The 57,671-nt window shown below is 65.0% G+C and carries 43 protein-coding genes (2 of these 43 only partly in view); 29 read left to right on the forward strand and 14 right to left on the reverse strand.

Features of this window, described 5'->3' with window-relative positions:
- The 7 genes from FDK12_RS07580 to FDK12_RS07610 form a co-directional block, all read left to right on the forward strand.
- A protein-coding gene (locus FDK12_RS07580; RefSeq protein WP_137369006.1) for a LolA family protein crosses the window boundary here: on the forward strand, positions 1-929 show its 3' portion. 262 nt of this gene lie to the left of the window's left edge; 929 of the gene's 1,191 nt are visible here — the last part of the coding sequence; its start codon lies beyond the left edge, outside the window; the stop codon is at positions 927-929.
- A 106-nt stretch (positions 930-1,035) separates the two neighbouring features.
- The gene (locus FDK12_RS07585) at positions 1,036-1,983 is read left to right on the forward strand and encodes an ABC transporter ATP-binding protein (RefSeq protein WP_223263157.1); all 948 of its coding nucleotides are present in this window, start codon (positions 1,036-1,038) and stop codon (positions 1,981-1,983) included.
- A gap of 52 nt (positions 1,984-2,035) precedes the next feature.
- Positions 2,036-2,836, forward strand: coding sequence for an ABC transporter permease (locus tag FDK12_RS07590; RefSeq protein WP_137369008.1), 801 nt, complete (start codon positions 2,036-2,038; stop codon positions 2,834-2,836).
- Positions 2,837-2,977: 141 nt separating this feature from the next.
- A complete protein-coding gene (locus tag FDK12_RS07595) occupies positions 2,978-4,000 on the forward strand; it encodes an extracellular solute-binding protein (RefSeq protein ID WP_137369009.1) in 1,023 nt (340 codons plus the stop codon).
- Positions 3,997-5,697 (forward strand): ABC transporter permease, encoded by a 1,701-nt coding sequence (locus tag FDK12_RS07600; RefSeq protein ID WP_137369010.1) that lies wholly within the window; start codon positions 3,997-3,999, stop codon positions 5,695-5,697. The genes FDK12_RS07595 and FDK12_RS07600 overlap by 4 nt, the downstream gene beginning before the upstream one ends.
- Positions 5,694-6,881 (forward strand): ABC transporter ATP-binding protein, encoded by a 1,188-nt coding sequence (locus tag FDK12_RS07605; protein WP_137369011.1) that lies wholly within the window; start codon positions 5,694-5,696, stop codon positions 6,879-6,881. The genes FDK12_RS07600 and FDK12_RS07605 overlap by 4 nt, the downstream gene beginning before the upstream one ends.
- Positions 6,878-9,400 carry an AMP-binding protein gene (locus tag FDK12_RS07610; RefSeq protein ID WP_137369012.1) on the forward strand — a complete coding sequence of 841 codons (2,523 nt, stop codon included), beginning with the start codon at positions 6,878-6,880 and terminating at the stop codon, positions 9,398-9,400. The genes FDK12_RS07605 and FDK12_RS07610 overlap by 4 nt, the downstream gene beginning before the upstream one ends.
- 61 nt (positions 9,401-9,461) lie before the next feature.
- Here FDK12_RS07610 and FDK12_RS07615 read toward each other — a convergent pair whose 3' ends face one another.
- From FDK12_RS07615 to FDK12_RS07625, 3 genes are all read right to left on the reverse strand, one after another.
- Positions 9,462-10,193, reverse strand: coding sequence for a DinB family protein (locus tag FDK12_RS07615; RefSeq protein WP_137369013.1), 732 nt, complete (start codon positions 10,191-10,193; stop codon positions 9,462-9,464).
- Positions 10,194-10,330: 137 nt separating this feature from the next.
- Positions 10,331-12,808, reverse strand: coding sequence for a beta-glucosidase family protein (locus FDK12_RS07620; RefSeq protein ID WP_137369014.1), 2,478 nt, complete (start codon positions 12,806-12,808; stop codon positions 10,331-10,333).
- On the reverse strand, positions 12,809-14,062 hold the full coding sequence (locus tag FDK12_RS07625; RefSeq protein ID WP_223263159.1) for an MFS transporter: 1,254 nt from the start codon (positions 14,060-14,062) through the stop codon (positions 12,809-12,811). It abuts the gene before it with no gap.
- 115 nt (positions 14,063-14,177) lie between these two features.
- Here FDK12_RS07625 and FDK12_RS07630 point away from each other — a divergent pair, with 115 nt between their 5' ends.
- The 3 genes from FDK12_RS07630 (at position 14,178) to FDK12_RS07640 (ending at position 17,117) form a co-directional block, all read left to right on the forward strand.
- Positions 14,178-14,768 carry a TetR/AcrR family transcriptional regulator gene (locus FDK12_RS07630; RefSeq protein WP_137369015.1) on the forward strand — a complete coding sequence of 197 codons (591 nt, stop codon included), beginning with the start codon at positions 14,178-14,180 and terminating at the stop codon, positions 14,766-14,768.
- Between the two features lie 272 nt (positions 14,769-15,040).
- Positions 15,041-15,874 (forward strand): nuclease-related domain-containing protein, encoded by an 834-nt coding sequence (locus tag FDK12_RS07635; protein ID WP_137369016.1) that lies wholly within the window; start codon positions 15,041-15,043, stop codon positions 15,872-15,874.
- A 169-nt stretch (positions 15,875-16,043) separates the two neighbouring features.
- Positions 16,044-17,117: a hypothetical protein gene (locus tag FDK12_RS07640; protein ID WP_137369017.1), complete on the forward strand. Its 1,074-nt coding sequence runs from the start codon at positions 16,044-16,046 to the stop codon at positions 17,115-17,117.
- A 10-nt stretch (positions 17,118-17,127) separates the two neighbouring features.
- Here FDK12_RS07640 and FDK12_RS07645 read toward each other — a convergent pair whose 3' ends face one another.
- Positions 17,128-18,537 (reverse strand): amidase, encoded by a 1,410-nt coding sequence (locus tag FDK12_RS07645; protein ID WP_137369018.1) that lies wholly within the window; start codon positions 18,535-18,537, stop codon positions 17,128-17,130.
- Positions 18,534-19,769, reverse strand: a complete 1,236-nt coding sequence (locus FDK12_RS07650) for an amidohydrolase (RefSeq protein ID WP_137369019.1) — start codon at positions 19,767-19,769, stop codon at positions 18,534-18,536. The genes FDK12_RS07645 and FDK12_RS07650 overlap by 4 nt, the downstream gene beginning before the upstream one ends.
- Before the next feature lie 200 nt (positions 19,770-19,969).
- On the opposite strand from FDK12_RS07650, the gene FDK12_RS07655 reads away from it, so the two are divergent.
- The 3 genes from FDK12_RS07655 (at position 19,970) to FDK12_RS07665 (ending at position 23,500) form a co-directional block, all read left to right on the forward strand.
- Positions 19,970-20,593, forward strand: a complete 624-nt coding sequence (locus FDK12_RS07655) for an FMN reductase (protein WP_137369020.1) — start codon at positions 19,970-19,972, stop codon at positions 20,591-20,593.
- Between the two features lie 110 nt (positions 20,594-20,703).
- Entirely contained in the window at positions 20,704-21,789 is a 1,086-nt protein-coding gene (locus FDK12_RS07660) for a CE1758 family FMN-dependent luciferase-like monooxygenase (RefSeq protein WP_137369021.1), read from the forward strand.
- 115 nt (positions 21,790-21,904) lie between these two features.
- Positions 21,905-23,500: an alpha-amylase family glycosyl hydrolase gene (locus FDK12_RS07665; protein ID WP_137369022.1), complete on the forward strand. Its 1,596-nt coding sequence runs from the start codon at positions 21,905-21,907 to the stop codon at positions 23,498-23,500.
- Between the two features lie 30 nt (positions 23,501-23,530).
- Here FDK12_RS07665 and FDK12_RS07670 read toward each other — a convergent pair whose 3' ends face one another.
- Entirely contained in the window at positions 23,531-24,271 is a 741-nt protein-coding gene (locus tag FDK12_RS07670; RefSeq protein WP_137369023.1) for an alpha/beta fold hydrolase, read from the reverse strand.
- 73 nt (positions 24,272-24,344) lie between these two features.
- On the opposite strand from FDK12_RS07670, the gene FDK12_RS07675 reads away from it, so the two are divergent.
- The 4 genes from FDK12_RS07675 (at position 24,345) to FDK12_RS07690 (ending at position 28,778) form a co-directional block, all read left to right on the forward strand.
- Positions 24,345-25,043, forward strand: coding sequence for a helix-turn-helix transcriptional regulator (locus FDK12_RS07675; RefSeq protein ID WP_137369024.1), 699 nt, complete (start codon positions 24,345-24,347; stop codon positions 25,041-25,043).
- Between the two features lie 32 nt (positions 25,044-25,075).
- Entirely contained in the window at positions 25,076-26,101 is a 1,026-nt protein-coding gene (locus FDK12_RS07680; protein WP_223263160.1) for a nitronate monooxygenase, read from the forward strand.
- A gap of 233 nt (positions 26,102-26,334) precedes the next feature.
- Complete coding sequence (locus tag FDK12_RS07685) at positions 26,335-27,480, forward strand: hypothetical protein (RefSeq protein WP_137369025.1); 1,146 nt, start codon at positions 26,335-26,337, stop codon at positions 27,478-27,480.
- Positions 27,481-27,680: 200 nt separating this feature from the next.
- Positions 27,681-28,778 (forward strand): PQQ-dependent sugar dehydrogenase, encoded by a 1,098-nt coding sequence (locus FDK12_RS07690; RefSeq protein ID WP_137369026.1) that lies wholly within the window; start codon positions 27,681-27,683, stop codon positions 28,776-28,778.
- 96 nt (positions 28,779-28,874) lie between these two features.
- Here the strand turns inward: FDK12_RS07690 and FDK12_RS07695 are convergent, their stop codons facing one another.
- Positions 28,875-30,338, reverse strand: coding sequence for a DUF1524 domain-containing protein (locus FDK12_RS07695; protein ID WP_137369027.1), 1,464 nt, complete (start codon positions 30,336-30,338; stop codon positions 28,875-28,877).
- 356 nt (positions 30,339-30,694) lie between these two features.
- Between FDK12_RS07695 and FDK12_RS07700 the strand changes: the two genes are divergently transcribed.
- The 3 genes from FDK12_RS07700 (at position 30,695) to FDK12_RS07710 (ending at position 34,182) form a co-directional block, all read left to right on the forward strand.
- Positions 30,695-31,669: a hypothetical protein gene (locus FDK12_RS07700; RefSeq protein WP_223263161.1), complete on the forward strand. Its 975-nt coding sequence runs from the start codon at positions 30,695-30,697 to the stop codon at positions 31,667-31,669.
- Complete coding sequence (locus FDK12_RS07705) at positions 31,662-33,119, forward strand: hypothetical protein (RefSeq protein WP_137369029.1); 1,458 nt, start codon at positions 31,662-31,664, stop codon at positions 33,117-33,119. Before FDK12_RS07700 ends, FDK12_RS07705 begins: the two co-directional genes overlap by 8 nt.
- Positions 33,120-33,414: 295 nt before the next feature.
- Complete coding sequence (locus tag FDK12_RS07710) at positions 33,415-34,182, forward strand: hypothetical protein (RefSeq protein WP_137369030.1); 768 nt, start codon at positions 33,415-33,417, stop codon at positions 34,180-34,182.
- Between the two features lie 68 nt (positions 34,183-34,250).
- On the opposite strand, the gene FDK12_RS07715 is transcribed toward FDK12_RS07710, so the two are convergent.
- Both FDK12_RS07715 and FDK12_RS07720 read right to left on the reverse strand, forming a co-directional pair.
- Positions 34,251-34,799, reverse strand: a complete 549-nt coding sequence (locus tag FDK12_RS07715) for a hypothetical protein (RefSeq protein ID WP_137369031.1) — start codon at positions 34,797-34,799, stop codon at positions 34,251-34,253.
- 182 nt (positions 34,800-34,981) lie between these two features.
- Positions 34,982-35,482 carry an SRPBCC family protein gene (locus tag FDK12_RS07720; protein ID WP_137369032.1) on the reverse strand — a complete coding sequence of 167 codons (501 nt, stop codon included), beginning with the start codon at positions 35,480-35,482 and terminating at the stop codon, positions 34,982-34,984.
- Positions 35,483-35,722: 240 nt separating this feature from the next.
- Here FDK12_RS07720 and FDK12_RS07725 point away from each other — a divergent pair, with 240 nt between their 5' ends.
- Complete coding sequence (locus FDK12_RS07725) at positions 35,723-36,418, forward strand: alpha/beta fold hydrolase (RefSeq protein WP_262983302.1); 696 nt, start codon at positions 35,723-35,725, stop codon at positions 36,416-36,418.
- On the opposite strand, the gene FDK12_RS15450 is transcribed toward FDK12_RS07725, so the two are convergent.
- Both FDK12_RS15450 and FDK12_RS15050 read right to left on the reverse strand, forming a co-directional pair.
- Positions 36,307-36,744 carry a response regulator transcription factor gene (locus FDK12_RS15450; RefSeq protein ID WP_137369033.1) on the reverse strand — a complete coding sequence of 146 codons (438 nt, stop codon included), beginning with the start codon at positions 36,742-36,744 and terminating at the stop codon, positions 36,307-36,309. The two genes, FDK12_RS07725 and FDK12_RS15450, sit on opposite strands and share 112 nt — an antisense overlap.
- Positions 36,687-36,995, reverse strand: coding sequence for a hypothetical protein (locus FDK12_RS15050; protein WP_189636295.1), 309 nt, complete (start codon positions 36,993-36,995; stop codon positions 36,687-36,689). Before FDK12_RS15050 ends, FDK12_RS15450 begins: the two co-directional genes overlap by 58 nt.
- A gap of 1,449 nt (positions 36,996-38,444) precedes the next feature.
- Here FDK12_RS15050 and FDK12_RS07735 point away from each other — a divergent pair.
- Positions 38,445-39,710 carry a serine/threonine-protein kinase gene (locus FDK12_RS07735; protein WP_189636296.1) on the forward strand — a complete coding sequence of 422 codons (1,266 nt, stop codon included), beginning with the start codon at positions 38,445-38,447 and terminating at the stop codon, positions 39,708-39,710.
- A 53-nt stretch (positions 39,711-39,763) separates the two neighbouring features.
- Here the strand turns inward: FDK12_RS07735 and FDK12_RS07740 are convergent, their stop codons facing one another.
- Positions 39,764-40,501: a DUF4238 domain-containing protein gene (locus FDK12_RS07740; RefSeq protein WP_137369035.1), complete on the reverse strand. Its 738-nt coding sequence runs from the start codon at positions 40,499-40,501 to the stop codon at positions 39,764-39,766.
- Positions 40,502-40,598: 97 nt separating this feature from the next.
- A complete protein-coding gene (locus FDK12_RS07745) occupies positions 40,599-40,850 on the reverse strand; it encodes a hypothetical protein (protein ID WP_137369036.1) in 252 nt (83 codons plus the stop codon).
- Positions 40,851-41,502: 652 nt separating this feature from the next.
- Here FDK12_RS07745 and FDK12_RS07750 point away from each other — a divergent pair.
- On the forward strand, positions 41,503-41,895 hold the full coding sequence (locus FDK12_RS07750) for a hypothetical protein (RefSeq protein WP_137369037.1): 393 nt from the start codon (positions 41,503-41,505) through the stop codon (positions 41,893-41,895).
- 594 nt (positions 41,896-42,489) lie between these two features.
- Here the strand turns inward: FDK12_RS07750 and FDK12_RS07755 are convergent.
- Complete coding sequence (locus FDK12_RS07755) at positions 42,490-45,147, reverse strand: DEAD/DEAH box helicase (RefSeq protein ID WP_223263163.1); 2,658 nt, start codon at positions 45,145-45,147, stop codon at positions 42,490-42,492.
- A gap of 121 nt (positions 45,148-45,268) precedes the next feature.
- Here FDK12_RS07755 and FDK12_RS07760 point away from each other — a divergent pair, with 121 nt between their 5' ends.
- The 6 genes from FDK12_RS07760 to FDK12_RS07780 form a co-directional block, all read left to right on the forward strand.
- Positions 45,269-48,679 (forward strand): helicase-related protein, encoded by a 3,411-nt coding sequence (locus FDK12_RS07760; RefSeq protein WP_137369038.1) that lies wholly within the window; start codon positions 45,269-45,271, stop codon positions 48,677-48,679.
- Between the two features lie 167 nt (positions 48,680-48,846).
- Positions 48,847-51,603 (forward strand): DUF1156 domain-containing protein, encoded by a 2,757-nt coding sequence (locus tag FDK12_RS07765; RefSeq protein ID WP_137369039.1) that lies wholly within the window; start codon positions 48,847-48,849, stop codon positions 51,601-51,603.
- Between the two features lies 1 nt (position 51,604).
- Positions 51,605-54,994, forward strand: coding sequence for a Swt1 family HEPN domain-containing protein (locus FDK12_RS07770; protein WP_137369040.1), 3,390 nt, complete (start codon positions 51,605-51,607; stop codon positions 54,992-54,994).
- A 198-nt stretch (positions 54,995-55,192) separates the two neighbouring features.
- Positions 55,193-56,197: an ABC-three component system protein gene (locus FDK12_RS07775; RefSeq protein ID WP_137369041.1), complete on the forward strand. Its 1,005-nt coding sequence runs from the start codon at positions 55,193-55,195 to the stop codon at positions 56,195-56,197.
- Positions 56,194-56,670: an ABC-three component system middle component 2 gene (locus tag FDK12_RS15455; protein ID WP_411266152.1), complete on the forward strand. Its 477-nt coding sequence runs from the start codon at positions 56,194-56,196 to the stop codon at positions 56,668-56,670. Before FDK12_RS07775 ends, FDK12_RS15455 begins: the two co-directional genes overlap by 4 nt.
- Position 56,671: 1 nt before the next feature.
- On the forward strand, positions 56,672-57,671 hold the 5' portion of the coding sequence (locus FDK12_RS07780) for a hypothetical protein (protein WP_137369042.1). It continues 827 nt past the right edge of the window; only the first 1,000 of its 1,827 coding nucleotides appear in the window; its start codon is at positions 56,672-56,674; the stop codon falls past the right edge of the window.

Below are 57,671 nucleotides of genomic sequence, written 5' to 3' on the forward strand. Positions count from 1 at the left end.
TGGAGCTCCTCACCGGCGAGCACACCGCGCAGGTCTACATCGACGGGCCGCGCAAGGCCCGCGTCCAGCTGCTCGACCAGTTGGCCCAGCGGGACGTCGTCGTGAACGGGGACGACGTCTGGTTCTACGATTCGGAGGCGAACGAGGCTGTGCATGCCGTCCGCCCCGCTGACGCCGGGGAGGACGACCTCGAGGCGATGCTCCGGGGGAAGGCAACCGAGCATCCCGAGCTGCAGAACGTCCCGCGGACCCCTGCCGAACTGGCCGAAGTGTTCCTCGCACGCATCGATCCCAGCACCGAGGTGACCGTCGGCGACACCAGCCGCGTCGCAGGCCGGAGCGCCTACCAGCTCCTGCTGACGCCCGACGACGCCGCCACCCTTGTCGGTTCCGTCGCCGTGACCGTCGATTCCGAGACCGGCGTTCCCCTCGGCGTCAGGGTGCAGGCCAGGGGCCAGGAGGAACCCGCGTTCTCCGCCAGCTTCATCTCCGTCGACTTCAGCACCCCCGACGCCGGCATCTTCGACTTCACCCCGCCGCCCGGCGTAACCGTCACCGAGGCGTCTCTAAAGGACGGCGCACAGCACGAAGCCGACGCGGCGGACGAGGTCCGGGTGTCCGGGCAACCCACCGTCATCGGGCAGGGATGGAGCACCATCGTGGAACTGCCGGCGGGCAGCGCCTCGAAGCTCGGCCTCAGCACAGGCACGGGCGCATCGACCGGGATGGGCGACATCATGGAGATCGAGCCCGGAATGGATCCCGAGGAGGTCGCCGGAGCCCAGGCGCTGCTGGAGCAGGCCCTCGTCGAGACCGATGGCGGCAGGGCCCTGCAGACGTCCCTCGTCTCGGTGTTCATCACCGATGACGGACGGGTGCTTGCAGGCGCCGTCGGCGTCGACCAGCTCGTCGCCGCGTCCCGGCAGTGATCGAACCGGCAGTGATCGAACCGGCAGTGATCGAACCGGCAGTGATCGAACCGGCAGTGATCGACGGAGTACCCGCGCGGTCGGCATCCGCGGCACGGGCCGGAGAGTGAACGCCGGCGAGCTCGCGATCGAGACGCGCGGATTGACCAAGGTCTTCGGCAGGCAGCGGGCGGTCGACAGCATCGACCTCACGGTGCCGCGCGGATCGGTGTTCGGTTTCCTCGGTCCCAACGGGTCGGGGAAGACGACGACCATCCGCGTGCTCCTCGGCCTGGCCTCGGCGACCAGCGGCGAGGTCCGCCTGCTCGACGGCGAGATGCCCCACGATGCGCGCGCCGTCCTGCCCCGCGTCGGCGCACTCGTCGAGGGACCGGCCATCTATCCCTTCCTCTCGGGCCGCGCGAACCTCCAGCGGTTCGACGCCGCCGACCGCCGGACCGACCCTGCGACCCGCAGCAGACGGGTGGACGAAGCGCTCGAGCGCGTGGGGCTCAGCCATGCGGCGAAGAAGCGGGCACACGCCTACTCGCTCGGCATGAAGCAACGCCTCGGGATCGCGAATGCGCTGCTGGCTCCGCGGGACCTGCTGATCCTCGACGAACCCACCAACGGTCTCGACCCGCAGGGGACGCGTGAGGTCAGGAGCCTCATCAGGTCATTGTCGGACGACGGCACCACCGTCTTCGTCTCCAGCCACCTCCTCGCCGAGGTGGAGCAGATGTGCACGCGCATCGCCGTCATGAGCGCGGGCCGACTCGTCGCGCAGGGCACACTCGACGAACTCCGCTCCGGCGGCACAGCCCGCGTCCGCGTGACGACGCCCGATGCAGCCGAAGCCCGCCGCGTGCTCACCGGCCTCGGCCTCACGCCCGAACTGCACGGGCACGACGACGTCGTCACGGCCGAACTGTCCGTCGCCGGCCTGCAGCCCGAGACCGTGAACGCGGCACTGGTCCGCGCGGAGGTGCGTGTGCGCGGCTTCGAGGTTCGCGGAGCCTCGCTCGAGGACCGCTTCGTCGCACTCACCGGAGAGGGGTTCGACGTTGCCGGCTGAATCCGCAGTTGCCCCCGTACCACGCACGGGAAGATCCCTCGGGCTCACCCTGGTGGTCTCCGAGGTCGCCGTCCTGTTCCGGCGGCTCCGCACCTGGGCGATGATCGGCGCGCTGGCGCTGATCCCGATCCTCATCGCCGTCGTGGTCCGTGTCTCTTCGGACGAGTCCTCCAGCGGTCGTGGTCCGGCGTTCCTGAACAGCATCACGCAGAACGGCTTGTTCGTGTCGCTGACGGCACTCACCGTCGCCATTCCGCTGTTCCTGCCGCTGACCATCGGCGTCGTGGCGGGTGACACGATTGCCGGCGAGGCCAACCTCGGCACCCTTCGCTACCTGCTCGTCGCTCCCGCCGGGCGCATCCGCCTGCTGCTCGTGAAGTACGCGGGGGCCGCACTGTTCTGCTTCGTCGCGACCCTGACCGTCGTCGTCACGGGCGCCGTCGTCGGGGCGCTGCTGTTTCCCGTCGGGCCGGTGACGCTGCTGTCCGGCGCCACCGTGGGGATACCCGGCTACCTCGTGCGGCTGCTCCTGCTCGCGCTGTACGTCACGGTGTCGCTCCTGGGGCTCAGCGCCATCGGTATCTTCATCTCGACGCTGACGAGTGTTCCGGTCGGCGCCATGGCGGCGACCGCCGCGCTGGCCGTCATCGCCCAGATCCTCGGCGCCCTGCCTCAGCTCGAGTGGCTGCATCCGTGGCTGTTCACGCATCACTGGCTGGGCTTCGCGGACCTGCTGCGCGAGCCGATCGTCTGGACCTCGTTCGCCGACAACGCGCTCCTGCAGCTCGGGTACATCGCCGTGTTCGGGGCGCTGGCCTACGGCCGCTTCAGCACGAAGGACATCCTGAGCTAGCACAGGAGTGCGGAATGCTACGCACGACGACGTCGAATCCTCCCTTCGGCCCTGCTTAAGTTAGGCTACCCTTGCTCCTCGTGGCACGACCATCGCCGCCTCCCGGACGTATAGCCCCTCCCCTGCTGAGAAGAGACCCTGATGCGCCCCCGCCCACTGCTGACCGCGATCGTCGGCCTGACCGCCCTGGCATCGACCCTCTCGGGATGCGGCGTGCTCGGATCCCAGTCAGCGGATCTCCAGATCTACTCCGCGCGCCACTACGACCTCGAGGGCGCGTTCGGGCAGTTCACGGAGGATACGGGGATCACCGTGGAGTTCATCAGCGGTGACGATGCCGAGCTCCTCGAACGGCTCAAGGCCGAGGGTGAGGACACTCCCGCCGACGTCTTCATGACCGTCGATGCCGGCAACCTCTGGAACGGGGCGCGCCGGGGTGAACTCGCCGCGATCGATTCCGCCGTGCTCGACGAGGCCGTGCCCGACGACCTCCGCGACGCCGAGGGGCGCTGGTACGGTCTCGCCATGCGTGCGCGCACCGTCACCTACAACCCCGAGGCCGTTGACCCCGCGGAGTTCGACCCGGTGGACACCTACGCGGGCCTGGCGGATCCACGGTGGAAGGACCGCCTGTGCATGCGGGACGCGACCTCCGCCTACACGCAGTCCCTCGTCGCCAGCCTGATCGACCTGCACGGTCGGGACCGCGCCCTCGAGATCGTCCAGGGCTGGGTCGCGAACAACGTGGAGATCATGAGCAACGACGTCCTGCTGCTCGAGGCGATCGACGCCGGGACGTGCGACGTCGGCATCAACAACCACTACTACCTCGCCCGCACCCTGGCGGAGAAGCCGGAGCTCAAGGTCGACCTGTTCTGGGCCAGCCAGCAAGGAGCGGGTACGCACGTGAACATCTCGGGGGCAGGGGTCGTCGAGGGCGCCGACAACCCGGAGGACGCGCAGCGACTCATCGAGTGGCTTGCCACCGACGGGCAGAACGCCTTCGTGGACGCCAACCATGAGTACCCGGTCAACCCAACGGTCGAACCGGAACCGGTCATCGCCGGCTTCGGGGACTTCTCGCGCATGCCCCTCAACGCGGAGGCCTACGGGACGCTCAACGCCGACGCCGTCGACCTGCTCGCCGAGGCCGGATACCGGTGACGGGACCGGCGGCACTCGCCGAGGCACGCCCTCCCGAGCGCCGCGTCCGCACGTACGGCGTGGGCCGGCCCGGCTGGTCGGCCCTGGTCATCGCCGTCGCCGTCGTCATCGCCACCCCGGTGCTGGCGGTGGTGCTCGACGGCGTCGGAAGCATCGGGGACTCGGCGCCACCGCGCGGACTCGCCGGGATGGTGCTCACCACTCTCGCCCTGATGCTCGGGGTCGGCGCGGGGTCGCTCGTCGTGGGCGGCGGCCTGGCCTGGCTCGTGACCGCTTACCGCTTCCCGCTGCGGAACCTCCTGGTGTGGCTGCTCGTCCTTCCCCTGGCGATGCCGGCGTACGTCCTCGGTTTCATCTTCCTGTCCGTCTTCGACGTCGCAGGCCCGGTCCAGTCCTTCCTGCGGTCCGTCTTCGGGGCAGGAGTGTGGGTTCCGGAGGTCCGCTCCCTGCCGGCGGCGGTGCTGGTGATGTCGCTGTCCCTGTACCCGTACGTCTACCTGCTGGCTCGCTCGGCGCTGATCGAGCAGTCCGCCGGGACCTACGACGCAGCGCGCACCCTGGGTGCGTCGCGTGGTCGCGCCCTGCGCCGGGTGCTGCTGCCCCTGGCCCGGCCCTCGCTGGCCGCGGGGCTCGCCCTGGTCATGATGGAGACCCTCACCGATTTCGCCACGGTGCAGTACTTCAATGTCCAGACCGTCTCCGTGGGCGTGTACCTGGTCTGGAAGGGCACCTTCGATTTCCATGCTGCGACACAGCTCGCCGTGCTGGTCCTGCTGTTCGCCGTGGCGGTGCTGACCGGTGAGCGGGCGCTGCGGGGCCGCGCCCGCTACCACCAGCACGGAGGCCGGGGGCAGGGCGTCCAGCCCGAACTGCTGCGGGGAGCGCGGGGGTGGGCAGCCACTGCCGCCTGCGTGGCCGCCCTCGCAGCCGGGTTCCTCATCCCGGTGGCGCAGTTGCTGGTCTGGGCCGCGGGTCAGCTCTTCTCGGATGCCTCCGCACTGACCGATGCCCGCTTCGCCGATTACCTGGTCAACAGCCTGGTGGTCGCCGGAATCACGGCCGCCGGCTGCGTGATGCTCTCGATGATGATCGGCCATGCGATCCGCCTGGGCGGCGGCCGGCTCGTCTCCTTCGCGGCGCAGTTGACCACCTTCGGCTATGCCGTTCCGGGCGCCGTGGTGGGGATCGGGGTCCTGCTGTCCTTCGCCGCGGCCGATGATGCCTTGGAACGTGCGGGTGTTCCGGGCGGCACCGGACTGGTCGTGACGGGCTCGGTGCTCGGCATCCTCTATGCCTACGTGATCCGGTTCCTCGCTCCGGCGTACCAGTCGGTCAGCGCGAGCCTCGAGAAGATCCCACCCACCGTCACGTTCTCCGCACTGAGCCTCGGTGCCGCTCCGAGGCGCATCCTCGGCCGGGTGCACTTCCCCCTGGCCCGGCCGGGTGTCGCCGTCGCCCTCATGCTGGTGGTGATCGACGCCGTAAAGGAGCTGCCGATCGTACTGTTGCTGCGACCCTTCGGATTCACGACGACGTCGGTGTGGGTCTATGAGCTTGCGCGCGAGAACTTCTGGGAGAAGGCGTCGCTCCCGGCGCTCGTCATCGTTGCGGTCGCCGTCGTCCCGGTCTTCGTGCTCGTGCGCCAGACCCGGCGGAACGAGTCGCTGGGCAGACTCGCGAAAGGGGTACGGCCATGACCGCACGAGCGGAAGGCGCGGCGTCCGGGCCGGAAGCGCCCGTTCCGGCGCTCGTCCTCGAGGGCGTCACCAAGCGCTACGGTTCCGCCAGGGGCGTGGAGGCAGCGGACCTCTCGATCCGCGCGGGCGAACTGGTGACCCTGATCGGCCCCTCCGGGTGCGGGAAATCGACGACCCTGCGGCTCGTCGCCGGCCTGGAGCGGCCGGACGCCGGAACCCTGAGCGTGGCGGGGAGCGTCGTCGCCGATGCCCGCAGCTTCGTGAATCCGGAGCGGCGCCGGGTCGGGCTCGTCTTCCAGGACCACGCCCTCTTCCCCCACCTGACGGTCGCCCGGAACGTCGAGTTCGGCCTCGACCGGCTGTCCCGCGGCGAGCGCCGGTCACGCGTCGGCGAACTCCTGGACCTCGTCCAGCTGGCACACCTGGCGGAACGCTACCCGCACGAGCTCTCCGGAGGGGAGCAGCAGCGCGTCGCCCTGGCCCGCGCACTGGCGCCCCGGCCCGCCGTCGTGCTGCTGGATGAGCCGTTCTCGAGCCTGGACGAGTCGCTGCGCGCCCAGGTGCGCCGGGACACCGTGGCGACGCTGCGGGACACCGGTACCACCGGGGTCCTCGTGACTCATGACCAGACGGAGGCGCTCTCGGTGGGCACGCGCGTCGTGGTCATGAACAACGGCGTGATCGAGCAGGCGGATGCTCCCGAGGTGGTCTTCGAGCGGCCGGCGAGCCGGTTCGTCGCGTCCTTCATGGGTGACGCCGACTTCCTTCCGGCGCATGTGCATCGGGCGTTGCTGACGTGCGAGATCGGGATCGTCTCGACCGTCCCGGGGTGGGCGGACAGCGACGTCGACGTCGACGTCGTCCTGCGGCCCCACGAGGTGGCCCTGCGGCCAGCTCCGGATGCCCCCGCCCGCGTCTCGTCCGTGGAGTACCACGGCGCCTTCGTCCTCCACCACGTCCGGCTCGCCTCGGGGCGCACCCTGCGCTCATGGCAGCCGCACGACGTCCGCTATCCCGTCGGCACCGCGGTCGCGGTGACGGTGGCAGCGGGCACCTCCCCCACCCTGCTCGTCGGCGACCGGGCCGTAACGTCCCCGCCGGCCGACAGCCTGAAACTCGGCAGCAGCGCACCGCGCGAGGCCGGGTTTCCCGATGACACCGTTCCGACCGAGGTACCACGATGAGCCTTGACCCCGACCTCTTCCAGGTCACGATCACCGACCTCGCCCGGCACGGCGAGCGGCCCGCCGTCCTCACCGCCGGCGGGGTGCTCTCGTACCGGGAGCTCGCCGAGCGGGTGGACGACGTCGTCCGTCGCCTCGGTCCCGAGCGGCGCCTCGTCATGCTCGCCGCGCGGAACGACCTCGAATCGCTCGTCGGCTACCTCGCGGCCCTGACGGCCGGTCACCCCCTCCTGGTGACGTCCGCCGACAAGCCCGCCGCGCAGGAATCGCTGGCCGCGGCCTATGATCCCGATGTCGTGCTCCGCCCCAGCGACGGCGGCCTCGCCCTCGAGGAGCGGCGACCGGGCACGCGCCACGACCTCCACCCGGAGCTCGCACTGCTGCTCAGCACGTCCGGGTCCACCGGCTCGCCCAAGCTCGTGCGGCTCTCCCGGTCGAACCTCATGGAGAACGCCCGGGCGATCGCCGAGTACCTGGGCATCGGCCCGGACGATCGCGCTGCCACGACGCTGCCGTTCACCTACTGCTACGGCCTGTCCGTCATCAACAGCCACCTGATCAGCGGAGCGGGCCTGGTGCTCACGGACCTCTCCGTCGTCGACCCCTGCTTCTGGGAGCTCTTCCGCGATCGCGGCGCGACGTCGTTCGCTGCGGTCCCCTACAGCTTCGACCTGCTGGACCGTGTGGGATTTGCCGAGATGGACCTGCCGAGCCTGCGCTACGTCACCCAGGCCGGTGGCCGGCTGGCGCCGGACAAGGTGCGGGCCTGGGCCGAGACGGGCCAGCGCCGCGGGTGGGACCTCTTCGTGATGTACGGCGCCACGGAGGCCACGGCCCGCATGGCCTACCTGCCGCCGGACCTGGCCGCCGGACATCCCGGAACCATCGGCGTTCCCGTGCCCGGCGGCTCCTTCCGGATCGAGCCGGTGGAGGGCCTTCCCGACGGCGAGCTGGTCTATTCGGGCCCCAACGTCATGCTGGGTTACGCCGAGAGCCCCGAGGACCTCGCCCTCGGGCGGCAGGTGCACGAGCTCCGCACGGGAGACCTCGCCCGCCGGCACGAGAACGGCCTGTACGAGGTGGTGGGCCGCCGCAGCCGCTTCGTCAAGATCGCCGGGCTGCGGGTCGACCTCGGGCAGGTCGAGCGGATCCTGGCCGATCTTGGGGCGACCGCTGCTGCGACAGGCACCGACGACGGCCTGATCGTCGCGGTCGAGGGCGAGCAGGATGCCGGCATGCTGGCAAAGGTCCTCGCGTCCGACCTCGGACTGCCCCGGGCCGCCGTCGACCTGCAGGTGGTGGAACGCCTGCCCCGGCTGGCGTCCGGCAAGATCGACTACCCTGCCGTTCGCGACCTCGCGGCGCCGGAGGGAACGGCGCCGGCTGTCGGCCCGCGGCGGGAGGGACCGGCGGACGTGCCGTCGATCTTCGCGGAATGCCTGGACCGTCCGGATGTCACACCGTCGGACACCTTCGTGTCGCTCGACGGCGATTCGCTCTCCTACGTCGCCCTCTCCGTCCGCCTCGAAGCTGCCCTCGGCCAGCTGCCCTCCGACTGGCACCTCAGGACCGTGGGCGAGCTGTCGGGTCGCCGGGAGCCCCGTGGCCGGCGGCTCGTGTCCTTCCTGGAACCGTCGATCGTGCTCCGGGCCGTGGCCATCATCTGCATCGTCGCCGCGCACGTGGAACTGTTCACGTTCCACACCGCGCATCTGCTGTTCGTCGTCGCCGGATTCAACTTCGCGCGCTTCCAGCTCTCCGGCGAGCGGCCGGCGCGGCTGAGGCGCCAGGTGAGGAGCCTGGCCCGGGTGGTCGTGCCCTCCGTCGCGTTCATCGCCGTCGCGTACCTCCTGACCGACAACTACAGCATCGCGAACATCTTCCTGCTCAACGGCATGATCGGGCCGCAGGAGGTGACGAGCGAGTGGCATTTCTGGTTCGTCGAGATGCTCGTCTACGTACTCGTCGCCGTGACCGCGCTGCTCGCCGTGCCCTGGCTGGACCGCCTCGAGCGCCGCGTTCCGTTCGCCTTCGCCCTGGGCCTCCTGGCCGTCACCCTGCTCAGCCGGTACGACATCGTCGATCCCGGGCTGCCGAAACCCATGCCCGTGTTCTGGCTCTTCGCCCTCGGCTGGGCCGTGGCCCGTGCCGGCACCACCTACCAGCGGTGGACGGTGACCGCCGTCGCGGCGCTCACTGTCCCGGGGTTCTTCGACCACCCGCTCCGCGAGGCGACGATCATCGTCGGCCTCCTTCTGCTCACCTGGGTTCCCGCCCTGCCCGTGCCCTCGGTCCTGCGCCGGGTGACGGGCTGGCTGGCTGCCGCGTCCCTGTTCATCTACCTCGCGCACTGGCTCGTCTACCCGGTCCTGCTGCCTTTGGGGCAGGTCGCTGCGGTGATCGGATGCCTGCCCGTCGGGATCGGTTACTGGGCCCTCTGCCGGTGGCTGCCCACCGCCTTCACGCGCTGGAGGCGTTCGCGCAATGCAGCGCCGGCACGGGAATCCGTCAGCGCCTGAGGCCGGTCCGCGTGGATTGACGCATCTGGACGGGTGGCGCCCCGCTTGGATTGCGCTCCGCTCAAGACAGGCGGGCGAGGTCCCGTCGGATGTAGCGCAGGTGCGCCCACTCCTCCTCCAGGATCACGCGGACGCAGTCACCCACGCTGGGATGCCAGTCGCCGCCACCCCACGGGTTGTCGCGTTCCTCCCCGAGCATTTCCGGCGTCACGGTGGACAGGAAGTCCGTCACCTGCCGTTGCCGCTCGGCACGTACCTCGAGGACCTCCTCGTACGTCGGCGGGTCCGCGCGGAAGACCGACATGTCGAAGCCCATCTCGCGGGCACCGGTGAAGATCTGGCCGATCTCGTGGAACGGTTGTGGCACCTGCAGGATTCCGCCACGGAGCCAGGCGTCGGTTGCCAGGATGAGGTGCCGCAGGGTTTGGGCCAAGGACCACTCGTCCTCCACGTGGGCGTCCACCAGCTCCAGCGGCGTGTCCGTCACCGTCTCCTGCCAGGCGGATTGCACAGCGGCCCAGCCCTCGCGTAGGCCCTCGGGTGTCTGTGCCTTCTGCAGTTCGCGGCCCGGAAACTGCCGATTGAGCTCGGCGTCCACGAGCGGCACCACGTCGACTCCGTTGACGAGGAGACTGCCGAAGAAGAGGTCGTGGCTGTCGAGGTCGAGCCCGTCCACGTCGACGCCGCGCATCGTCACACCGCTCACATCGGAAAACCGTAGCGTGGCGCCCTTGAAGCTCGCCCTGACGAAGGTCGCGCCTTCGAACTCCCTCGTGCCGGAATAGGTCGTCATGGCCTCATTATCACCGCGTCAGGGCCGATCCGCGCTGAAGCAGCCGCACGAAAGGCGGCGGCTGCCGTCGATGGAAGACGGATAGCAGGAAAGGCCCCCGACACGTCGTCGGGAGCCTTTTGTCCTGCTACTGCGGCCTAGCGGACCTCGATGGTCAGCTCCTGGAAGCCGTCCTCGGCGTGCCGGCCGACGAGCAGCTGGAACTGTCCGGCCTCGTACTGCCAGCCGTCCTCGTAGTGTGCGAAAGCGCGGGCGGGAACGCGGATCCCGACGGTGCCGGTCGCGCCGGGTTCGAGCGTCACCGAGCCGAAGCCTGCGAGCCAGCGGACGGGCCGGTCCACCGCGGAGTCGTTGCGGGTCACGTACACCTGCACCACCTCGCGTCCGGAGCGGGAGCCCGTGTTGGTCACCGGGACGCTTACCATGACGTCCTCCCCCGCTTCCACGGAGGCGACGTCGGTCGAGGCTGCGCCCAGGTCGAAGGACGTGTACCCGAGGCCGAAGCCGAAGGGGTAGGCCGGGCTCGCTCCGCCGTCTGCCGCCTGCTTCAGCCACGCGCGGTAGCCGACGTGGATGCCCTCTTCGTAGTGCACCTTGCCGTCCACGGGCGTCGTGTTCAGCACGGGGACGTCCTCGAGTGCCGCGGGCCAGGAGGTGGGCAGGCGCCCGCCCGGTTCCTCGGCTCCGAGCAGGACGTCGGCGATCGCGGCGCCGAACTCCTGGCCGCCGAACCAGCCGAGCAGGATGGCATCGACGGCATTGCGCCATGGCATCAGGACAGGAGAACCGGAGTTCACGACGACGACGGTGCGCGGGTTCACCGCGGCGACGGCGGCGACGAGACGGTCCTGGTGCCCGGGCAGGTCGAGGTCCTTCCGGTCGAAGCCCTCGGACTCGATGGCCGCGCTGGTGCCCACGACGACGACGGCGACGTCGGCCTCGCGAGCAGCCTCGACGGCCGCCGTAATCTCGGCGTCCGCGTCGTCGACGACGGTTTCCTCACCGAGCAGGATGGCGGAGAACGGGATGACCTGGCTCTCGGGCAGCGTGAAGATCGCTTCCACGGAGACGCGCTGACCCGCCGTGGTGGTGACGGGGAAGGTCTTCTGCGGTGGGGAGAACAGGGCCGCCCCGAGGACGTCGTGCTCGTCGATGAGTTCGCCGTCGAACACCACGTCGCCGTCGAGAATCAGCTTCACCTCGCCGACGGTGCCGACGCCGAGGTGGTGCACGCCGTCGTCGGGCGCTGTCCACTCGGTTTGGATACGGATGCGTGAGGTGCCCTCGGGGATGCCGACACCGAACCAGATGAGGTGCGAGGCCAGGCGGTCCTCGCCCGAAATCTCCGCGCCGGTGGCGTCGAAGAAGGATACCCGGAGTCCGGGGACGCCCGCCACCGGGTTGGAGAGCGAGGTCCGGGGGAACTCCTGCAGCCCGTCGGCCACCTTCGCGCCGCGCGAGTAGGTGAGCTCGACGTCGTCGGGCAGTGCCTCGCGCAGTCCTTCCAGCGGAGAGACGATCCGCAGCGGCATGACGGTTGCGCTGCCACCGCCCTGCGTGCGGGCCTCGGCTGCGTTGTGGCCGACGACGGCGACACGCGTGAGGCGTGCGGCATCCAGGGGCAGCAGGTTGCCCTCGTTGCGTACCAGCACCGACCCGCGGACGGCGGCTTCGCGAGCGAGGGAGCGTCCGTCGATCTCGGCAGGCTGCTCCGTGACGGCGGGCTCGAATCCTTCGAGGACGCCGACCCTCGCGGCGAGCCGCAGGATCCGGGTGACCTTCTCGAGGATGGCCTCGCGGGACACCTCGCCGGACTTGACGGCGGCAACGAGCTTCGGGCCCCAGGAGCCTACGGGGCCGGGCATCTCAAGGTCCTGGTGGGCCTTGGCCGCGTCGATGGAGCGGACGCCGGTCCAGTCGGAGACCACGACGCCGTCGAAGCCCCACTCGGTGGACAGGGGGGTCTCGAGGAGCGGGTTCTCGCTCGCCGTCGTGCCGTTGATCGAGTTGTAGGAGCTCATCACGAGCCAGGCCTTGGCCTCGGTGACGGCCTGCTCGAACGCCGCGAGGTAGAGCTCACGCAGGGGCCGCTCCGCGACGACCGAATCCGCCGTGAAGCGGTCCGTCTCGGCGTCATTGGCGATGAAGTGCTTCGGGGTGGCACCGATGCCGGTGGACTGCACGCCGGTTACGTACCCCGCCGCGAGCTGCGCCGTGAGTACCGGATCCTCGCTCATGCACTCGAAGTGCCGGCCGCCGAGCGGTGAGCGGTGCAGGTTGATGGTCGGGCCGAGCACCACATGGACTCCCTTGCGGTGCGCTTCCTGGCCGAGCACCTGCCCGTAGCGGCGCGCGAGGTCCACGGACCAGGCGGCAGAGAGAGAGGACGACGACGGCAGGCTGATGGAGTCGTGGCGCTCGTCGAAGTCCTCGCCGCGCACGCCTGCGGGGCCGTCGCTGAGGACGATGCGGCGGAGCCCGATTTCCGGGATCTCCACGGTGCTCCAGACGTCGGCGCCGGTCAGCAGGCTCACCTGCTGCTCGAGGGTCAGGCTCTCGGCAAGCTCACGGATGCGGGGATCGACGGCGATGGGAGTGGTTGCTGTGACGGTCATTTACTTGACTCCTTTGATGCGGGTGACGAGCGCGGCGCCGATCAGGCCGACCACCGCTCCTCCGAGGAACAGGCCGGGGTAGCCGGCGAGGGCGATGACGGGCGCGGCGATGGCGGGTACGAGGGACTGCGGCAGGGCCTGCGCGATGTTGAAGACGCCGAAGGTCTTGGCGTTCTCGGTCTGGTCGGCGGGCAGCAGGTCGGTGATGAGGGCGACGTCGACCGCCGTGAAGCAGCCGAGGCCGATGCCCGCGATGGCCTGGCCGATGAGGACCTGGGTGAAGTCGCTGCTGGTGGCGATGATGATGAGCCCGGCCATGATGACGACGGCGGAGAGGATCACGAGGTTTTTGCGCTTGCCGATACGGTCGCTGATCCAGCCGCCGAGGAAGCTGGTGGCAACGGTTCCGGCCGCGCTGACGAGGGTCAGCTGGAAGACCAGGGTCGGTACGTCGGCCTGCGCGATGCCGAGGTGGTCGCTGAGGAAGTAGGGCATGTACAGCAGGCCACAGCAGTAGGCGATGTAGACGAGGAACTTGGTGAACCAGGCCCAGCCGAGGCCGGGATGCTGGACCGGGTTGAAGTAGAACGAACCGAGGAAGTCCTTGATCGTGTACTTGTCCTTCGGCTTCTCGCCCAGCACGCGGTCCGTGAAGGTGAAGGCGAACGCGAGGGCGATCGCCACACCGACCGCACCCGGGACGACGGCCATCAGGAAGGCGGTGTCGAACAGCTGGGCGAAGAAGGCCGCCGCCACGAGACCGATCGGCAGGGTCATGCCGACGAGACCGGAGAGCTTGCCGCGCTGGTCCGGGGCCGCCTGGTCCGGCAGTGCGGCAACCAGGGCTGCGAGCGCGGCGTTGAACGAGAGCTGGGCGACGATCCAGCCGATCAGCACGCCTGTGACGCCGTTCGCCGAGCCGAGGATGAACAGGCCGGCCAGACCGACGAGGGACCCGCCGACGATCCACGGCTTCCGCATGCCGAAGCGTGAGGTGGTGCGGTCGCTGAGTCGGCCGAAGACGGGGTTCGCCAGCAATGCGGTCAGGGCGCCGACACCGGCGACGAGGCTGTAGGCGCTCGCGCGGGTATCCGGGGTGGTGAGCTCTGCGATCTTGATCGCGAGGACTACGAGTGCAGGCGCGAGGACCGCCATCCACAGGCCGGCGCTCGCGATCGGGAGACCGATCATGAATGCCCGGCTTGCTCGCTGGGTGGGTGCTGCCTCGGGGATGAAGGTTGGAAGGTTGGCCACGTTGCCTCTCCTTGTCAGGGCCCGTCGTTGGGACTGGGGTAGAGCGTACACGCCAAAGTTGAGTGCTACTAGGTTTTCGTAGAATGTGTCCTGTATGCCCTCCTAGACTGGGGCTGTGACTACGGGAAAAACACGGGGGCCCTACGCCAAAGGGGAAGAGCGACGCCGGACGATCATCCAAACGGCAACGGACGTCTTCGCGACGGAAGGCTTCGAGGGCGCGGCGCTCAAGCACGTCGCTGAGCTCGTGGGCGTACGGGAAGCGACGCTGTTCCACTACTTCAGCAGCAAGCAGGAGCTGCAGCAGGCGGTTCTCGCCGAGCGTGACGACCGTGCGATCAGCATGGCGGGTGAGGTCTTCGGCGTCGACGACCTGCCGGTCGTGGCGGCCCGGAACGAACAGGAGCCGGGGCTGACCAGCCTGTACGCCGTGGCGTCGGCGACGGCGAACGACACGTCCCACGCGTCGCACGAGTACTTCCGGGAGCGCTACGAACTGGTCATCCGCGACCTCGCGAGGGACGTCGAGGCGCGGCAGCGGTCCGGCGAGTACCGTGCGGACATCGACCCCGAGTGGGCGGCGCGACTGCTGATCGGCGTGTTCGACGGCATCCAGGTGCAGTGGCTCTACGACAAGGGCGTCAGCATGCAGGAGGGGCTGCGCAGGGCGATCGCGCTGCTCAAGGCGCCCGGGGCTGGCGACTAGCGGACGCTGCGTCGGCTGATCCAGGCGAGCAGACCGGTGACGGCCGACTCGAGGGTGCCCAGCACTTCCGCTGCTGCATCCGTGGCGGAGTCCTCGGGCCCGGTCAGGCCGAGCCACTCGCGCAGCTCGCACTGCGGAAATGCTGACGGAATCCTGCCTCATCAGGGACATCCATCGCGCGCCTTGCTGCGGGTCGCCCGGTAGATTCGTTCTACCTGGGCGAGCCTCGCCCGGATTCTTGCTCGGGGGGCATCGCATGGCTGGGGAACATTGTGAGCGCTGAGGTACCACTCGGGGACATCGGTGCGCCCGACGTCGCGGACCTGCTGCAACCGGGTCAGCTGGCGCACCGGCTTCCGGGGCAGTCCGTCATGGAGGAACTGCTCGAGGTCAACGGAGCCAGGGACGAGCGCGGACTGCTGGCGCGGGTTTTCGGAGTGTCTCCCCTGCAGCCCGAAAGCCGTCCCTGGTACTCGGGTGCGGTGGGTGAGCGGGCTGTAGGGCGGACCCTTGCAGCACTCGGGCCCGAGTGGAGCGTCCTGCACGCGGTGCCCGTGGGCGAGAAGTCGTCCGACATCGACCACGTCGTGATCGGACCAACGGGCATCTTCACGATCAACGCCAAACATCATCCCGGCCAGAAGGTGTGGACCGCCAAGGGCACCTTCATGGTCGCCGGCTCCCGCTACCCCTACGTCCGCAACGCCGAGCACGAGGCGGCACGAGCCGGCAAGCTCCTTTCATCAGCGGTCGGGCATGACGTCGTGGCTCGGGCCGCGATCGTCGTCGTCGGCGCGCAGCAGGTCACGGTCAAGGAAAAGCACCGCGCGGTATCGGTACTGACCCGGAACGAGCTCCTGCGCTGGCTCACCCGGAAGCCGGTCGTGTTGTCGACCGATCAGGTTGCAGTGCTCGCGGCGGCAGCAGCCGAGCCCGCGACCTGGTGCCGAACGCCGTCGGTGCTTCAGGAACCCGCCGCCGTGGTGCAGGCGTTCGAGAATCTGCACCGGCTGGTGGAACAGGCACGACGACGGCGCCTCTGCTGGGCCCTTTCGGTACCTGCCGCGGTTCTCGCCTCGGCCGCGGGCATCCTTCCGCCGTTCTGACCGACCCTTCCGCTGAAAGACGGTTAACGTGCTGCATTTCCCTTCCACGAACACTGCCGCCCACACGGCGGCCCCCGCTGACGTGACGCGCCTGCATCAACCCCTGGGCGACCACGTGTGGGCATTCAGCAACTGCAGGGTGGACTCGCCGGGTACGCCCGTCGCAGAGGTGGACTGGCTCTTCTACAACTCGGACAAGGGCACCTTCATTCTCAGTGAGTGGAAGCGTTACAGCGCGCAGGTCAGCGAAGTGAAGGACACCGGCAGGCCGTGGATACTCGTCGGCGACAAGGAAGTGCCTAATCCGATCGAACAGGTCGCGCGACAGCTGGACGCTGTTCGTCGTGTCCTCCGTCGAAGCGTTGCGCCGCGCCACTTTGCCATGGCTAACCAGGACGCCATCAACGTGTATCAGAGCGTCTACTGCCCGCAGGTCAACGGGAAGACCCAGCAGGAACGCCTGCGATACGGCGTCGTGCACGCGACTCTCGAGGAGCTTGCCCAAACAATTGAACGGCGAGCCACCACTGCTCCCCTGCTGGTCGGTCAGTCGGAGCGGGCCCACCTCGCTGTCGACCTGGCCAACCTGTTCCGTTGCTCGGTCAGTTCCGCGGTTCGCCGGAAGCTCGCTCCCCCGGCTTCCGCGCCGGCGCAGCCGACGACGCATCCAACGACGCAGGCAACGTTGCGTATTGCTGCCATTCATCGGGAACTGGCTGCGCTGCACCTCGAACTGGCGGCGCTTGCTGAGGCCGGGCCACTGATCCCACCCCTTGCTGCACCGGCTGCTCCTGGCTCAGACGCTGCTACTGCATCCGCAACTCCTCCTGTAAAGCAGCTGTCGGTGGCACTATCTCCGGCAAGTGCAGTCCCGGTCGCGCGGGCAACAAACGAAAAAGCAAACGCACCCGCCCCCACTGCAGGGAAGCAGGCTCAGTCCATTCACGAGCACCTGCGGCAGCACGTCGTGAAGCACGTCCCGACATCGGGCGCGGGACCGGACCACGTCCGCGCGGCCTTCCTCTCGGCGCTGCACGACGGCCGACTGCGGGACAGCGGCATCCATGTGGGACAGTTCGGCGGCTTCGTCGGGCAGCGGCTGGACGGGAACCGAAACCTCGCCAGCCTGGCGTTGGGGAGCCTCGTGAAGTGGTGCCTGGCGCAGGCGTCAGCTGCCGGAATTGCTGCGGTGAAGGACACCACAGACCCGTCCATCGTCAGGCTTGGCCCGCTGAAGACGTAGCCGGGCTTGGTTACAGCTCCGGCGCCCGCTTCGCCCAGCCCGTCGCCTGCTCGAACGCGTACGCCACCTGCAGCAGTTCGACGTCGCTCCCGTGCGGCATGACCAGTTGCATGCCGACCGGCAGGCCGTCCTCGCTGAAGCCCGCCGGCACCGACACCGCGGGCAGGCCGGTGGCCGATATCAGCGTGGCCGAGCGCATCCAGTCGAGGTAGGTCCCGAACTCCACGCCGTTGACCGACGTCGGGTACCGCTCGGACGCGTCGAACGGCAGTACCTGCGCGGTCGGGCTCACAAAGACGTCGTACCTCCCGAAGTAGCGGCGCACGCCGGCGTCGAGCCTCGTCCTGGCGACGGCGGCGTCGATCATGTCCTGTGCCGTCAGCTTCAGCCCCTCCTCCACGTTCCAGCGGATCTCCGGCTTGATCGCATCGCCGTGCTTCCTCACGAGGTCACCGAGTCCGAGCACGAAGTCGAAGGCGCGCGTGGTCCCGAACACCTGGTCCGCGCCGCGCAGGTCCGGGGCCGCTTCCTCCACGATGGCGCCGAGATCGGTGAAGACCTGCAACTGCCCCTCGAGGACCCGCACCACCTCCCGGTCCACCGGCACGCCCAGCCCGAAGTCGGCAGACCAGCCGATCCGCAGACCGGCCAGGTCCCGCTGGAGCGACGCCTTGAAGGACCGCGTCACCGGGTAGGCGTACGGCACCGCGGGATCGGCCCCGGCGATCGCCGTCATGCCCAGCGCGATGTCCTCGACGTCGCGCGCCATCAGCCCGTTGCGGTTCAGCCAGGCCCAGGCGTTGCGCGTCGGCACCGTCGGCACCACGCCGATGGACGGCCGGTAGCCCACGATGTTGCAGAACGACGCCGGGTTGCGGAGCGAGCCGCCCATGTCGCTGCCGTCGCCCAGCGGCTGGATGCGGGCAGCGATCGACGCCGCTACTCCCCCGCTGCTTCCGCCCGCGCTCCTGCTGGTGTCGTACGGGTTGACGGTCGTGCCGAACAGCTCGTTGAAGGTGTGAGCGCCGGCGGCGAACTCCGGCACGTTCGTCTTGCCCGTCGTCACCACCCCGGCCTGCTTGAGCCGGCCGATGATGAGGTCGTCGAACGTGGGCACGAAGTCCCGGAACACGGGTGAGCCCTGCGTGGTGCGAAGCCCCTTCGTGTTGTGCGTGTCCTTGTGCGTCATCGGCAGTCCGTGCAGCGGCGGGAGGTCCCCACCGGACATCGTCAGCTCGTCCGCCGCCTCGGCGAGCGCCGTCGCGCCCTCCCGGTCCTCGGTGACGACGGCGTTGATCGTGCCGTTGACGGCGTCGATGCGATCGAAGTGCGCCTCGAGCGCCTCCCGCGCCGACACCTCCCGACGGCGGATCGCCCCGGTCAGCTCGACGGCGGACAGCTCGTGCAGGGCACCACTCACGCGGCGGTTCCGACCTTCGACAGCAGCGCCGTCATCGCCGCCCGGACGCCGGTGGTGAGCGTCGGTTCGATGGCGGGTGCGAAGAACGGCGAGTGGTTGCCCGGAGGCGCGGTTTCGCCGTCGAGCACTTCCTGCGGGTGCCCGCCGAAGAACCAGTACACGCTCGGGACGCCGATTGCGTCTGCGAGCAGGCCGAAGTCCTCGCTCCCCATGACGGGTGGGGACTCGACGACGGCGTCCTCGCCCAGCACCTCGCCGAGCACGGCCATCAGGTCCTCCGTGGAGGCGGGGTCGTTGTAGCACTGGGGGAAGCTGCTGATCTCCTCGATCTCGGGCTCGGGCGCGCCCGACGCAGCGGCTTCCGCGCTGATGATCCGCCGCAGGGAGTCGAGGACGCGCTCGCGCACGTCGACGTCGAACGTGCGCACGTTGACGGTGAACTCCGCCGACGCCGGGATGATGTTCTCCTTCAGGCCGCCGTGGAACGTCCCGATCGAGACGACGGCCGACTTCATGGGGTGCACTTCGCGCGCGACGATCGTCTGGAGGCGCACCACCATGTGCGCGCCGAGGACGATCGGGTCGATCGACTGCTCGGGCTGCGAACCGTGCGCCTGCTTGCCGTGCACCGTCACCCGCCAGGAGTCCGCCATCGCCATGGCCGTGCCCTTGCTGATGTTCACCGTGCCGGTGAGTCCGGGCCACACGTGCTGTCCGTAGATGATCGACGGCATGGGCGCCTTGTCCCACAGTCCGTCCTCCGCCATGGCCTCGGCCCCCTCACCCGTCTCCTCGCCGGGCTGGAAGATGAACACGACCGTGCCGGCCCACGCGTCGAGGTTCTCGGTCAGCAGCTGCGCAGCGGTCAGGCCCACGGTGATGTGCGTATCGTGTCCACAGCCGTGCATCACCGGAACCTCCGTCCCGTCGGCGAGTGCGCCCGTCGTCGTGCTCGCGTAGTCCAGCCCGGTGTCCTCCGCGATGGGCAGGCCGTCCGTATCCGCGCGATAACCGACCACCGGTCCGTCGCCGTTCCGCAGGATCCCTACGACGCCGGTCCCGCCGCACAGGAACGTCTCGAGCCCCAGGTGGTTGAGCTTGTCGAGGATGAACGCGGCGGTGTGCGTCTCCTGCATGGAGAGCTCGGGGTGCGCGTGCAGGTGCCGGTAGAGCTCGTGCATCGCCGTGGTGGAGGCGTCGGAGAGGTCGAAGACAGCGGTGTCGATGGTCATGGTGTCCTTTCGGAGGGCTCAGTACCGGAGCTTAGTTGACGGGGGCGTCGGGAGTCCGGACCGCGAGGAGACGCAGGAGTCGGTTGAACACTGCGGTGATGGGGACAACGACGACGCCGGTGACCGTCGAAGGAATTTATCCGGCCACGCTTGGGTTGAGTAGGGTGTATGCAAATGCATGAAGTCGAAGGAGTACCGCAATGAGAATCACCGTCGTCAGCGCAGGTCTGGGTGTACCCTCCTCCAGCCGGATGCTCGCGGATCAGCTCTCGACAGCCGTCCGTGAAGAGCTGACCGCCCTGGGTGAGACAGTCGTCGTCGAGAACGTCGAGGCCCGCGACTACGCGGTCGACATCGCGAACAATTTGGTGACCGGTTACGCCCCACCCGCCCTGGCCTCGATGCTGCAGGGGATCACGGAATCCGACGCACTGGTGGTGGTGACCCCGGTCTTCTCCGGGTCCTACAGCGGTCTGCTCAAGTCGCTCTTCGACGTCATGGACAACACCGCCCTGCAGGGGATGCCCGTCATCCTCGGAGCGACAGGGGGAAGTGCCCGCCACTCGCTCATGCTCGAGCACGCGATGCGTCCGCTCTTCTCCTACCTGCGTGCGCGCGTCGTCCCCACCGCGGTCTACGCGTCCCCGCAGGACTGGGGCGCGGGTCACGACGACGAGCAACCCCTGGACAAGAGGGTGCGCCGCGCTGCGCGCGAACTGGCCGAAATGGTCGGCGCGACGTCGGCACCGCGAGTGCACGAAGAGCCCCTTGAATCACTGCCCTTCGAAGACCTGCTGGCCAACATCACGAGGTCCAACCGCTGACCACCTTGCTCACCGGCTCGGAGCTGCTCCGCAGCAGATCGTAGCCACAAGCTCACCGAGCCAGCCCGGCAGTGGGCAACCCAGAACCTAACAATCCATAGGGAGAAATCATGGAAATCGGCGTTTTCACCGTCAGTGACATCACGCAAAACCCTGTCACCGGCACAACACCCACCGAACACGAGCGCATCAAGGCAGCCGTCGCCATCGCCAAGAAGGTCGAAGAGATCGGCATGGATGTCTACGCCACGGGCGAGCACCACAATCCACCCTTCTACGCCAGCTCCCCCACGACGATCCTCGCCTACATCGCCGCCCAGACGGAGCGCATCAAGCTCTCGACGTCCACCACGCTGATCACCACGAATGACCCGGTGAAGATCGCCGAGGACTTCGCCACGCTGCAGCACCTCGCCGACGGTCGGGTCGATCTGATCCTCGGGCGCGGCAACACCAGCCCGGTGTACCCGTGGTTCGGCAAGAACCAGCAGGACAGCGTCGAGCTGACCATCGAGAACTACAACCTGCTGCGCCAGCTGTGGGACAACGACGTCGTCAACTGGCAGGGCAAGTTCCGCACCCCGCTGCGCAACTTCACCTCCACCCCGCGCCCGCTCGACGGCGTCGCCCCGTTCGTGTGGCACGGTTCCATCCGCACGCCGCAGGTCGCCGAGATCGCCGCGTACTTCGGTGATGGGTTCTTCGCGAACAACATCTTCTGGCCCAAGGAGCACTACCAGCAGCTCATCGGCCTCTACCGCGAACGCTATGCCCACTACGGCCACGGCTCGGCGGACCAGGCGATCGTCGGCCTGGGCGGCCAGTTCTTCATGGCGAGGAAGTCGCAGGATGCCATCAACGAATTCCGCCCGTTCTTCGACAATGCACCCGTGTACGGTCACGGACCGCGGATGGAGGACTTCATGGCCCAGACGCCGCTGACCGTGGGCAGCCCGCAGGAGGTCATCGAGAAGACGCTCTCCTTCCAGGAGTTCTTCGGCGACTACCAGCGCCAGCTGTTCCTGATCGATCACGCGGGCCTGCCGCTGAAGACCGTGCTGAACCAGCTGGACCTCTTCGGCGAACTGGTGCTGCCCGAGCTGCGCGCCGAGTTCGCCAAGCGCCGCCCGGCTCACGTTCCTGACAAGCCGGTGCACACCACGCGCAAGCCCAGCCCGGTGCCCGCCTCGGTCTGACATCCGGAGACCGAGCGCGGGGGATCGGGATCCCCGTGCCGACGTTCTAGGCTGGATCCATGCAAGCCCAGCACTGCCGTCGGCACACGCCGGCTTCTGCGGTCGGCGCCGCCGCATGAGCCGCCACGCGAGTGAGGAGCGTCGATGGTGGCAGGCCGCCGTCATCTACCAGGTCTACCCGCGCTCCTTCGCGGATGGCGACGGTGACGGTGTCGGTGACCTCGCCGGGCTACTGGCCCGCCTGCCGTATATCGCGTCCCTCGGCGTCGACGGCATCTGGGTGACGCCGTTCCAGCCGTCGCCGCAGGTGGACCAGGGCTACGACGTCAGCGACTACTGCGGCGTCGACCCGCTCTTCGGCACCATGCAGCAGTTCGACGACCTGCTGGCGGCCGCGCACGCCTTAGGGCTGCGGATCCTCCTCGACGTCGTCCCGAACCACTGCTCGTCCGAGCACCCCCTCTTCCGAGCCGCCGTCGCGGCCGGTCCCGGCTCGCTCGAACGGGAACTGTTCCACTTCGAGGACGGGCCCGACGGCGACACTCCGCCGAACAACTGGCAGAGCGTCTTCGGCGGCCGCGCCTGGAGCCGGGCCGACCCGTCCTCCGAGACGGACTTGCAGTGGTACCTGCACCTCTTCTCGCCGCAGCAACCGGACTGGAACTGGCGGAACCCCGCGGTGGGCGACTACTTCGAGGGCGTGCTCCGCTTCTGGTTCGACAAGGGCGTGGACGGGCTGCGCGTCGACGTCGCGCACGCGCTGGTCAAGGCGGAGGGACTGCCCGACGCCGCCAGCACCACCACCGTGACGGACGGTCTGCGCTCCAACGCGCAGGTGTCCGACCAGGAGGAGGTTCACGAGGTGTACCGACGGTGGCGCCGCGTCGCCGCCTCCTACTCCCCCGAGCGCGTGCTCGTCGGCGAGGTCAACCTCGAACCGGCACGCGCCGCCCGCTACACGCGGCACGACGAGCTGCACCAGGCGTTCGCCTACGCGTTCGTGAAGCTCAGGTGGGACGCCGAGGCGTGGGCCGCCGTCGGCACCGACCTCGAGGTGGGCCGGCGGGAGCATGGCGCGCCCCCGACGTGGGCGCTCGAGAATCACGACGTCGTCCGCTCGGCCACGCGCTTCGGCGGCGGCGAGCGCGGAGCCCTGCGAGCGCGCGCCGGCCTGCTCGCCATCCTCGGGCTGCCCGGCGGCGCCTACATCTACCAGGGGCAGGAGCTCACCCTGCCCGAGGTCGACGTCCCGCTCGAGGCCCGGGTGGATCCCATGTGGACGCGCGGTGGAGTGTCCCGCGACGGGGCGCGAGTGCCGCTGCCATGGACGGTTGCACCGGACAACGCGTTCGGCTTCTCGCCCAGCGGTGCGGCAGAACCCTGGCTGCCCGCTCCGGCGGAGTGGGGCTCGCGGTCCGTCGAGGCGCACCAGCAGGACGGCGGCTCTACCCTGCACCTCGTCATCGCGGCGCTCGAACTGCGGAAGCAGCTCTTCGAGAAGGAAGTCCTCCAGCCGGACGACGGCGGCACGTGGCGCGTCGAGGACGGCGGGCTGCTCGTGTGCGAGCGCAATGACCAGTTCCTCGTGGCGGTCGCCATGGGCGAGGGATCGGTGCGCCTCCCGGCCGGCGACGTCGTCGTGTCGTCGTCACCCCTGACCGCGGAGGGACTGCTTCCGCCCGACGCGGCGGCCTGGGTGCTGCGGGGCTAGGGTCATCCGGCGGAACGGACCAGTCCCCCCTCAACTCGTTCGAGATGCCGCTGACTGGATGACCTCAGCGAGGTCGCGGGGGCGGCTCCACATGGGCCAGTGACCGGTCGGGAGGTCGATGACGTCGAGGTGCTCGAGGTGGGCGACTTCGGCGAACATGGGATGGCCTGCGCGGGTCAGCTCCAGTACCTGCGCGCTCGGGATCGAGCAGCACACCAGGGTGGTCCTCACCGCGCGGCGGGCATCGTTCGTGAGTTCGACGGGCTGACGCAGCACAGGGCCGGGCTCCGGGACCGCACGGGCCTGGAAGCGCTCGAGGACCTCTGCGGTCAGGCCCTCGAGGCTCGCCTGCTGTGCGAGGACGTCGAAGGACGGCAGCGGAAGCTCCTTCACCTCCACGGGGAGGTCCGGGGCGAAAACACTTCCTGGCGCCATCGGGCCGGAGTCGACCCATACGACCCGGTGAACAAGCTCTGGATGCCGGTCGAGGACGAGGCTGACGGGAGCGTTCGCACCACTGTGGGCGACGAGGATTGCGGGCTGCTCCCTGGTGACCCCCTCTCGGGACAGGACATCCTGAATTGCTGCGGCCTGGTCGTCGAGAGTCTTCGTCGCACGCTCCGGATCGTTCGGGTCAAGACCGGGCAGTGTCATCGCGACCGCGCGGAATCGTCCGGCCGTCAGGTGTTCGAGCACTTCGTCCCATGCCCAGGCGCCCAGCCAGTGGCCGGCAATGAGAAGGATGATCGGACTGCTTGTCGTGGTTGTCATCGACCTACCCTTGCAGGCGCTATGGACAACGGTATGTCACCATTTATGTCATGTATTCCTCGGGCTGGAAACAGTGAAGCGCGTCGAACGGCTCCATGCCCTCTCCGAGCTGCTCCGCCGCAGTGGCACGCGGGGAGTTCCCGCCGAGCGGCTGGCATACGAGTTCAGTGTGTCCGTGCGCACGATCAAGAGGGACCTCACGGCGCTGGAGAACAGCGGCGCCCCCGTATGGTCCCGCCCAGGTCCAGGTGGCGGCTACGGATTGGTTGCAGGCGCGTCCCTACCGCCTGTCAGCCTGTCTCCGGCGCAGGCGGTGGCGCTCCTGGCGGCCGTGTCCGCTGCACCCGACGCCCCCTACGCCGATCTGGCGGCAACCGGGATGCAGAAGATCCTGGACGTCCTCGATCCTCGAACCCGGGCACGAGCCGAGGAGCTCGCCGGCCGCGTCTGGGTCACAGCGCCTGCCTCTCCTTCGCGCACCGTCAGGTCAGCACTGGAGGAGGCGATGGCCGAGCAGCGGGTGGTCCGTATCCGCTACCTCTCGGGAGACGGGACCGTCACCACCCGCGACGTCGAACCCGTGCTGTTCGCCTCGAGGAACGGCCACTGGTACCTGATCGGGTGGTGCCGGCTGCGCAACGCGATGCGGTGGTTCACCGTCTCGCGCATCGAGCGGGCCACCGTCACCGCGACGGCCTGTGGCGGCCATACCATTCAGGAAGTCGGCGAACCCCCAGCGGACGCCAGACCGGTGCACGGTGGGGGCAGCTAAGTCACTCGCCCCGCAGGAGAGGAAGTAGTCGCGTGGCGTCGTCAGGTTCTGTGTCCCTGCCCTTCGAGCTGGAACGGCCGATCGTCGGCGCACCCATGGCCGGAGGTCCATCCACCCCCGCACTCGTCGCTGCCGTGAGCACTGCGGGCGGCCTGGGGTTCCTCGCCGGCGGGTACAAGACGCCGCAGCAGCTCGCGGACCAGATCACCGCCACCAGGAACCTCACCCGGGCGCCGATCGGGGTAAACCTCTTCGTCGTCGCCGCCAACAATCCTGACGAGAACGAGCTCGAGACGTACCGGCAGGAACTGCAGCAGTACGCCGACCGGTTCGGCGTCGAGGTCGGCAGACCGATATGGGACGACGACGCGCTACACGGCAAACTCGACGTGGTCCGGGACCTGAAACCCGACGTCGTGTCCTTCACCTTCGACTGCCCACATGCGGACGTGCTGCACGAGCTGAACGCACTCGGCATCCACACCGCGGTCACGGTCACCACCGCGGACGAGGCACGGACCGCCGCCGACCGCGGGGCGCAGATCCTCATCGTGCAGGGGCCGGAGGCCGGCGGCCACCGCGCCACCTTCGATCCTGCCGCCGAGCCCGGCATCGAGCCGCTCCCCGAACTGATCGGCGCCATCAGGAACGCCGTCGACCTTCCGCTGATCGCAGGTGGCGGGATCAGCTCCCGCGACCAGGTCCGCGCGATCCTGGAGACCGGTGCCGCCGCCGTCCAGGTCGGGACCGCCCTGCTGCTCGCGGACGAGGCAGGGACCAACCCTGCCCATCGCTCCGCGCTGCAGGACCCTGCGTTCACCGAAACCAAGGTCACCCGGGCCTTCACCGGCAGACCGGCCCGCGGGCTGCGGAACAGGTTCATGGACCGCCACGACCGCAGCAGCCACGCCTACCCGCAGATCCACTCCATGACCGCGCCGATCCGCGCCGCGGCAGCCAACCACGACCTGCAGGCCCTGCACCTCTGGGCCGGCACCGGTTATCGCGCCACCCGCTGCGGTCCGGCCGCCGACATCGTCGCGGACCTCGCACCCTGATACCCGATCGCTGCCCTCGGGCTGCTGCTCCCGTGGCGCGACGATGCGTTGAAGAATCGTCGCGACAAGCCTGTGTTTTTGACGGCGCCGTCCGCTGAGTGACGCTTTCTTGCCCCTCGGGTTTCCAGCCTTCGCGGGCTGTTCACCTCGGGGTTCCGCTGAGGCCACCCGCCCGTGACTCGCCCTCGACAGCGTGGAAGCGACACCACCGCTGCCCGACGAGGAGCCTTCCCGTGAAAGCAATCGTCCGCGCCTTTACCCTTCTGCTGTCCGCCGTCATGGTCACCGGGGCCGCGAAGCCCGCCCTCGAGGACTTCCCTGCCACGATCGACGGCGGCGCCTGGCCCGCCGGCCACGTGCAGGGCATCGCCGTCGACACCGAGAACGAGTTCGTCTACTACTCCTTCACCTCGATGCTCGTGAAGACGGACCTCGACGGCACCGTGCTCGGCACCGTCACGGGCTTCACCGGGCACCTCGGCGACCTCGACTTCAACGAGAAGGACGGGCGCGTCTACGGGTCACTGGAGTACAAGGCGGCCGAGTCCTTCTACATCGCCATCTTCGACGTGGACAAGATCACCGGGATTGACATGGACGCAGAGACGGACGGCATCGTCACCGCGGTCTACCTCGACGAGGTGGTGCAGGACTTCACCGCGGACATGGACGGCAACGGCGTCTTCGACGGCAACATCGCGAACACGCCGGACCACCGGTACGGCAGCAGCGGGATCGACGGCGTCTCCTTCGGGCCGGCCTTCGGGCGCAAGAACGGCAAGCAGCTGCTCACGGTCGCCTACGGCGTCTACTCCAACACCGAACGCGACGACAACGACCACCAGGTGCTGCTGCAGTACGACATCACGCGCTGGAAGAAGTACGAGCAGCCCCTCACGCAGGCCGCTCCGCACACCAGTGGCCCGGCGACCACCGACGGCAAGTACTTCGTCTACACGGGCAACACCACGTACGGCGTGCAGAACCTGAACTACGACGCCTTCACCCACACGTGGCTGATGGGTGTCTACAGGGGCGTCAAGGAGCAGTTCCCCAACTACTCGCTGTACGCGATCGACGGCTCGTCCCGCCCCACCTGGGGTGTCCTCGAGGGCCAGCCCACCTACGAGGAAGGGCTTCTCCTTCCGCTGCTGCAACAGGGGCTGCGGCACGAGACCACTGGTATCCGCGGTTGGAACTTCACGGCCGACGTCGGCATGGAGTCCCTCGGCGGTGGTTACTTCTACATCGCCACGCAGGGGCGGGTCGTCGAGGACGGCGTCACGAAGCACACCGCCGTGCTCAACCTGTACCGCTGGACCGGCGCAGCAGAGTCGCCCTTCGAACGCGTCAGCGCTCCGGCTTTCAGCCGGGGGTGACGGGCGGCCAGCGATCTCCAACCCCGATTGCTGACACTTAGGCATCGCAGTTGGCCCGCATTGAGGGCTGCGCTCAGCAGCGCATGCCACCAGGACTGTGCACCGGATACTCCCAGACTATTGCGTCGGCGTTCGGCTTACATTGGGCATAGCTACCTGACTTACCCGCCATTGCCAGCCCACTGGAAAAGAGCCGAGCCATGCTGAGACGCCTTTCCCTCGCCGCTTCCGCGGGCCTCGTCGTCGCCGTCCTTGCCGCCGGCTGCACGACCGGCGGTGATGCAGCGCCGTCCGAGGACGCTTCGGGGGAACCGACAGCATCCACCGGCGGCGGAAGCGCAGCGGCCGAGGTCCAGGACATCACGACTGGCCTGGCCCTGCCCTGGTCCATGGCATTCCTCGGCGACACCCTCCTCATCAGCGAGCGCGACACCGCCCGGATTGTCGAACTCGACAGCGCGGGCAACCGACGGGAGGTCGGCACGGTCGAGGGGGTGCGACACGGCGGCGAGGGTGGCCTGCTCGGTCTCGCCGTCGACGACCACGACCGCCTCTACGCCTACTCGACCGGCACGGACGGCAACCGGATTCAGCGTCTGACGCTCGACGGCGCCCCCGGTTCCCTGGCCCTAGGGGACGCCGAGACCCTCGTCGACGAGCTGCCGTCGAGCAGCAACCACAACGGAGGCCGCATCGCCTTCGGGCCCGACGGCATGCTGTATGCCGGGGTGGGCGACGCTGGTGAACCGGACAGCGCACAGGACCTCGACTCGCTCGCAGGGAAGATCCTCCGCATGACGCCGGACGGTGACGTCCCCGCAGATAACCCCTACCCCGACTCCCTCGTCTTCAGCCATGGTCACCGCAACGTCCAGGGTCTCGCCTGGGCAGCGGACGGCACCATGTTCGCGAGCGAGTTCGGGCAGAACACGTGGGACGAACTGAACGTCATCGAGGCCGGCGAGAACTACGGCTGGCCGGTCGTCGAGGGCATCGCGGACGAGGAGGGCTTCGTGGATCCGGTGCAGCAATGGAGCCCGGCCGACGCGAGTCCGAGCGGGATCACGGTGGCCGGTAACACGGTCTTCATTGCGAACCTCCGCGGGGAGAGGCTGAGCGCTGTTCCCGTGAGCGACCCCGCCACCAGCACCGAGTACCTGATGGGTGAGTACGGTCGCCTCCGGGCGGTGATTGAAGCACCGGACGGCCGCTTGTGGGTGCTCACCAACAACACCAGCGGGCGCGGTAAGCCGCAGCCGGGCGACGACCGCATCATCAGTATCGACATCCCGGCCTGACGTCGCGGGGGAAGCGCTGGTGAGCAACGACGGCGGGGCGGCCACTGTGCGTGACTGCCCCGCCGTCGTTGGTTCTCGCTGGTTCTGGTGCTGCCGCTAGCTGTCGCAGCCGACGCCGTCGTTGTCGCGGTCGAACTTCGGCTGGAAACCGGGCGTCCCGGCGTAGATGGGTGCCGCGCCCGCCGCGCGGACTTCCGAGCAATTGGCGTAGTAGGGAGCAGCCGGGGCCGGGGCTACTGGCGCAGGTGCCGGCGCTACGGGCTCGGGAGCACCGGGGGCAGGAGCCAGCGGAGCAGGAGCAACGGGGGCCGGGGCAGGTGCGGGAGCGACTGGAAGCGGGGCTACGGGCTCCGGCACGACCGGCGCGGGCGCCTCAGCCTGCACCGGCTCGGTCGGCTGGGCGATCGAGGGGGCGACCTGATTCGTCGGCGCGAGGATGCCGTTGCAGTCGGAGAGGATGCGCACCATGGCATCGTGCTCGGCCTGCGTAACCCACAGCGCGTAGGTCGCCTTGACCGAGACCTGCCGCGCCACGTACTCGCAGCGGTAGGAGGTGTTCGGCGGCAGCCACGTCGCGGCGTCGCCAGCACCCTTCTGCTGGTTCGCCGGTCCGTCGGTCGACTGCAGGTTCAGCGGGTCGTTCGCGAACGCGATGCGCTGGTCGAGGGTGAGCTGCTGCGCACCCTTCTGCCAGGCGTCGGAGAGGGCGACAACGTGGTCGATCTGCACCTTGGTGCTCGTCGCCTGACCGCGCTGGAACGCGATGACGGTCGCGGTGTAGGGGTCGTCGAGCACGCCTGACTGCACCTTGCAGGGCACCGAGTTGGCGTGGACGATGTCCGTCAGGTCCCGGTTCAGCATGTCGTTGCGCGTGTCGCAGCCGTTGCGGTCGACGTCGGCCCAGGCCTGCCCGAACTGCTCCCGGTCGTAGCCGGTCTTCGGTGCGCGGCCCTTGATGGGCAGCGTCTCCAGCAGGGCTAGTGCCGTGGTGTTGGCGGCAGGCTGCTCCGACGGCGCCCGCGGCGAACCGGCCACGGTCGCGACGGTGCCCGAGTCGAGCGGAGCGACGTCCGATGGTGTCGCGCTGGGCGTCGGTGACGGCGTCGGCTTGGCCGAGGCAGTCGCGGTCGGCGATGCGCTGGCACTCGGCGTGCTGGTCGGCTCGGCCTGCTCGGTCGCCTCGGCGACGGCCGTGGGGACCGACTCCGACGCCGGCGCGATGGCGGTGCCAACGAGGAGGACGACGACGGCGGCTCCTGCGGTCATCGCTCCCGCCGCGCGTCCGGCCAGCCCTACCCAGGACGGCCGGTTGGTCAGGAGCGTGTAGAGGCCCGTGAAGAGGGCGAAGAGCGCGGCCATGATGAGTGCGCCGCTGAGGCCGCTGGTGATGAGACCGATGACGACGAGGAACAGGGCCACGCCACCGACGATCGCCGTCGAGGTGCGCACCTTCGGCTTGGTCGACAACGGGTTACGGGCAGGCGGAAAGGATGACGAAGAGATAGGAGCCCCATAGGTCGAAACGAGATCAGCGATGCCGTCGAGTAACCAGACGGCCATTCGAAGCATAGGGCCTTTACCAGCAGTAATTGGTTTCGAGCGGGACCCGACGACGGGCCCGGTTGCCACCCGACCCGCCGTGTTCACCCTAAAGGGGACGTCGATCAGTTAGGGCAGTATTGATCACGATCAGCGCTAAACCCCTCTGGCGCAGTTCGCTTCGTCGACGCGACCTGAAGGGGCTCAGTTCACGGCGGTCAGCCCATATGGCAAGCATGGTTCTCCCGTAATTTAGCGAGCTTGCTCGTGATCGTTGTCACCTGCAGTCGATACTCTTCTCTGAGTAACAGATGGAAATGGAGATGGGGACAAATGGCTGAGCAATGTCTTGTGAGCTACGTCAAGGACGGCATCGCGTGAGCCGCACTAGGGACAACCTCGGCAAAGCCCTGCGAGGCGCTTCCACGCACATCGCCGAGCAGGTTGGAAGCGTCAAAGAGGCCGCTAAAGGCGCTACAGAAGGCGCCAAAGAGCAAGTTGAGAAATTGGTTCTGAAGGCAGCTGACCCTTACGAAGAGGTCATAGCGGAGTACAACGTCGCCTTTACCGAGATGAGCGATAAGGGAGGTGCACTCCTGCGCCAGCGCGAACGCTCGGCGGACCTGATCGAGCTCGTTGAATTGCTGGTGAACAGCATCGCGAACACGCCGAAGTCGTTCGAGGCCTCTTTGGGTGAGATCGACGCCCAAAGAGCCCAGTTCCTGGATGCGGAGGAGTTTGCACGCAAGGATCTCGAAGCTGCGAAGCGTTCCGCTGCCGGCGCTGGAGCCGGGTTTGCAACGGGAGCTGCAGTCGTAAGCGTTGCACCGACGGCTGCCATGTGGGTTGCCACTACTTTCGGTGCTGCGTCCACTGGCACCGCGATTTCCACTCTCTCCGGGGCGGCTGCGAGCAACGCCGCTCTCGCCTGGCTGGGCGGTGGCGCCCTGGCTGCCGGAGGTGGTGGCACTGCCGCAGGCGGCGCTTTGCTGGCGCTGGCCGGCCCTGTTGGATGGACCGTCGCAGGGGCTTCCCTCCTCGCATCCATCGCACTGCTTTCGAAGAAGAAATTGGAGACTCGGGAGGCAAAGCAGGAAGCGCTAGCTGCGCTCAAACGAAACATCGCATCGGTCAAGGGCGGCGACGCTCAGATTGATGATCTCCTTCAGAAGACAACGGCGCTGCGTATCGAGTTGATGGGCTCCTATAGTGAAGCGTTGGCGTGTTTTGGCGCTGATTTTCGTTCGCTTTCGCTGTCCCAGCAGGACCGCTTGGCAGCCCTCGTGAACAACACGAAGTCGTGCGCGGCTCTGCTGTCTAAGCGAGTTGAGTGGGTCGTCAGAGATGAATGACTTCACGAAGTTCATCAAGAGCAACCAGGAGCAGGCCGTTGCCTCCTGGGTGAACTACCTCAATCAGGTACGCATTGACCAGCTTCTGACCTCGTTCAGACAGCAGGATGAAAACCTCCTGAACGCACTGAGCAGCATCGCTGAAGCTGCCAAAAGGATCGATCTCGAGGTGGTCACCTCCAATCGCGGAGGTCAACACGGCATGCACGGCTTCATCGCGGAGCTCGCGGAGGTGGGTATCGGCAATGCCCGCAAGCAGATTCTCGGCGACGATTCTGTCTACCAGTGGGTCAACGACAACGGGCCCGTGGACCTTATCCGCAACGGTGTGAACATCCAGCAGAAGTTTGTCGCATCGGGAGGTCGCTTCTCACTGGGAGCAATCGCCGAGCACCTTGAAAAGTACCCCGACTACGTGAAGAACGGCGGGAAGTACCAGATTCCCCGTGACCACTTTGAAATGGTTGAACGCCTGCGCTCCATGTCACCGGAGGAAGCAGGAAAGCTGGCGCGCAGCGGCGATGGGCCGTCCTTCACGGACTGGCGACGGATCGACGCGTTCTTCCGGCAGGGGTCGATCGACCTTGAATCGCTCGAACCTTCGACGCTTGAGTACCGTCAAGTCCAAAAGGGCACCTACGAGTCCACTATGACGGCCGAGGGAAATTCGCTTCGTTCCACTGACCGGTCTCTGCGTGACAACGCATATCAGGAGAGCCGGCCGACTCTGCGAGAAGGAGCATCGGCGACCGTTACAGCCGCCGCTTTCGAGGGCGGGACAGCCTTCGTGCTGGCCATAGTCGCCAAGAAGCGGGAAGGGAAGCAGCTTCGGGAGTTCACTCAGCAGGACTGGCTCGACATCGCAGGCGAAACCGGCCTGAGCTTCGGCAAAGGTGGGATCCGAGGCTCCAGCATCTATGCGTTGACGAACTTCACGGCCACGTCAGCCGCGGTCGCCAGCTCAGTCGTCACTGCGTCCTTCGGTATCGCAGAGCAGGCGAACAAGCTTCGCCGAGGCGAGATCGACGAGCTCGAGTTCATCGAAAACGCAGAGCTCTTGTCTTTGGAAGCCGCCGTCAGCGCGCTGTCCTCCTTCGTCGGTCAGGCGCTCATACCCGTTCCCGTACTCGGCGCCGTCATCGGCAACACAGTCGGCACCATCATGTACAGGACGGTCGCATCGTCCCTCTCCAAGCGAGAGACCGAGCTGATCGAGCGTTACCTGGACGAGCAACGCGTCCTCGACGAGCAACTCACCGCCGAGCACCAGGAACTCATACAAAAGCTGGACGAGAGCATGGCAGACTATCTCGTACTGCTCGAACGAGCCTTCTCGCCTGACATGCAGGTTGCGCTCCTTGGATCAGCCGAGCTTGCACAACGGTGCGGCGTCCCTGCTGAAGAGATCCTGGACTCCGAAGAGAAGATTCACGCCTACTTCCTCGACTAATTGCATAGGGACTGCTCCGGGGATGTTCTCTCCGCTCCCCCTGCATCTCTTGACCCCTACCGGGGGTGAAACCGTTCCTCATTGTGATCGCTAGCTTGGCCTCCAAGGGAACCGATGACGCTGAGGGTCGATTAACTCTTAGAGAGGCATGGCACCACTTCGCTAGGAAGGAGACGTGCCTCGAAGGATGGATCGGACGTATGAGCAAGTCAGCCGCGGTTCCGGCTCGCGGGCACGACGCGACCGGGCAGCCTACGCTTCCCGTCCCCCGACTGTCTGGAGACGGACAGTGGACATGACCGGCAGCGCAACCGCCAGACATCGACGCCGCCCGGTCCGCGCGCTCGTCACTGTCCTCCTGCTCGGCGCCATCGCAGCAGCGCTGGCGATCCTGGGGCCCAGCCTCCTGGGCGGCTTGCGTTCCGGTGGCGGCCCACTCCTTGGTGCCGCGGACTGCGTTGTGCAGACGGCGGACGGGGATGTCGGGCTCGATCGCGAAGAGGCCAAGCTTGCGACGACTGCGGTGGCACTGCGAGCCCGTGGCGCCGAGGCTTCCGACACCTCGAACATCGACGACGTCGTGCTGCGGGCCTTAGCCCAAGGACCTTCGGGGGACGCAGGGCCGGTGCTGAGTTGCAGGGGCCCGGTCGATGAGGATCTACAGGTGGAGGAGATGACCGCCTCCGGTCTGACTCCCCGCGCCGAGCAGGTACGGACGGCGATGACCGAGGTATTCGGCGAGCAGAACCTGGGCGGTTTCGCGCCGGGTGGTGTCGGGCAAGGACACGGAGAGGAATCGACGCATTACGACGGACGTGCAATCGACGTGTTCTTCCGTCCCGTATCAGAGGAGAACCGGCGCGCGGGGTGGATGCTGTCCCATTGGCTGGTGGCGCACGCCGAGGAGCTAGACATCCAGTACGTCATCTTCGACGACCAGTTTTGGAGTGCTCGCATCGCTCGGGGTCGATGGCACCCCTACGACGCACCGGCTCCAGCCAACGAGATCCTGCGGCACGTGGACCACGTGCACGTCGACGTGCTGAAGGGCGGCGATGAGTAGGTGATTCCCGTTATTCATCTCATCTCAACGTCACGTGGCACGAGGTGCGGTCGATCGCCGAATTCGCCTCACCCGCGCGTCGCCTGGGATCTGGTTTCCGGCCCGCCATCCCGTAGAGGGATGGCCGAAGCACTGGTACTTCCTGATGAGAGCTGCAACTTGATCTGCTCGAGCTCATCCCTCAGCGAATCGACCGTCGCCCGGAACTTCCTGAAGTCCGCCTTCCGGCGCTGTGCAGCAAGGAAACCGAGGCCCGCGGCGAGAATCACGAGGGGGAATGACACCAGCAACGCCCATCCAGAAGCAGCAAAGAACTCGAGCACGATGGGAAGAGCCTGCTGGAAGGACCGGAAGTCATTCACCCCTCCCACTACCCCTTCCATAGCGGCGTCCAGAGGCACTAGGAACTCCCCCACGAGAGGCGTTTCGGAGAGCGATGGAGCGCTCAGCGGTTGATCGCGACCCGGGGACCACCGGGAATCGTTGAAGTTGCTCAGGACGTAGATCCCGGCGGCCGCGTTCAAAGCAGCGAAGAGAAGAACTGCTCCGACCGCGATCCAGTGGAGGCTGCGTGGACGCCAAAAGCCGAAGACTAGTGCGACGAGGGCCGCTGCCACCCATGGAATGGTGCGAAGTGCGTCGGGGCTCATGCTGCCCAATGGATCCAAAGAAGTACCCCCATAGAGATGAATTGAATGCGTGCCGAAGATCAGAGCTTGGACACGTCACTTCAAGGTTATATCTCCTCGTCGATCGGACTGATTCAAGACACCGTGCTCTGACGGTCAGCCGCAGCACGCTAGGACCGGTCATCCTCGCGCGACGTGCCGGACTCGGCGATGCGCTTGATGGCGCCGAGCGTCTGCGGGATGCCCTCGAGTGCCTGCTGGGTCCGGTCAAGGATCTGCGCGGGCGCATCGTCCCCGAACTTCTCCTCGAACATGGCGATGCCGCCCGGCAGGAAATCCCAGGATTCGGTCAGGGTGGTCCCGGTGCCGGCCGGCGTCAGCGTGTAGCCCCAGCGGACTCGATCGCCGCCGACCACCCAGGCGAACTCGCGACCTGGCTCTGCGGCCACGACCTGCGACCGGGTCTCCCAGGTGCGGTGCGGGAGCTCGTTGCGCCCAGTGAACCAGGCGCCGACCTGCCCTGCAGAGGCGTCGTCCTCCCACCAGCACCGCGTACACACCGGACTCCACTCGCCGGTGCGGGTGATATCGGAGACCAGGTCGTAGACGCTTTTCACCGGCGCCTGAATCGTGACGGACTCCTGGTAATGGCGGGTCTCTGTCGAACTCATGCGCCCATTCTCACAGAAGAATTCCCTCGTCCTGCGGGAGTCGCCTCCAGGACGGATAGCCCGGGCCCTCACGACCGCAGGGATCGGCTGCACCGCTGTAAGCCCGCATAGACTGGCCTTTCGCGCTGGTTACGAAAGGCCCCTTCATGTTGAACACCGAACGAACCGGCGCTGGGGAGCCCCTCGTCCTCGTACATGGGCTCGGCTCGGGCCTTCGGAACTGGGACCCCGTGGTCCCCCTTGCTGCAGGAACAGCGCGAGGTCATCGCGATCGATCTTCCGGGGTTCGGCCGCAGCGCGCCGCTCACGGGCGAGGTAACTGTCGCTACCCTCACCGACGCCGTCGAGCAGTTCCTCGAGCAGGAGAACCTGCGCGACGCCGATATCGTAGGAAGCTCGATGGGCGCGCGGATCGTTGTCGAGATGGCGCGGCGAGGTCACGCCGGGAACGTCGTCGCCCTCTATTCCGGAGGATTCTGGAATGACATCCAGGTGCGCGTCTTCAACGCAAGCATCACCGCGTCCATCGCACTGGTACGGCGGCTCCAGCCCGTCCTGCCGTCACTCGTTCAGCAGGCAGCGGGCCGGACGGCGCTGCTCGCCCAGTTCTCCGCGGCCCCCTGGAAGCTCGATCCGGACCTCGTCCTGACGGAGCTTCGCGGATTCGCCACTTCACCCAGTCTTGACGAAGCGCGCAAGTCTCTCGCGCACGGACCGCGCCAGGCAGGCGCGCCACAGGGGACGGTCAAGGGCACGCTGGCGTTCGGCTGGGGCCGGTCGGACAGGGTGACCCCGCTCAGCGAGGCCGCCGTCGCCATGTCCCTCTATCCGGACGCCACCCTGCACGTCTTCGAGGACTGCGGGCACTTCCCGCACTGGGACCAGCCGCAGGAGACAGCCCGGTTCATCCTCGACGCCACCGCCGCTGGGTCGTAGCCCTTCTCCGAGCCGCATATCCAGCAAGCGTGCTGGTGGCGCCTCAGTACGTAAGCTGAGGACCGGCGCCGCCGCCTACCTGGAGTTCGCGATTGCCTGACCTGGTGCTGCAGCCCCACCAGCATGGTGCGGTTATGTGCCCCGGTCTTCCGCAGCATGGCGCTCACGTGCTTCTCGACCGTCTTCACCGAGATGGCGAGCCGCGTGGCGATCTGCTTGTCCGCGAGCCCTTCGGCCACGAGGTCCCGTACCTCGAGTCCGCGGGCCGTCAAGGATTTCGTCTCGCCTGTCTCCGCCGCGCGACTCTCCGTGAGCCGCGTGAACATCGCCTCGTCCAGCAGGGCGTCCCCCGAGCGGCGGCGACGACGACGCGCGCCACCTCCGCGGGCGTGGAAGAAAGTGGAAGGAAGCCGCGCACGCCCGACGACGCCGCGGCCGCCAGCAGTTCGTCCGCGAAATGGTCGACGACGGCGACCACCGGCCGCTCGACAGTATCCGCGTCCATGGCCCGGGCTTCGGCATACCGGGCCAGCAGGTGCTCATCGAGGACGATCATGTCCGGCTGCAGCAGGGACACCGATTCGGTGAGGTCCTCGAGCGTCCGAACTTGCCCAGGATTTGCACCGACGGCTCGGACGTCTCGAGCAGCCGGACGAGCCCGGCCCGGAGAAGGGGCTGGGTGCAGGCGACGAGGACCTTCCACCGCTCGCGGGAGGCGTCACCGTTCGAGGAGTACGGTACCTGCGCCCGGATGCCCCCACCCCCCCCCAGCCCAGTGTCGACTCCACGTGGAGTTCGCCCCGCAGGTAGTGAGCCCGGGCTGCCATGCCGTGCAGGCCGAGCTGGCTGCCCTTCAAATCCGTGCTCCCCTGGCCCTCGAACCCACGGCCGTTGTCCTCGATGACGGCCGTGATGCCGGTGGTGTCGTAGGGCAGTACCGCACCGGGACCGTCAGCGCCTCTCACTCGTAATGAAAAGGTCATCAGTTCGATTCTGATAGGAAGCTCGGGATAAACCCCGGACAGCCCCTTGTTTTAGGGGTTTCCGGGGTTTTTCGCTGGTTAAGTTGACGTCTCCGGATTCCTGTACATTCCCTCAGATGTCGCTCGATCATCGACGGTTTCGTCACTTTTTCGTCACCTAGGATGGCCTCCCGAGCCCCCTAAATCCTCCAAAGGGCCCTTGGCTTTGCCCCTGGTTTCCAAGCCCTAGCCCTACAGAAGCAGCTCCCGCAGGTGAGGCTTGCTGACCTCTTTAACTCTTGCGGAGTTACCGGACGGCCCATAGCAGTGCAGTCCCTGCTGCCGGTCAGGCACGGGAAAACTGCGCGGGAGCGGGCGCTTGGATCATGGCTGGCGGACGGTCGCCGACGGGCCGCTGAGGGACCCTGGGACCCTCTTCCCCGTGTACCGGGACGCGCTGGCGGTCCCCCTGGGTTGAGACACGCCTACGACGCGTTAGGCGCAGGACACGCAGCGTTGGCAGCAGCGGTTGGAGGAGCTTCGGCGGGTCCCCGCTGCCGCTGGCGGTGATTGAGCCCCCGGCAACAGAAAACCGAATGACAGTGAAGAACGCGTCCTGGGGTCTGGCTGCATTAGCAACGCATCGACTATCGCGCCGGCCAGAATGATGGACCCGGCAAAAGAGGACACGTTGAACCGGCTGGTGCCGGGCGGGCGGGGGGGGGCCGTGGCCACCGTGGCGGCCGCAGGAGCACGAACCTCCCCAACTAGAGCGTCGCCGGCGCCTGGACGGGCCCCCGGCCGTCGCAGCCGATCGAGGGTGGGGCCGTCAACCCCGAACAGTGCACGGAAATCCCGCGAAATAAGGGAGCCCTGGCGACTCGTGGGATTGGCCGCGCACTTGGGTTGATGGGTCGGGGCCCCGGACGTTCGGTCGTTTGAGTACGCCTCTCTTTGCGTCCTCGATCCTTGAGCATCCTTAGCGGAACAACCAAAACCCTCGTCATCTTGACTTTGGCTACTAAATTGGGAGGGATGGATTCAATAACTGCGGGAGCCGACCTGTGATACCTGAGGGCTATGAGTTGACATCTAAGGTCCATGAAGGTTCCTCGGCTCAAGTCTGGCGCGCCAAAAACCCCTCTGGTGAGACTGTCGTGCTAAAGCTCGCGGCCAGCGACTCCCACAGTGAACGCCGCTTCAAGCGTGAGATCGAGGGGACTAGGGACGCGGCGGGTCACCATGTCATACCGCTGCTCGACTTCGACGACACAGCCAGCTGGTACTCCATGCCAGCTGCGGCCAAGACGCTGTACCAGGAGAAGGACACCCTGCCGGCCTCTTTTGACGAGTCATTGCGCGTCCTAGAGGCGATCACTGCAGCGCTTCGTCCGCTTCATCTCGCCGGACAGGTGCACCGTGATCTAAAGCCGCAGAACATCCTTTGGCTAGTGGATGAGAAAGGTGCGCGATGGGTTGTGGCCGATTTCGGTATCGTCAGGAACCCTGCCGGGCTCACCAGGACACGACTAACTGCGGATGGCGGCTTGACCGGATCCGACGGCTGGGCGGCGCCCGAACAGTATCAAGATGGGCATAAAACTACAGCCGCCTCCGACGTCTATGCGGCGGGCGCCATCGTGTCCTGGATGCTCACCGGAGTACACCCGACCTTCGGCTACGTTGAGTATCCGCCCGCGTCCCAGCTCAGTGCGATACTCAAACGAGCGACCGCGCCAAAGCCGACTAACCGCTACCCAAATCTGGATGTTCTTCTGGAGGCTGTAAAGGTATCAGCCGCGGCGAGTACCACCAGCCTCAGCTCTCTTCTCGAAACCGGGAATTGGCCACAGGTTAGTGCCTACGTCAGTCAGGCAAACCGGCGCAACCAAGTTGTCAATGCACTCCCAAAACTCGATCAGTCACGGGTCGACGCATGGTTTGAGGCGGACCGCCCAGGTCTAGTCATGGGTGTCAGTGATGCTTTGGATAATCTGCGCGAAGACCACAGCGGCCTGGATATGAAGTCCCAAGTGGATCCCTTGTTGTCTTGGGTGGTGAGAGTTCTACGGGTTCTGGTGAACAACGGTGAACATGAGGACGCCACACATGTTGCAACCGCGCTATTTCATGCAACGGCATGGATGGATCAGTACACACCAGCGACGGCCATCCTCGATTGGCTCGATAACTTGAATGGGCAGGCACAACGGGCAATGGAAGTTGCCTTGCATAACTCCACCGATACGTGGGCGTTTTTTAAGTCGATGGCCAGCGGCAGGTGGCCTTCGAAAAGTAGAAGCGAACTCCTGCAGCGCCTGCAGGAGTAACAACTTAGACCAGGTCCCGGAACGAGGCTAGGCCTGCTTCACTGCCTGCAAGATCATTTCTGAGATCGTTTAGCCGCGATGACCGCAGCCTTGCTGAAATCGAGCGATCCCCTAGCTCCGACGATCCACCGTTTGCTGTTCTCTGCAAGCAGCGGATTAAGAGGTACGTCGTCTGGGAGATCTTCTCCGATCACCAGTAGTTGGGTGGGGGAGATTGGGAAGGAGACGGTAGAGATTTCGGCACCGTCCGTTGTAGGCCAGAGCAGGACCGCACCATCTCCGGTGGCGAGTCCCCTTGCCTCCCGCACCTGCCACGGCCACCGTTCCAGTCCCAGCGTGGTCAGCCTGAGGACTTCCTGTAAGGACTGCGCCAGGAGCAACGCGTCCCCGAGGGCAAGCTCAGTATGTTCGATCCGTCCGTCTGTTCTCAGTACGACGGCGGGGGCTCGGACCTTGGTTCGATCCGCATATCGTCCTCGGTCAAGGTGCATATCCAAGAAGGCGATCACGGCGCGCGCCTCGGCCGTCGTCAACGGTTTCCCTTCGCGCATCTTAACGAGAGCCGGAGTGCCGGCGTCCTCAATAAGTGAGTAGTCTCGCTCAAGGTTTCGAGTGAGGACATTGGGGTCGTAGGCGTAGCTTACGACTGTGGCCCTCAGATAAGACGAGGGATAGCCGCGGCCGTCCTGAAGATCGAGCACGTCGACGACGTTCCTCCTGTCTGCCCAGGCGCGGATATAGCCCTTCGACACCATGTGTGCGTTTTTAACATCGTCTTCTTTTACGGCCATGAACGACCCCCACCCCCCCCCCCCGCATCTCAAGGTACCCGATCCAGCCCCTTGTGCGGACTGGTCGATTCCTGTCGGTCTCGTGGCAGACGCCAGATCAAGCACGCACGTTCAGCGGTAGAACAAGTTCATCGGAAAGGTGATCCAACTCCGCAAGACCAGGTGTGCCGACTCGAAGCGAGTCAAGCACCCATGAGGCGAACATCGTTGCCATCGCTGTGAAATGTGCCGTTTGGCGCTCGTAAGGGTCAGTTGCCTCCGTCAGAATTACGAACTGCTTCTCGTCGTCCAGGTCCAAGAAGGCTGTTACCGTCTCCCCTGTTACGTGAATGATCTGCGACTGCTGCATGTAAGCGGTCTTGGGTGCCGTTGAAGTCGATCTGACTGATCATGTCTGTAACGCGGATCAGCCGCTTTCCCTTGCTCGTAACCGAGTCGAGAACCGCGTGCATCTCATCCTGCGGTCTGTTTAGGTATTCCGTAACAGCTCGGAATGCGCGTTGACGGGAATGGTGGTACCCCTCAATCAACTGGTCAGGGCCACTCTCGTCGAAGTGCGCCCACTGTGCCGTCAAGGCGTGCTCAAGGGCCCGCCGAGCGACGGCCACAGCCTCACGAGAGCGCCCGGCGCGGTATAGAACGACGTATGCGCCCGCATAGCGTATCGCTTGCTCACAAATGCCATACAGAGTTTGGAACTCTACTTGGTGTTCTGCAGCGACCTTGAATGAGTCTGCACGACGCAGATGTTGCTCATGCTCTTCAATAAATCCCAGCCACGCCTCTATGCGAGGCGAAGTCGAGTGCGGTGTGTTCACCAACCGAGTATCGGCGCTCTTGTGAATGTCTTAGCGCAGTCAGCCCAAGTCGCCTCCATCGTTCGACGGGACCCGACGCATTTCCGCTTCGGTGCTGAGTAAGGTGGTTTCTGGACCAGACGACTGCGCCGGTCCTCACGCGTCTTTCTGGGGGAAGATATGAATCCATTCGCATTAGAGTTCATGGCTGTCATCACTGCCACTGGCGTCACCGCTACAATTTTTGAGCACGCCAGAAAGTTCAGTGAGGACCCTCGGTACTGCAGAGCGCGCGGATGGTTTTTCCTCCTGGGAGGAATATCTGGCGCGCTGGTGGTACCGGCAATGCTTATCCAGCAAGGATCGCCTTCCCCACTTACTGGCTATGTTGTCGGTTTATTTTTCCCGTTGATTGCCGGCTTTATTTTCCTTTGGCGTGCTGCGAGGGGCGTCTCGAATATCACGTCGTCCCGCCAGCCAAATGTGGGGTCGGGCTATACGGAGGAGGACTTAAAGCTCCTCAAGCGGGTCAAGCTCGATGAGGCTGCAGCAGAAAAACGTTTCGATGATCCTGCAAGACAGACATGGCCCTCTTGAGCAAGAAGGCGGATACTACGTTCCTCCGGCATATGGCAGCTTACGAGCCGACCCCGGAAGGCTGGAGACTCCGAGCTCAGAAACTTGAAGAACCACAGCCGGGGAGTGAGCTTTCCGAGGACAATAAGGTTTTTCTGCAACCCATCAGTGATGAGGCCCGCCTGTCTCTTATCTCTGCAGGAGAACATCTAGGCTAGCCAGGACGGCTGTTAAAGCTGGAGAGTTGTACCCAACTGCCCACTTCACCTCATTGCGGGGTGCATTATTGGCGGCATCGCAAGCCGTATAAATTGTGGGGATTCGGCGAACCGACCCACGATCGGCGCAGTCTGGGTGGGCGCTATGATCCAGCTCGACGGCCGGCTTCCCTCGACCTCTTTGGCCTCAAACTAGCTCAGAAGGTCCCCCGTGGCCTTGGACATCGTGTATTTGCCGCACGTGAGCCCATTCTGCCTGAGAGGCCCCGCTGCACTCGAACGCCGATCCAAGGGAGCCGTCTAGCGGCATCGCAGCGATAGATGACTTGTCGGGTCGGTAGCAGCCGAGTAGTCCCGCTCCGAACATGAGCCTTAGGAATGGGTGCGACCCTGACTGTCAGTTCGAAATGTCGCTTGGAACTGTTGCCTTTTGACTGAAGAGGCGTTCTCGTTCTGAGGCGATGATGTCACGTGCCAGCTCTGCTTCGGAGATGTCGAAGGCTTCAGGGGCGCTGTCGGCTGTTTCGCTGACGCGGGCGAAATCGTCGAAAAGTTGCTGCTTTCGAGCGAGGATCTCGGTAATTCTCTGGTCGACGCCCTCTTCGGAGAGCAGTCGGTGGACCTGGACTGTCTCCAGCTGGCCCATGCGTCGAGCCCGTGCGATCGCCTGCCACTCTGTCGTTGGCTTGAGTTGCGGTTCGCAAATTACGACCACTGAGGCTGCTTGAATATTGAGACCGACCCCGCCGGCGACGATCTGGGAGACAAGCACTGCGCCGTGTCCCGCGGCTGAGAACTGATCAACCATCTCCTGTCGAGCGGCGGCTGGCACGGATCCGGTCAGCGGACCGAATACCCTGCCGGGGAGGGCTTGGGCGACCTGGTCAAGAACATCGCGGAATTGCGAGAACACGATGACCCGGCGACCGTTGTCTTCAGCTTCCTGGACGATCTCGACGAGGCGTCGCATTTTCATGGACTTGGCGCCGCTCGTTATTGCGGCCCGGCGCATGGCCATAAAATTCCCCGCCGCAACGGCATTGACGTAAGCGGCCATGTCCTCACTCGAGAAGGGGAGCCATTCGTCTGTCTCGACCTTCTCGGGGAGCTCGGTGAGAACATCCTCCTGGTTGCGGCGAAGGTAGGCCGGCGCGACCTGGCGCCGGAAACGGTGCGGTGCCAGGTCGCCGCCGTCAACTACGAGATCGGGCCGGAGGTAGCCAACAAGATTTCGGAACTCGTCGATGCGGTTCTCCAATGGCGTTCCAGTCAGGAGAACGGCGCGCTCCGTCCGGCTGATCATCGCCGCAGCCCTCTGGGAGCGTTGGGCAAAGGGGTTTTTAATGTAATGCGCTTCGTCGACTACGACGCATCCGAGGGTAACCAGATCAGGAACATGGGTTTCAAACCATGCAAGGGTTTCAAAGGTGGTCACGGCAACCCCACCGTTGCGGAGCCAGTTGCGTACCGCTGCCGCCCGTGAGGGCCCGTGCACACGGTGTGGCCGGAGCTTGGACTTGGCGCGGACCTCTCTCACCCAGTTGGTCACGACAGCGGCCGGGCAGATTACGAGTGAGTGGTTGACCCCTTTGGAACGAAGGTGGGCGAGCACAGCGAGTGCTTCAACGGTCTTTCCCAGGCCCATTTCGTCGCCGATGATCACTTTGCGCTGAACGAGGGCGAACCGGGCGCCGAAGCTCTGGTAGCCACGCAGCGACGCTGACAAGTGCTGCGTATCGAGTTCGAGCCTCCGTACAGCCTCCACAATATCGTCAGGGAGGTCGCCGTGAGCCTTCTGGTCATCCTCGGTGATGAAGCCAAGTTCGGCGAGAAGCGCGAAGTAGTCCGCTGGCCGAAGGAAGAAGTCGGCCCAAGGATCCTCAGCTATAGCCGCAGCCTCTGTTGACGCGACTTGTGCGGAGCGCCGAGTGACCGCCTGCACTGCTCGGGTAAATTCCGATACGGGGCGCTCACAGGCTAGGACGATAACGTGCGCGACGTGGTGATCAAGAGCCTGAGCCAGAGGAGTCAGAGAGTCTTTCAGCGCCAGGTCTTCGCTCGCAGTCCTGGTCTGCCGTACTGCGTCCCAAGCGGCGAGCCGTTGAAGTAGCTCACTCGCTTCAGGGATGCGGTTCTTGATATCGATTCGGACGGGCGTTTCTTCGTATGTTGTCTGCCAAAGCGATTGCGCCGCCCCGCGCACTCGCGTCCCAGTCGTTGCGCCGATCCCCGAAAGCTGTGACAGTTGGGCCCCATGGTCGAGGACGGCCTGGACGGTGCTAAGGCCTGCTTCTGTCAGCGGCCCAATGCGCAAACGATCCCGCGTCGCTTCTTTAAGTCGTTCCACGGGCATGTCGGCCAGTAGTCGCCGGACCTCGCGCTTCCGGACGGCCTCGCCGGCGGCAATAGCAGCGCTGCGGAAGCGTTCTTCCTCACGTAAGGCGGCATTGATGGTCTCGACAGCATTGGGCAGGTGCGCGACGGCTGCGGCTGGGAGCAGGTGCTGGCTGTTGCCAAGGTCATCAAGCCGGCCACCCACCCCCACAGAATCGGCCAGGGCTGCGGAAAGTGGAATCGTCGAGGGAGTGCCGCTTTGTCGGCCGAGGCGATCCAGCAGTTGAGGGACAGCGGCCCCAAAAGCCCAATTGTGGTATTGATTTAGGAAGGTGGCAGCCCTGGCGCCGGTTTCCCGGCTCTTGGCGCCTAGGAAAAACCGGCGTGCACCAAGGATCGCTTTTGCGTCGTCGATGGCAGCCGCGACGTCTGTCGTCAGGCTAAGGAGCGCTCTGCGCTCCTCCGGGCTAACGGCTGGAAGCTGGGCTTGCCGTGCTGCACAAGCCAACTGGGCCGTGTCAGTGGGACGTAGGGGCAGGATTCGCCAGGCGGGCCGGTCGTCACAACGCACTTCCACAGTTCTGCTGCGAAGGGTGGCGACGGCCTCGTCACCTGCCCTTTCCACCATCGAGCGGTGAGCCAGAATTGAGCGAGTTTGGGCGAGCCACCGTGTGGCCTCTTCAGAGACAACACGGAGTCGCTGACGTTCGTCTCGTTCCACGGCGGCCCTTCATTGATTAGGTGTTGTTGCAAAGATTAGTGCAGTGCCACCGACGATCCGGTGATGCTTTGTCTGACGGGTCCGGTAAGGTGAGTCGACTGTCGAATCGGAAGGTCCCATCATGCTGCTGGAAGAGCTTAAAACCGGACTGAGAATTGCGGGATTGATTCCCGCCGAGGTCATCACGGTCATCGCCGCTCAGTGGCACGGCGCGGACGCCCTCGAACTAACCTACAAAACGGCGGCCGGCGGCCTCGGCCAGCAGGTCGTTTTCCGCAAGGACCAGGACGCGTTGAGCGTCGCGCAGACCGGCAGCCGCGCTTTCGATGCCAGCGCAGGTGACTTCAAACTCGTGGCCGAAGCTCAGCGAATCTCCCTGGCCGGCTTATTTGACCCGATGTTGGCCGTGGCCACCAGCGACGTGCAGCCCCTGCCACACCAAATCCGAGCCGTGTACGGCGAACTGCTGCCGCGCACTCCGCTCCGATTTCTCCTGGCTGATGATCCAGGTGCCGGCAAGACGATCATGGCCGGGCTCTACATCAAGGAACTCATCCTCAGGGACGACGTGAAACAGTGCCTGATCGTCGCCCCGGGCGGGCTGGTGGAGCAATGGCAGGACGAGCTGTTCTTCAAGTTCGGGCTGCGCTTCGACCTGCTGACAAACCAGTTGATCGACGCCAACGTCAACTTCAACGTGTTCGAATCCAACCCGCTGCTGATTGCGCGGATGGACCAGCTCTCACGCAACGAACAACTCCAGGCCCAACTCAAAGAGACCGAATGGGACCTGATCATTGTCGACGAGGCCCATAGGATGGGGGCCCACTACTTCGGCGGCAAGCTGGAGAAGACCAAGCGGTTCCAGCTCGGTGAACTACTCGGAGAGATCACCAGGCATCTCCTCCTGATGACGGCAACCCCGCATTCCGGTAAGGAAGAAGACTTCCAACTGTTCCTGACATTGCTTGACCGCGACCGCTTCGAAGGCAAGAACAGGGCCACGGCCGACACCAGTGGCCTGATGCGCCGGATGGTCAAAGAAGACCTGCTGACCTTCGAGGGAAAGAAGCTTTTCCCGGAGCGTATTGCCGAAACCGTCCCCTATCAGCTGACCGCGCTGGAGTACGAGCTCTACGAGCAGGTTACGAGCTACGTCCGTGAAGGCATGAACCGCGCTGACAGAGTCGGCGGCAAACGCAAGAACACCGTCGGCTTCGCACTCACCGTCCTCCAACGGCGTCTCGCATCGAGTCCAGAGGCAATCTATAAGAGCCTGGTGCGCCGCTCCGAACGCCTGGAACGCAAAAAGCAGGAAATCCTCAACGGAACCTACACCGAGTCCGAACCCAGCATCGAACTGGACGGCTTGGACGCTGACGATTTCAACGCCGAGGAAACCGAAGCTCTGGAAGAAGAGCTCGTTGACGCGGCGACCGCTGCCCAAACAGTCGAAGAACTCAACGCAGAACTTGTCGAACTTACCGGGCTGGTGAACACAGCGAAGCATGTCCGCGACGCCGGCACCGACCGCAAGTGGGCTGAACTGTCCACCATCCTTCAGGACAACGCGCTCATCACAGACAACCACGGGTCACCGCGCAAATTCATCATCTTCACCGAGCACCGGGACACCCTCGGCTACCTCCAGGCCCGCATCGGCTCGCTGCTCGGCAAACCCGATGCGGTCAGGGCTATCCATGGCGGGGTGCGACGTTCCGAGCGGCGCCAAATTACCGAGGAGTTCACCAAGAACCGGGACTGCCAGATCCTGCTCGCTACCGACGCGGCCGGTGAGGGCCTCAATCTGCAAGCCGCACACCTGATGGTCAACTACGACCTCCCCTGGAACCCGAACCGGATTGAGCAGCGCTTCGGTCGCGTCCACCGTATCGGCCAGGAAGAGGTCTGCCGTCTCTGGAACCTCGTCGCCGCCAACACCCGCGAGGGCGAGGTCTTCACTCGCCTGCTGGACAAAATCGAGGAACAGCGCAAAGCGTACGGGGGCAAGGTCTTCGACGTCCTCGGCGAAGCGTTCAGTGAGACCCCGCTACGCACTCTGCTCCTGGACGCCATCCAGTACGGCGAGCAGCCTGAGGTGAAGGCCAAGATGCACGAGGTCATCAACGCCAGCGTCGGTGACGGCCTCAAAGAACTCCTTGAGGAACGAGCCCTCGCCTCCGAGCACCTCGCGGAGGCAGATCTCGCTGCGCTCCGTGCCGCGATGGACGAAGCCCGAGCCCGTCGGCTCCAGCCGCACTATATCGAGCTGGCCTTCAAGGCCGCCTTCACCAGGCTCGGCGGACGCATCGTCAAGCGGGAGAAGGGGCGCTACGAGATCGCGAATGTGCCGGTCCACCTCCGCTCCAGCAAGCACGGTCCGATTGCGACCAGATACGACAGGGTTACTTTTGATCTGCCGTACGTGCAGCCCGATGGGCTCGCCCGCGCGGATCTTCTCGCTCCCGGCCACCCTTTACACGACGCCGCCATGGATGAAGCCATACGCCAGTTCGGCGGCTCCCTGAACCGGGGAACAGTCCTGGTCTCGTCAACTCTCGAAGAACCCCATCTCCTAGTGGGGGTCATCGAAGAAGTCGCTGATGCCACCGGCGCCAGCGTGGCCAGGCGCTTCGGTTACGCCAACGTCGACAGCTACGGCAATGTCACCCCCGCGGGCCCCGCACCCTATCTGGACTGCGTCGCAGCTCCGAACTCCCCTGCGACCACAGCCGCACGGCAGCTCCCCTGGCTGCCACATGCCGAAGACAAAGCCAAGAGCTGGATCATCTCCAACCGCCTCCCGGACTACCTTGCCGAAATCCAGCCACGCCGTCACGCCGAACTCCACAAGACCCGGCAACTCGTAAGCAACCGCCTCGAGAGTGAACGTGACCGATTACTTCTTGACGCCGCTGTCGCGGCAGAGAACGAGCGTGCCGGCCAGAAGGCAAAGGAATCTTCTGACAGTCTTAACCGAAAGGCCGTCGAGCTGGATCTCCGCCTGCGCCAGCGCCTGGAACTGCTCGACCAGCAGGCCCTAATGTCCACCAAACCTCCGCATATCCTGACCGCGGCGCTCGTGCTACCCGTCTCCATGCTCGAGGACGAGCTTCCACCCACGGCCCCTATTCACGCCAAAGAGACCAAAGAGGTCGAGCGTCGCGGCGTTGACCTTGTGATGGCCCAGGAACGCGGCCTGGGTCGGCACCCCGTTGAGCAAGCGTTCAACAACCCCGGCTTCGACATCCTCTCCACAGCAGCGAACGGTGACACCTACCGGATCGAAGTTAAAGCACGCATCGATGGCGCCAACGACTTTTTCATCACCCACAACGAAGTCATGACCGGTAAGAATGCCGTCCCTCGCTACCGTCTCGCCCTCGTCCGGGTAGACCAACGCGGAGCACACCACGACGTAGTCCGCTACCTCGACAATCCTTTCGCCACGACCGACCTTGGCGACTTCGACGCCACCGGCATCCGCGGCGACTGGGCCAAGATGTGGGCAAAGGGGACCGAACCCTTCTGACGAGGAGAGCGTGAGTTGCTGTTAGTCCCGCATACTGCCCGTTAACCATCACATTTCTGTGTGGACTGATTCTGTCTTTGGCCCCACTAGAGTTAGTCGGGAAATCGCGACCGCGAATGCGGTCGCATAGGCGAGTCCACTCCGGACTCAGAGGGGTCGACAGGTAAGTGCAGAAACGCAAATTGATCGAGGTGGCGCTGCCTCTCGAGGCGATCAACCGAGAGTCGGCGCGCGAGAAATCGATCCGGCACGGACACCCCTCGACGCTGCACTTGTGGTGGGCGCGCCGTCCTCTCGCTGCGGCACGCGCAGTCCTTTTTGCCCAACTAGTCGACGACCCGAGCGCGCACCCCGAGCAATTTCCAACCGAGGAATTGCAACGCAAGGAGCGCGAACGGCTGCACGACCTGATCGAGCGACTCGTGGTCTGGGAGAACATCCGAGACGACAAGTTGTTCGCCGAGGCCCACGCCGAGATCCTCAAATCGGCAGACGGCGCACCGCCGGAGATTCTCGACCCCTTCGCCGGGGGTGGAACCATCCCACTAGAAGCTCAGCGACTTGGCTTAGTGGCACATGCATCTGACCTGAACCCGGTCGCTGTTCTCATCAACAAGGCCCAGATCGAAATACCGCCGAAGTTCCGGAACCAGCCGCCAGTTTTTCCCGGTCGCGCCGACTCCGAGTTCCGTTCATGGTCCGGCTCCGAGGGCCTTGCTGCGGACGTCCGGGAGTACGGCCAGTGGATGCGCACCGAAGCGGAGAAGCGCATCGGTCACCTCTATCCAATGGTGCGAATGAGTGACGGCACAAAGTCAAAAGTCATCGCTTGGCTCTGGGCACGGACCACTACGTGCCCGAACCCTGCCTGCGGCATCGAAATGCCTCTTGTTAGATCGTGGTGGTTGGGCACCAAGAAGGGGAATGAGGCCTATGTCGTCCCGACGGTTGTTTCCGATGCAACAACCCCTAGTGGCCAGGCTGTTCGATTCCAAGTTCATCTGGGGAAGGCTGGAGGTCCAAGACCGGGCGAGGAAGGCACTGTCGGTCGTAATGGCGCCCGCTGTGTCGCTTGTGATTCAGCAGTCGATCTAAAGTACATTCGCGCTCAAGCGCGCGCGAGAGGCCTCGGGCATCAGCTGATGGGAGTCGTCGCTGGAGGGGAGCGTCAGCGAACCTACGTTTCGGCGAGTGACGAACAGATGTCTGCTGCCGACGTGCGGCGACCGGATGATGCCCCTGACGCCTCGATTCCTCCCCAAGCGCCGAGCTTCCGCGTTCAGGCCTACGGCATGAACAAGTGGTCGGATCTCTTCACGAATCGGCAGCTGGTGGCGCTAACGACGCTCAGTGACCTTGTGACCGAGGCGAGGCAGAAGGTATTGGCCGACGGTGGTGAGTCTGCTTACGCCGATGCCATTGCCACGTACCTGGGCTTAGGCGTCAGCCGAACGACCGACCTCATGAACTCAATTGTGACTTGGTCGAATTCCCGCGACCAGGCAAGAAACCTTTTCGCTCGGCAAGCGATCCCGATGGCCTGGGACTTTGTCGAAGTGTCGCCATTCGCAGGAGCAGCCGGCGATGTCGGCGTCGCCCTGGCAACCATGTCGAAAGCGCTTGCGAACATAGCACCGAACGGTGTTGGCGAGGCAAGTCAACAAGATGCCGGATCCCGATCCTTCGACGGCATGCTCATAAGCACTGACCCGCCTTACTACGACAACATCGGATATTCGGATCTCTCCGACTTCTTCTATGTCTGGCTCCGCAGATCCCTCCGGACCGTTCACTCAGATCTGCTTTCCACGATGCTAGTGCCTAAAGCCGGGGAACTCGTAGCCAACCCATACCGGCACGGCGGCCGGGATGGGGCAGAACAGTTCTTCGAAGATGGATTCCGGCAGATATTTGCGCACGCTCGAACGGCAGCTTTTGCCGACTACCCGATAACCGTCTACTACGCCTTCAAGCAGAGTGAAGTCGATGACCGTGGTGAGGCTTCCACTGGTTGGGAGACGTTGCTGGAAGGAATGATTCGATCCGGATGGGAGATCACCTCGACCTGGCCTATGCGGAGCGAGCGCGGGGGGCGAATGATCAGTGTGGGTACGAACGCACTCGCATCATCCATCGTTCTCTCGCTCCGACCGCGGGAGCCCGACGCCCCGACTACGGATCGACGCGGATTCATCACCGCGTTAGAGGCCGAGCTGCCCGATGCGTTGCGAAAACTGCAGCAGGGCCAAATTGCTCCAGTCGATTTGCCACAGGCGGCGATAGGCCCCGGAATGGCCGTTTTCAGCCGATTTGGAGCCGTGCTTGAGCCGGACGGACGCAAGATGACCGTTCGATCGGCCCTGGCACGTATCAACGGCGTCCTAGACCAGGTGCTCAATGAGCAAGAAGGTGATTTCGATGCGACTAGTCGGTTCGCCATCGCTTGGTACCGCCAGCACGGCTACGGCGTGGGCAAGTTCGGTGACGCCGACAACCTTGCTCGTGCACGAAACACCAACGTCGATGCCCTGGATCGCGAAGGCATCCTGACGAGCCGAGCGGGCAACGTACAGCTCATCAAGTCTGCTGACTTGCGATGGGATTATGACGTGTTCAAGGACTCGCACACCAGCAACTGGGAGGCGCTCCACCATCTGATCAAGGTGCTGGAGCGCGACGGTATTGCGGCGGCGGGCGATTTCCTCCAGGAGGCGCTCAACAGGACTGACAGCGCGATCGATGCGGATCTAGTCAAGGAACTCGCTCACCTGTTGTTCCGCATTGCTGAAGGCAGGGGATGGACCAAAGAGGCGTTGGCCTTCAACAGCCTTGTGGCGAGCTGGCCAGAGATCCTCAACGTCGCTCGCACGCAGAAAAAGCCCACCACGACACAAGACGCTTTCAATTTCGACGGAGAGGACTAAGGTGGCTCTGAGCAATCGCGACAGGATCGACCAGATGTTTCAGGTGATGGCTCCGGCACTGGACGACTTCATTTCGGCCGTAATCGGTCAGACTAATTCCGGGATGGGCGTTGAGTGGACCAAGCTCGTCCAAGGCAAAGATCTGAAAAGCGGAGTGCCTGCCGGGAAGGTCTATGACCCACGGGACCCTCAAGTCCAATTCCGTATCCTGACCGAAGGCAACATCACCGGAGGTTACAAGCAGGGCTGGTATCCGTTCAACCAAACCCTCGGCAAGGCTGGTGAGTCGTTCGCGATCGAGTTGCGCGAGGTGCGCAACAATTGGGCACACAACGGCACTTTCACCGACGATGATGCCTATCGCTCCCTCGACACTGGGGAACGTTTGTTGAAGTTGGTCGGTGCAACAGCTGAGGCGGAGGAGGTCCGTGGTATCCGGCTGAACCTGCGTCGTGTAACCGCAGACAAGGACGACAAGAAGGTCCTCAAGGCCGCAGTGACGAACCCCGAAGCCTCAGGCCTGAAGCCATGGCGCGAGGTGCTCCAGCCGCATGATGACGTGGCGACAGGCAATTTCCATGCCTCGGAGTTCGCCGCCGACCTCTACAAAGTCGCAACAGGCGGCGAGGTCGATTCGGACTACGCCGACCCGGTGGAGTTCTTCAGACGCACCTACTTGACCGAGGGCCTGCGCGATTTGATTGGTCGCGCAGTGCGACGCTTCTCCGGCGACGACAACGTCTCCCCGGTCATTAACCTCCAGACCAACTTCGGTGGCGGCAAAACGCACTCGATGCTCTCGCTATGGCATGTCGCGGCCGGCCTCCCCGTCGGGAATTTCCCGCAGGAGACCCAGGAACTGCTGAGCGCTAATGGCTACACAGGTGCAAAGATCAACCGTGTGGCGATTGTCGGCAACCACTTCAGCCCGTCGGGGGTGATCAAGGACGACGGCACGCAGGTCAACACGATCTGGGGCGAACTGGCCTGGCAGCTCGGGGGCGCCGAGGCCTTTGCGATGGTTGCCAAATCGGATGCCGACCGCACCCACCCGGGTGCCGCCCTTCATGACCTGCTGGCGGCTCACTCCCCCGCAGTCATCTTGATCGACGAGTGGGTCGCCTACGCCCGCTCTCTGGTAGGCCGCGACGACCTGGCGGGTGGCACCTTCGACGACCAATTCACCTTCGCTCAGTCCCTGACCGAAGCCAGCAAAGGCACCTCAGGTGTTCTGCTTGCCATCTCGATCCCGGCTTCCGAGGGCGGCAACGACAGCGGAATGCTCACCGCGGGGAACGCCGAGGAGGTCGGCGGCGCCAATGGGCTGGAGGCTCTCAAACGCCTCCAGAACGTAGTGCGCAGGGTCGCCGACCAGTGGCGTCCCGCATCCTCGGACGAGGCCTATCACATCGTCAAGCAGCGCCTGTTCAAGCAGGCCGACGCCACAGCCCTGGCCTCCATTGGAGCCACTGCGAAGGCTTACGTTGAGATGTACCGCAAGTACACGGACGACTTCCCACGGGAAGCGCGCGAGCCGGCCTACGAAGACCGGATTAAGCAGACCTACCCGGTCCATCCCGAGCTGTTCGACACGCTATACGAGGAATGGTCCTCCTTGGAGCGGTTCCAGCGAACCCGCGGCGTACTACGGCTGATGAGCACGGTGATCCACGCCCTGTGGATCGGCGAGGACGCCTCTCCGCTGATCATGCCAGGTTCGATCCCGCTGGCGACCGCCAACGTGAATGCCGAACTCACTCAGTATCTTCAGGACTCATGGAAGGCCACCATCGACGCCGATGTCGACGGGCAAAATTCGGAACCGGCCCGCATCGACACCGAAAAACCATTGTTCGGGCAACGTGCCCTTACCAAACGCCTCGCGCGAACCGTGTTTTTCGGTGCTGCGCCAACCGTTGCCCCCGGCTCCGTACACAAGGGCATCGGGGCTCAACGGGTGTTCGTCGGCACCGCAATCCCGGGCGATGTTCCCGGCAACTTCCACGCTGCGCTCACCCAACTGGGAGACCGAGCGACATACTTCTACTCAGGCTCAGGCAAGTACTGGTACGACCTCCAGCCCAACATCACCCGCACAGCAAAGGACCAGGCTGAGCGCCTCCATAAAGAAGATGTTTGGGCCGAGATCGTCAAGCGACTCCAAAGCCAAGCCAGGACCCGCGGCGACTTCGGCGGAGTCCATGTCTGTCCCGAAACCAACGCAGACATCCCAGACACGGACGAGGCCCGACTGGTGATTCTTCACCCGAAGGTAGCTCATAAGCGAGGGACGGAATCCGTCGCCAAGGAATTTGCACAGAGGGCCACCGAACAACGCGGAAGCGCTAACCGGACCCATCGCAACATGCTGGTCTACCTTGCTGCTGACGAGGCAAGACTGGAGGAGCTCGATACAGCTACCCGCGACTATCTCGGCTGGACTCACGTCCTGGTAAACGAAGCTGACCTCGACCTCACCCAGAACCAGAAGAACCAAGCAGCACAACGCCAGGCCCAGGCGAACCAGACCGTCACTTCGCGTCTCTTGCAAACCTTCACCTGGGCCTTGGTCCCAGCCCAGCCTGAGGCCAGCGCACCATTCTTGATCCGCGAGACCAAGGTCGAAGGACAGTCTGAATCACTCCCCGACCGTGCCTCGCGTCGGCTTGGGAATGACGGCGACCTTTCCACCCGTCAGGCTGCAGCCACGATCCGGCTGGCGATCAGCAAGGTGCCACAGATCTGGAAGGACGGTCACGTCTCTCTCGGCGCCCTCTGGGGTCTCTATAGCCAATACCCGTATATGCCACGTCTGCGCGACAGGAGCGTCCTGGACTCGGGGATCGTCGACATGCCCATGATCTGGCAGACTGACGCTTTCGCCCTAGCTGCCAGCTATGACGATTCAACGGGCCGGTATGTCGGCCTTTGGACTCCAGCCGACCCCGTGGCTCCGCCGGCGGCGAGTGATTCCCTGCTTCTCGTCAAACCCGACATCGCTGAGAAGCAGCGTGCTGCAGAGCAAGGTTCTACCCGAACCACTACTGATGAGACTACCGAGCCTTCTGGCTGGATTGGCCCCCAAGCCCCCGTAGGTTCCCGCGGTCTGGTCGCTCCGGCCGGGCCCGCTTCGCCGCAGCCGCCGGACAATACCGGGCCGACGCGCTTCTACGGCGTCAAGACGCTGAATGCGGACAAGATTGCGCTCGACTTCAAGAACATCGCCGAGGAAGTCATAGCGCATCTACGTGCGGGCAAGAGTACTGACCTCGTTGTCCGGATCGAGATCGAAGCAACAGACAGCGATGGCTTCAGCGAGTGCAAGATTCGCACTGTCTCCGAAAACGCGCGAACCCTTAAGTTCGATCAGTCCGGATTTGAGGAGACCTAAGGGTGTTTCTCTAAGCAGCGGCACCAAAACGTCCTACGCTTACTCAAACGACCGTTATACACAGCAATAGTGATGGGGAATCCGCGCGTGACGGAAATTTCTGAACCTATTGGGGGGCGTCTCACCCCTCCCGTTCTTGTGGACGCAGCCGCTCCCGGAAGTGTGAGCGGCAGTCCCAGACCCTTCACTGGCGCTCCAATGCCCCCAAAGCAGCAGATCTACTTCTACTCTCCGGATGAGTGGGAGGAGTTCATTAGTGAGTGGGCAACCGGCCTCGACGAGCAATACGTCCAGACCAAGCGATTTGGGGGCGCGAACGATCGAGGGGCAGATGTCGCTGCCTTCAAAACCGCTGACGGATTCGACGGGCCATGGGATTGTTTCCAAGGCAAGCACTACGCGAAGGCACTGACTCTTGGAAATGCTCTGCCGGAAATCTTGAAGGTCCTCCACCATACTGCCGCCGGCCATTACACGCTCCCTGACACATACAGATTTTTAGCCCCAAAGGGCTGCGGATCAGGGCTGAATAAGCTTCTGAGTTCGCCGACACGGTTGAAGGAAGAGTTCCGGGCACACATGGACCCTAACAACCGGCTCGTTCGAGAACTCTCAAGCGCTGAACTCATAGCAGTGTCCGCCCTCGCCGACTCAATTGACTTCTCCATGTTCCGGTCGGTGGAGCTTGCGGAAGCACTTGATGTCCACTCAACAACTCGATACCACGCGGCCCGCTTCGGCGGACAGATGCCCGACAGGGCAGCACCTGGACAGGCGCCGCCAGCAACCATCGCGCAGGCGGAGACTCGGTATGTAGAGCAACTTATCGACGTCTACTCCGAAAGGCGTCCGGATCATGCGTTCGTACCCAGCACTGTGGGCGAAGATCCAGAGTTTGGAAAGCATTTCCTCCGCCAAAGGATTCGCTTCTATCAGGCTGAATCTCTTCGCCTCTATGCCCGGGACAGCGTTCCGGAAGGCACATTCGAAATGCTGCAGGGCGACATTCACAGCGGAGTGATCGATGTCGTCGAAGCGGAGCATCCAACAGGCTATGCTCGCTTGAATCAAGTGTTGACCCTCGTGGGGCAACTGGACCTCAGCGCCCATGCCCTGATTTCGGTCTCAAGCATGGACGACAGAAAAGGCATCTGCCACCAGCTCGCGAACGAAGACCAACTTGTCTGGGTCACGGGGTCATGATTCAAGTCTTGAACAGCCCACTAGAAGTGGGGTTACGTGCCTTGTTCGTACTAACCGAGGCGTATCCAGAAGCTTTGGATGTCGGTAGCCTCGTGCTCCTCGACCACGGAGTCCTGAATAGCGCCGACCTGGGCGGGCCCGCCAGCCTCCATCCACCACTCCCTGCTCGTTCGGGGGAACTTGCGATGAAGCGACAGCTAATCGAGGAGGGCCTTCAGATCCTCATTAGGTCCGACCTAACCGAGTTAGCCCTTGACACCCGAGGCATCCAGTTCCGGGCGAGCGAGGAGGCTCATGGTTTCACCACACTCCTGCAAACGCCCTATGCGAGCGGTCTTCGCGAGCGAGCAAAGTGGATCGTCGCACTCCTCTTGCCTGCTGATGAAGCTTCAATTCGGAATCGAATGCGCTCCGTTCTAGGGAACTGGACCGAGGAGTTTTTCACCGTCACGCACCTGCCCGAGGATGAATAATATGGGTAGTTTTCAGCTAACCCACCTGACCTTCATTGGTACGAATGTTCCACCCGCGTCTGTTGATTTCGGCCCTGAGATGACTCTGGTGCGGGGCCCCTCAGACACCGGCAAGTCCTTCATCGTGAATGCGATTGACTTCCTTCTTGGAAGTGGCGGACTCAAAGAAATACCAGAGCGCTCAGGGTACTCAGATGCCCTGCTAGGTCTTGTCCTTTCATCGGGAGAGTCAGTGACGTTACAACGATCCGTTAGAGGCGCCCGACGAATCGGCCTATATCACTCCGACATCCGAAAGGGGCCCGTGCCTGCACCGGATGAATGGCTGGCTCCCAAACACGGAGAGTCCAGCCTGTCCAGCTACCTTTTGCATGAGCTCGGGCTGTCTGGAAGTAGGATTCGGACCAACGTCAATAACGCAACGACTTCTCTAAGCTTTCGCGACATTGCCCACCTCACCATCGTTGATGAATCACAGATGCAGGCTGAAACACCGCCTGCGTTGAAGGGAAGATACACAACGAAAACGAGGGAGCTATCTGTTCTGAAGCTCCTGCTACAGAACGAAGATGATTCTGGGTTAGAGGAGGTTGCTCCTCAGCAGGAAGTGAGAAAACTGAGTGCCGCAAAGGTTGACGTTGTTGACCGAATTATCGGCGATGTGACTGAACGGCTTGACGGCGCACCCGACGTTGACGAAGCTCAGACTCGACTGATTCGGCTTTCCAAATCGATCGAAGATCAGTCAGCGTCACTGCAGGAGTGGATGAAGCAGCAAGATCTCGTGGCGAGTTCAAGGGTTAGAAACCAAACTCGTTTGAGGGCAAATAAGTTGAGAGCCGCGGAAACGTCGGCTCTCAGCGGGCGATTCACACTTCTTAGAAGCAAGTACGAATCGGACCTGGCGAGGCTAGACACAATCAAAGAAGCTGGAAACCTCCTCGGGTACTTCACCAACGGCGTGTGCGTATTCTGTGGCGCTGAGTCAGAACACCAGCACA

Source organism: Arthrobacter sp. NamB2 (genome assembly GCF_005281365.1).
In the GTDB taxonomy this organism is placed as follows: Bacteria; Actinomycetota; Actinomycetes; order Actinomycetales; family Micrococcaceae; genus Arthrobacter_D.

What these genes read in the sequence shown, in the direction of transcription:
- FDK12_RS07650 (WP_137369019.1), bottom strand. Translation starts at nt 19,769, where the DNA reads ATGACCATCGACACCGCTGTCTTCGACCTCTCCGACGCCTCCACCACG.
- FDK12_RS07690 (WP_137369026.1), top strand. Translation starts at nt 27,681, where the DNA reads ATGCTGAGACGCCTTTCCCTCGCCGCTTCCGCGGGCCTCGTCGTCGCC.
- FDK12_RS15450 (WP_137369033.1), bottom strand. Translation starts at nt 36,744, where the DNA reads ATGTTCACGCGGCTCACGGAGAGTCGCGCGGCGGAGACAGGCGAGACG.
- FDK12_RS15455 (WP_411266152.1), top strand. Translation starts at nt 56,194, where the DNA reads ATGATTCAAGTCTTGAACAGCCCACTAGAAGTGGGGTTACGTGCCTTG.
- FDK12_RS07660 (WP_137369021.1), top strand. Translation starts at nt 20,704, where the DNA reads ATGGAAATCGGCGTTTTCACCGTCAGTGACATCACGCAAAACCCTGTC.
- FDK12_RS07705 (WP_137369029.1), top strand. Translation starts at nt 31,662, where the DNA reads ATGAATGACTTCACGAAGTTCATCAAGAGCAACCAGGAGCAGGCCGTT.
- FDK12_RS07775 (WP_137369041.1), top strand. Translation starts at nt 55,193, where the DNA reads ATGCCCCCAAAGCAGCAGATCTACTTCTACTCTCCGGATGAGTGGGAG.
- FDK12_RS07745 (WP_137369036.1), bottom strand. Translation starts at nt 40,850, where the DNA reads ATGCAGCAGTCGCAGATCATTCACGTAACAGGGGAGACGGTAACAGCC.
- FDK12_RS07615 (WP_137369013.1), bottom strand. Translation starts at nt 10,193, where the DNA reads ATGACGACCTATTCCGGCACGAGGGAGTTCGAAGGCGCGACCTTCGTC.
- FDK12_RS07740 (WP_137369035.1), bottom strand. Translation starts at nt 40,501, where the DNA reads ATGGCCGTAAAAGAAGACGATGTTAAAAACGCACACATGGTGTCGAAG.
- FDK12_RS07750 (WP_137369037.1), top strand. Translation starts at nt 41,503, where the DNA reads ATGGCTGTCATCACTGCCACTGGCGTCACCGCTACAATTTTTGAGCAC.
- FDK12_RS07670 (WP_137369023.1), bottom strand. Translation starts at nt 24,271, where the DNA reads ATGACAACCACGACAAGCAGTCCGATCATCCTTCTCATTGCCGGCCAC.
- FDK12_RS07655 (WP_137369020.1), top strand. Translation starts at nt 19,970, where the DNA reads ATGAGAATCACCGTCGTCAGCGCAGGTCTGGGTGTACCCTCCTCCAGC.
- FDK12_RS07595 (WP_137369009.1), top strand. Translation starts at nt 2,978, where the DNA reads ATGCGCCCCCGCCCACTGCTGACCGCGATCGTCGGCCTGACCGCCCTG.
- FDK12_RS07760 (WP_137369038.1), top strand. Translation starts at nt 45,269, where the DNA reads ATGCTGCTGGAAGAGCTTAAAACCGGACTGAGAATTGCGGGATTGATT.
- FDK12_RS07665 (WP_137369022.1), top strand. Translation starts at nt 21,905, where the DNA reads ATGAGCCGCCACGCGAGTGAGGAGCGTCGATGGTGGCAGGCCGCCGTC.
- FDK12_RS07710 (WP_137369030.1), top strand. Translation starts at nt 33,415, where the DNA reads ATGACCGGCAGCGCAACCGCCAGACATCGACGCCGCCCGGTCCGCGCG.
- FDK12_RS07610 (WP_137369012.1), top strand. Translation starts at nt 6,878, where the DNA reads ATGAGCCTTGACCCCGACCTCTTCCAGGTCACGATCACCGACCTCGCC.
- FDK12_RS07605 (WP_137369011.1), top strand. Translation starts at nt 5,694, where the DNA reads ATGACCGCACGAGCGGAAGGCGCGGCGTCCGGGCCGGAAGCGCCCGTT.
- FDK12_RS07720 (WP_137369032.1), bottom strand. Translation starts at nt 35,482, where the DNA reads ATGAGTTCGACAGAGACCCGCCATTACCAGGAGTCCGTCACGATTCAG.
- FDK12_RS07620 (WP_137369014.1), bottom strand. Translation starts at nt 12,808, where the DNA reads ATGACCGTCACAGCAACCACTCCCATCGCCGTCGATCCCCGCATCCGT.
- FDK12_RS07695 (WP_137369027.1), bottom strand. Translation starts at nt 30,338, where the DNA reads ATGGCCGTCTGGTTACTCGACGGCATCGCTGATCTCGTTTCGACCTAT.